This is a genomic window from Salmonella sp. SAL04213 (genome assembly GCF_046550535.1).
GTDB lineage: Bacteria > Pseudomonadota > Gammaproteobacteria > Enterobacterales > Enterobacteriaceae > Salmonella > Salmonella enterica.
The window spans coordinates 685244-742914 of the sequence record NZ_JBGDXS010000002.1 but is presented as its reverse complement, the minus strand read 5'-3'; the positions used below and the strand labels follow the sequence as shown (position 1 = coordinate 742914).

Annotated in this window: 50 protein-coding genes and 1 pseudogene (2 of these 51 running past the window's edge); 28 read left to right on the top strand and 23 right to left on the bottom strand. The window is 51.9% G+C overall.

Annotation, left to right across the window (positions count from 1 at the left end):
* The 3 genes from sra to adhP all read left to right on the top strand — a co-directional run.
* On the top strand, positions 1-34 hold the 3' end of the coding sequence (gene sra / locus ACLJPQ_RS08455) for a stationary-phase-induced ribosome-associated protein (protein WP_000841559.1). The gene continues 110 nt to the left of window position 1, outside the view; only the last 34 of its 144 coding nucleotides appear in the window; its start codon lies beyond the left edge, outside the window; its stop codon occupies positions 32-34.
* Positions 35-210: 176 nt separating this feature from the next.
* The gene (locus ACLJPQ_RS08450) at positions 211-1908 is read left to right on the top strand and encodes an NAD-dependent malic enzyme (protein WP_000450511.1); all 1698 of its coding nucleotides are present in this window, start codon (positions 211-213) and stop codon (positions 1906-1908) included.
* A gap of 285 nt (positions 1909-2193) precedes the next feature.
* On the top strand, positions 2194-3204 hold the full coding sequence (gene adhP / locus ACLJPQ_RS08445; RefSeq protein WP_000642447.1) for an alcohol dehydrogenase AdhP: 1011 nt from the start codon (positions 2194-2196) through the stop codon (positions 3202-3204).
* An 85-nt stretch (positions 3205-3289) separates the two neighbouring features.
* On the opposite strand, the gene fdnI is transcribed toward adhP, so the two are convergent.
* Genes fdnI through fdnG form a run of 3 tightly spaced genes read right to left on the bottom strand, consistent with a single transcriptional unit; the run spans position 3290 to position 7884 of the window.
* Positions 3290-3946 carry a formate dehydrogenase-N subunit gamma gene (fdnI, locus tag ACLJPQ_RS08440; protein WP_080184707.1) on the bottom strand — a complete coding sequence of 219 codons (657 nt, stop codon included), beginning with the start codon at positions 3944-3946 and terminating at the stop codon, positions 3290-3292.
* Positions 3939-4823, bottom strand: a complete 885-nt coding sequence (gene fdxH / locus ACLJPQ_RS08435; RefSeq protein ID WP_000061599.1) for a formate dehydrogenase subunit beta — start codon at positions 4821-4823, stop codon at positions 3939-3941. The genes fdnI and fdxH overlap by 8 nt, the downstream gene beginning before the upstream one ends.
* Before the next feature lie 13 nt (positions 4824-4836).
* Positions 4837-7884 carry a formate dehydrogenase-N subunit alpha gene (fdnG, locus tag ACLJPQ_RS08430; protein ID WP_077684034.1) on the bottom strand — a complete coding sequence of 1016 codons (3048 nt, stop codon included), beginning with the start codon at positions 7882-7884 and terminating at the stop codon, positions 4837-4839.
* Between the two features lie 277 nt (positions 7885-8161).
* On the opposite strand from fdnG, the gene yddG reads away from it, so the two are divergent.
* The 3 genes from yddG (at position 8162) to ACLJPQ_RS08415 (ending at position 11174) form a co-directional block, all read left to right on the top strand.
* Positions 8162-9043, top strand: a complete 882-nt coding sequence (gene yddG / locus ACLJPQ_RS08425) for an aromatic amino acid efflux DMT transporter YddG (RefSeq protein WP_001527674.1) — start codon at positions 8162-8164, stop codon at positions 9041-9043.
* A gap of 524 nt (positions 9044-9567) precedes the next feature.
* The gene (gene ompD, locus ACLJPQ_RS08420) at positions 9568-10650 is read left to right on the top strand and encodes a porin OmpD (RefSeq protein WP_000769043.1); all 1083 of its coding nucleotides are present in this window, start codon (positions 9568-9570) and stop codon (positions 10648-10650) included.
* 143 nt (positions 10651-10793) lie between these two features.
* Entirely contained in the window at positions 10794-11174 is a 381-nt protein-coding gene (locus ACLJPQ_RS08415) for a GFA family protein (protein WP_014343841.1), read from the top strand.
* 24 nt (positions 11175-11198) lie between these two features.
* Here the strand turns inward: ACLJPQ_RS08415 and smvA are convergent, their stop codons facing one another.
* A complete protein-coding gene (gene smvA, locus ACLJPQ_RS08410) occupies positions 11199-12686 on the bottom strand; it encodes a methyl viologen efflux MFS transporter SmvA (RefSeq protein WP_000489736.1) in 1488 nt (495 codons plus the stop codon).
* A 117-nt stretch (positions 12687-12803) separates the two neighbouring features.
* On the opposite strand from smvA, the gene ACLJPQ_RS08405 reads away from it, so the two are divergent.
* From ACLJPQ_RS08405 to ACLJPQ_RS08375, 7 genes are all read left to right on the top strand, one after another.
* On the top strand, positions 12804-13382 hold the full coding sequence (locus tag ACLJPQ_RS08405) for a TetR family transcriptional regulator (RefSeq protein ID WP_000121044.1): 579 nt from the start codon (positions 12804-12806) through the stop codon (positions 13380-13382).
* A gap of 214 nt (positions 13383-13596) precedes the next feature.
* The gene (locus tag ACLJPQ_RS08400) at positions 13597-14985 is read left to right on the top strand and encodes a NarK family nitrate/nitrite MFS transporter (protein WP_024154598.1); all 1389 of its coding nucleotides are present in this window, start codon (positions 13597-13599) and stop codon (positions 14983-14985) included.
* A 91-nt stretch (positions 14986-15076) separates the two neighbouring features.
* On the top strand, positions 15077-18817 hold the full coding sequence (locus ACLJPQ_RS08395; protein ID WP_080184708.1) for a nitrate reductase subunit alpha: 3741 nt from the start codon (positions 15077-15079) through the stop codon (positions 18815-18817).
* Positions 18814-20358: a nitrate reductase subunit beta gene (gene narH / locus ACLJPQ_RS08390; protein ID WP_001522787.1), complete on the top strand. Its 1545-nt coding sequence runs from the start codon at positions 18814-18816 to the stop codon at positions 20356-20358. The genes ACLJPQ_RS08395 and narH overlap by 4 nt, the downstream gene beginning before the upstream one ends.
* Complete coding sequence (narW, locus tag ACLJPQ_RS08385; protein WP_080184709.1) at positions 20358-21053, top strand: nitrate reductase molybdenum cofactor assembly chaperone; 696 nt, start codon at positions 20358-20360, stop codon at positions 21051-21053. Before narH ends, narW begins: the two co-directional genes overlap by 1 nt.
* The gene (narI, locus tag ACLJPQ_RS08380) at positions 21050-21730 is read left to right on the top strand and encodes a respiratory nitrate reductase subunit gamma (protein ID WP_000617103.1); all 681 of its coding nucleotides are present in this window, start codon (positions 21050-21052) and stop codon (positions 21728-21730) included. The genes narW and narI overlap by 4 nt, the downstream gene beginning before the upstream one ends.
* Positions 21731-21835: 105 nt before the next feature.
* Positions 21836-22729, top strand: a complete 894-nt coding sequence (locus ACLJPQ_RS08375) for a PhzF family isomerase (RefSeq protein ID WP_080184710.1) — start codon at positions 21836-21838, stop codon at positions 22727-22729.
* Between the two features lie 35 nt (positions 22730-22764).
* Here the strand turns inward: ACLJPQ_RS08375 and nhoA are convergent, their stop codons facing one another.
* Both nhoA and steA read right to left on the bottom strand, forming a co-directional pair.
* Positions 22765-23610 carry an N-hydroxyarylamine O-acetyltransferase gene (gene nhoA / locus ACLJPQ_RS08370; RefSeq protein ID WP_080184711.1) on the bottom strand — a complete coding sequence of 282 codons (846 nt, stop codon included), beginning with the start codon at positions 23608-23610 and terminating at the stop codon, positions 22765-22767.
* Between the two features lie 284 nt (positions 23611-23894).
* Complete coding sequence (gene steA, locus ACLJPQ_RS08365) at positions 23895-24527, bottom strand: type III secretion system effector SteA (RefSeq protein ID WP_080184712.1); 633 nt, start codon at positions 24525-24527, stop codon at positions 23895-23897.
* A gap of 512 nt (positions 24528-25039) precedes the next feature.
* On the opposite strand from steA, the gene ansP reads away from it, so the two are divergent.
* Entirely contained in the window at positions 25040-26533 is a 1494-nt protein-coding gene (ansP, locus tag ACLJPQ_RS08360; RefSeq protein ID WP_080090973.1) for an L-asparagine permease, read from the top strand.
* Positions 26534-26609: 76 nt separating this feature from the next.
* Here the strand turns inward: ansP and ACLJPQ_RS08355 are convergent, their stop codons facing one another.
* The gene (locus tag ACLJPQ_RS08355; protein WP_000732362.1) at positions 26610-26831 is read right to left on the bottom strand and encodes a YgdI/YgdR family lipoprotein; all 222 of its coding nucleotides are present in this window, start codon (positions 26829-26831) and stop codon (positions 26610-26612) included.
* A gap of 144 nt (positions 26832-26975) precedes the next feature.
* Positions 26976-28037 (bottom strand): YncE family protein, encoded by a 1062-nt coding sequence (locus tag ACLJPQ_RS08350; protein WP_000550638.1) that lies wholly within the window; start codon positions 28035-28037, stop codon positions 26976-26978.
* A gap of 263 nt (positions 28038-28300) precedes the next feature.
* On the opposite strand from ACLJPQ_RS08350, the gene pqqU reads away from it, so the two are divergent.
* Positions 28301-30421: a TonB-dependent receptor PqqU gene (gene pqqU / locus ACLJPQ_RS08345; RefSeq protein WP_080184713.1), complete on the top strand. Its 2121-nt coding sequence runs from the start codon at positions 28301-28303 to the stop codon at positions 30419-30421.
* Between the two features lie 66 nt (positions 30422-30487).
* On the opposite strand, the gene mcbR is transcribed toward pqqU, so the two are convergent.
* Both mcbR and ACLJPQ_RS08335 read right to left on the bottom strand, forming a co-directional pair.
* The gene (gene mcbR, locus ACLJPQ_RS08340; RefSeq protein WP_001119592.1) at positions 30488-31153 is read right to left on the bottom strand and encodes a colanic acid/biofilm transcriptional regulator McbR; all 666 of its coding nucleotides are present in this window, start codon (positions 31151-31153) and stop codon (positions 30488-30490) included.
* 333 nt (positions 31154-31486) lie between these two features.
* On the bottom strand, positions 31487-32524 hold the full coding sequence (locus tag ACLJPQ_RS08335) for an NADP-dependent oxidoreductase (protein ID WP_080184714.1): 1038 nt from the start codon (positions 32522-32524) through the stop codon (positions 31487-31489).
* 211 nt (positions 32525-32735) lie between these two features.
* On the opposite strand from ACLJPQ_RS08335, the gene mddA reads away from it, so the two are divergent.
* On the top strand, positions 32736-33251 hold the full coding sequence (gene mddA, locus ACLJPQ_RS08330) for an L-methionine sulfoximine/L-methionine sulfone acetyltransferase (protein ID WP_000155373.1): 516 nt from the start codon (positions 32736-32738) through the stop codon (positions 33249-33251).
* Positions 33251-33700, top strand: coding sequence for a DMT family transporter (locus tag ACLJPQ_RS08325; RefSeq protein WP_001076571.1), 450 nt, complete (start codon positions 33251-33253; stop codon positions 33698-33700). Before mddA ends, ACLJPQ_RS08325 begins: the two co-directional genes overlap by 1 nt.
* A gap of 4 nt (positions 33701-33704) precedes the next feature.
* On the opposite strand, the gene ACLJPQ_RS08320 is transcribed toward ACLJPQ_RS08325, so the two are convergent.
* Positions 33705-33938, bottom strand: coding sequence for a YdcY family protein (locus ACLJPQ_RS08320; RefSeq protein WP_000018720.1), 234 nt, complete (start codon positions 33936-33938; stop codon positions 33705-33707).
* 223 nt (positions 33939-34161) lie between these two features.
* On the opposite strand from ACLJPQ_RS08320, the gene srfA reads away from it, so the two are divergent.
* From srfA to srfC, 3 genes are read left to right on the top strand one after another with little or no spacing between them, the layout of a single operon-like run.
* Positions 34162-35481 (top strand): virulence-associated effector SrfA, encoded by a 1320-nt coding sequence (gene srfA / locus ACLJPQ_RS08315; protein WP_001129953.1) that lies wholly within the window; start codon positions 34162-34164, stop codon positions 35479-35481.
* A gap of 4 nt (positions 35482-35485) precedes the next feature.
* Positions 35486-38467: a virulence factor SrfB gene (locus tag ACLJPQ_RS08310; protein ID WP_000960825.1), complete on the top strand. Its 2982-nt coding sequence runs from the start codon at positions 35486-35488 to the stop codon at positions 38465-38467.
* Entirely contained in the window at positions 38464-40608 is a 2145-nt protein-coding gene (srfC, locus tag ACLJPQ_RS08305; RefSeq protein ID WP_042947234.1) for a virulence-associated effector SrfC, read from the top strand. Before ACLJPQ_RS08310 ends, srfC begins: the two co-directional genes overlap by 4 nt.
* A gap of 44 nt (positions 40609-40652) precedes the next feature.
* Here the strand turns inward: srfC and ACLJPQ_RS08300 are convergent, their stop codons facing one another.
* Complete coding sequence (locus ACLJPQ_RS08300) at positions 40653-40826, bottom strand: GhoT/OrtT family toxin (protein WP_000171943.1); 174 nt, start codon at positions 40824-40826, stop codon at positions 40653-40655.
* A 198-nt stretch (positions 40827-41024) separates the two neighbouring features.
* Between ACLJPQ_RS08300 and yncL the strand changes: the two genes are divergently transcribed.
* Positions 41025-41120: a stress response membrane protein YncL gene (gene yncL, locus ACLJPQ_RS08295; RefSeq protein WP_001103198.1), complete on the top strand. Its 96-nt coding sequence runs from the start codon at positions 41025-41027 to the stop codon at positions 41118-41120.
* Between the two features lie 104 nt (positions 41121-41224).
* Here yncL and patD read toward each other — a convergent pair whose 3' ends face one another.
* From patD to ACLJPQ_RS08270, 5 genes and pseudogenes are all read right to left on the bottom strand, one after another.
* Positions 41225-42670 (bottom strand): aminobutyraldehyde dehydrogenase, encoded by a 1446-nt coding sequence (patD, locus tag ACLJPQ_RS08290; protein WP_080184715.1) that lies wholly within the window; start codon positions 42668-42670, stop codon positions 41225-41227.
* Positions 42671-42784: 114 nt separating this feature from the next.
* A complete protein-coding gene (gene ycdR, locus ACLJPQ_RS08285; protein ID WP_000760692.1) occupies positions 42785-44209 on the bottom strand; it encodes a GntR family transcriptional regulator YdcR in 1425 nt (474 codons plus the stop codon).
* A gap of 135 nt (positions 44210-44344) precedes the next feature.
* On the bottom strand, positions 44345-45115 hold the full coding sequence (locus ACLJPQ_RS08280; RefSeq protein ID WP_080184716.1) for a M15 family metallopeptidase: 771 nt from the start codon (positions 45113-45115) through the stop codon (positions 44345-44347).
* 259 nt (positions 45116-45374) lie between these two features.
* Positions 45375-45605, bottom strand: a pseudogene (locus ACLJPQ_RS08275) (hypothetical protein).
* A 32-nt stretch (positions 45606-45637) separates the two neighbouring features.
* On the bottom strand, positions 45638-46036 hold the full coding sequence (locus tag ACLJPQ_RS08270; protein ID WP_076937240.1) for a D-alanyl-D-alanine dipeptidase: 399 nt from the start codon (positions 46034-46036) through the stop codon (positions 45638-45640).
* Positions 46037-46564: 528 nt separating this feature from the next.
* Between ACLJPQ_RS08270 and sifB the strand changes: the two genes are divergently transcribed.
* Positions 46565-47515 carry an SPI-2 type III secretion system effector SifB gene (gene sifB / locus ACLJPQ_RS08265; protein WP_080184717.1) on the top strand — a complete coding sequence of 317 codons (951 nt, stop codon included), beginning with the start codon at positions 46565-46567 and terminating at the stop codon, positions 47513-47515.
* Between the two features lie 271 nt (positions 47516-47786).
* Positions 47787-48017: a DUF2554 family protein gene (locus ACLJPQ_RS08260; RefSeq protein WP_000956438.1), complete on the top strand. Its 231-nt coding sequence runs from the start codon at positions 47787-47789 to the stop codon at positions 48015-48017.
* On the opposite strand, the gene ACLJPQ_RS08255 is transcribed toward ACLJPQ_RS08260, so the two are convergent.
* Together ACLJPQ_RS08255 and ACLJPQ_RS08250 are read right to left on the bottom strand one after the other, a co-directional pair.
* A complete protein-coding gene (locus ACLJPQ_RS08255) occupies positions 48018-49982 on the bottom strand; it encodes a peptidase U32 family protein (RefSeq protein WP_001249753.1) in 1965 nt (654 codons plus the stop codon).
* A gap of 78 nt (positions 49983-50060) precedes the next feature.
* Positions 50061-50597 (bottom strand): helix-turn-helix domain-containing protein, encoded by a 537-nt coding sequence (locus tag ACLJPQ_RS08250; protein WP_000369543.1) that lies wholly within the window; start codon positions 50595-50597, stop codon positions 50061-50063.
* A gap of 91 nt (positions 50598-50688) precedes the next feature.
* Here ACLJPQ_RS08250 and ACLJPQ_RS08245 point away from each other — a divergent pair, with 91 nt between their 5' ends.
* Positions 50689-51867, top strand: a complete 1179-nt coding sequence (locus tag ACLJPQ_RS08245) for a benzoate/H(+) symporter BenE family transporter (protein WP_064000598.1) — start codon at positions 50689-50691, stop codon at positions 51865-51867.
* A gap of 53 nt (positions 51868-51920) precedes the next feature.
* Here the strand turns inward: ACLJPQ_RS08245 and ACLJPQ_RS08240 are convergent, their stop codons facing one another.
* The 3 genes from ACLJPQ_RS08240 to tehA form a co-directional block, all read right to left on the bottom strand.
* Positions 51921-52589 carry a DUF3313 domain-containing protein gene (locus ACLJPQ_RS08240; RefSeq protein ID WP_001259023.1) on the bottom strand — a complete coding sequence of 223 codons (669 nt, stop codon included), beginning with the start codon at positions 52587-52589 and terminating at the stop codon, positions 51921-51923.
* A gap of 155 nt (positions 52590-52744) precedes the next feature.
* Positions 52745-53341 carry a tellurite resistance methyltransferase TehB gene (gene tehB, locus ACLJPQ_RS08235; protein ID WP_000218277.1) on the bottom strand — a complete coding sequence of 199 codons (597 nt, stop codon included), beginning with the start codon at positions 53339-53341 and terminating at the stop codon, positions 52745-52747.
* Positions 53328-54341, bottom strand: a complete 1014-nt coding sequence (tehA, locus tag ACLJPQ_RS08230) for a dicarboxylate transporter/tellurite-resistance protein TehA (RefSeq protein ID WP_001243996.1) — start codon at positions 54339-54341, stop codon at positions 53328-53330. Before tehA ends, tehB begins: the two co-directional genes overlap by 14 nt.
* Positions 54342-54447: 106 nt before the next feature.
* Here tehA and ydcK point away from each other — a divergent pair, with 106 nt between their 5' ends.
* The gene (ydcK, locus tag ACLJPQ_RS08225; RefSeq protein ID WP_080184718.1) at positions 54448-55428 is read left to right on the top strand and encodes a YdcK family protein; all 981 of its coding nucleotides are present in this window, start codon (positions 54448-54450) and stop codon (positions 55426-55428) included.
* Here ydcK and rimL read toward each other — a convergent pair.
* Positions 55425-55964 (bottom strand): 50S ribosomal protein L7/L12-serine acetyltransferase, encoded by a 540-nt coding sequence (rimL, locus tag ACLJPQ_RS08220; RefSeq protein WP_000229311.1) that lies wholly within the window; start codon positions 55962-55964, stop codon positions 55425-55427. The genes ydcK and rimL overlap by 4 nt on opposite strands.
* 216 nt (positions 55965-56180) lie before the next feature.
* Here rimL and ACLJPQ_RS08215 point away from each other — a divergent pair, with 216 nt between their 5' ends.
* The 3 genes in view from ACLJPQ_RS08215 to sgcC are tightly spaced (at most 10 nt apart) and all read left to right on the top strand, a layout consistent with a single transcriptional unit that may run on beyond the window.
* Positions 56181-57299: a M42 family metallopeptidase gene (locus ACLJPQ_RS08215; protein ID WP_080184719.1), complete on the top strand. Its 1119-nt coding sequence runs from the start codon at positions 56181-56183 to the stop codon at positions 57297-57299.
* Positions 57296-57577, top strand: a complete 282-nt coding sequence (gene sgcB / locus ACLJPQ_RS08210; RefSeq protein WP_000976132.1) for a PTS sugar transporter subunit IIB SgcB — start codon at positions 57296-57298, stop codon at positions 57575-57577. Before ACLJPQ_RS08215 ends, sgcB begins: the two co-directional genes overlap by 4 nt.
* Positions 57578-57587: 10 nt before the next feature.
* Positions 57588-57671, top strand: partial view of a PTS sugar transporter subunit IIC SgcC gene (gene sgcC / locus ACLJPQ_RS08205; RefSeq protein WP_000460835.1) — the beginning only. The gene runs 1230 nt beyond the window's last position; only the first 84 of its 1314 coding nucleotides appear in the window; its start codon is at positions 57588-57590; the stop codon falls past the right edge of the window.

Sequence of the window (57671 nt, the reverse complement as noted above, 5' to 3'; positions counted from 1 at the left end):
CGGCAGAAAGCGCCGCGCCGATAGCCAAAAGTAATCGTACAGTCCTGAAATGACGTTAAACACCATTGCATCTGCAATGGTGTTTTTGTTTATAGGAATGACCTTAACGTCTCACAATGCTTTATACTCAGGGTCGGTTCCCTGGTGGAAGGCAATATATGATGATAAACGACGGTGCCAGGGACAGTTATTCGAAAAAGAGTGAGTAACATGGAAACTACAACCAAGAAAGCACGTTCCCTTTATATCCCTTACGCTGGCCCTGTATTGCTGGAATTCCCCCTGTTAAACAAAGGCAGCGCTTTTAGCGTAGAAGAGCGCCGCAACTTCAATTTGTCAGGGCTGCTGCCAGAGGTCGTCGAGTCGATTGAAGAACAGGCCGAACGCGCCTGGCTCCAGTATCAGGGGTTTAAAACAGAAATCGATAAGCATATTTACCTGCGTAACATCCAGGATACCAACGAAACGCTCTTTTATCGACTGGTGCAAAACCATCTTGAAGAGATGATGCCGGTTATCTATACCCCGACCGTGGGCGCTGCCTGTGAGCGCTTCTCTGAGATTTATCGCCGGGCACGCGGCGTGTTTATCTCTTATCCGAATCGTCACAACATGGACGACATTTTGCAGAATGTGCCTAACCACAACATTAAAGTTATTGTGGTGACGGATGGCGAGCGAATTCTGGGGCTTGGCGATCAGGGCATCGGCGGGATGGGGATCCCTATCGGTAAGCTGTCATTATACACCGCCTGCGGCGGCATTAGTCCGGCCTATACCCTTCCCGTTGTGCTGGATGTCGGCACCAACAATCAACAGTTACTCAACGATCCGCTTTACATGGGCTGGCGTCATCCGCGCATTACCGACGATGAGTATTATGCGTTTGTCGATGAGTTTATTCAGGCCGTTAAGCAGCGCTGGCCAGATATCCTGCTACAGTTTGAAGATTTCGCGCAGAAAAACGCAATGCCGCTGCTGACGCGCTATCGTGATGAGATTTGCTCCTTTAACGATGATATTCAGGGCACCGCAGCCGTGACCGTCGGTACGTTGATCGCCGCCAGCCGCGCTGCCGGCAGTCAGCTTAGCGAGCAGAAAATCGTTTTCCTCGGCGCGGGTTCCGCCGGATGTGGGATTGCTGAACAGATCATCGCACAGACTCAGCGTGAAGGTTTAAGCGAAGATGCCGCCCGACAGAACGTTTTTATGGTCGATCGCTTCGGCCTGCTGACGGACCGGATGCCAAATTTATTGCCGTTCCAGGCAAAACTGGTGCAGAAATGCGACAATCTCCAGCACTGGGATACCGAAAATGACGTGCTGTCGCTGCTGGATGTGGTGCGTAACGTGAAGCCGGATATTCTGATCGGGGTTTCCGGCCAGACCGGGCTCTTTACTGAAGAGATCATCCGCGAGATGCATAAGCATTGCCCTCGCCCGATCGTCATGCCGCTCTCTAATCCCACCTCTCGCGTGGAGGCCACGCCACAGGACATTATCGCCTGGACGGAAGGCAACGCGCTGGTGGCAACCGGCAGTCCATTCTCGCCGGTCATCTGGAAAGATAAGGTTTATCCGATCGCACAATGTAATAACGCCTATATTTTCCCCGGCATCGGTCTGGGGGTTATCGCTTCCGGTGCATCGCGCATTACTGATGAAATGCTGATGTCAGCCAGTGAGACGCTGGCGAAACATTCTCCGCTGGTGAATAACGGCGAAGGGTTAGTGTTACCAGCGCTTAAAGACATCCAGGTCGTGTCGCGCGCTATCGCTTTTGCCGTAGGTAAAATGGCGCAGCAACAAGGCGTAGCGGTGAAAACCTCAGCGGAAGCGCTGCAACAGGCGATTGACGATAACTTCTGGAAACCGGAATACCGCGACTACCGTCGGACTTCCATTTAATACGTACCCGGCGGTGAATGCCGCCGGATATCACTTTCTTCTTTAGTTTTGGCGAGTCTGTCGACACACCTGAATTCCTTTTCCTGCTTATTTGTCAAGCTACTAATATTAGCCACCTTTATGTATTGAACGGGGATTTATCAGGATAATCCTGGCTAAACTATTACATTGTATTTCTGCCGCCTTGCATAACTCATCAGAAATATTAATCCTAAAGAGGTAATAGCGCCTTACCTGCTATTACTTACCTGCTATGCAGTTCACTATTAATAAAAGGAGAAGGTTATGAAAGCTGCTGTTGTCACACAAGATCATCAGGTTGATGTTACTGAGAAAACGCTGCGTCCCCTTCGCCACGGTGAAGCTTTGCTAAAAATGGAGTGCTGCGGCGTATGCCATACCGATCTACACGTGAAAAACGGCGATTTCGGTGACAAAACCGGCGTCATTCTGGGACACGAAGGCATTGGCGTCGTGGCGGAAGTCGGTCCCGGTGTCACCTCGCTGAAACCCGGCGATCGCGCGAGTGTCGCGTGGTTTTATGAAGGATGCGGACACTGTGAGTATTGCAATACGGGCAATGAAACCTTATGCCGCAACGTGAAAAATGCCGGTTACACGGTAGATGGCGGCATGGCCGAAGAGTGTATTGTCGTCGCGGATTATGCGGTGAAAGTACCGGAAGGTCTGGACTCTGCGGCGGCAAGTAGTATTACCTGCGCGGGCGTTACCACCTATAAAGCGGTGAAGATTTCTCATATTAAACCTGGCCAGTGGATTGCCATCTACGGTCTGGGCGGTCTGGGTAATCTGGCCTTGCAGTACGCGAAAAACGTTTTCAATGCGAAAGTGATCGCCATTGATGTCAATGATGGACAACTGAAACTGGCCGAGGAAATGGGCGCAGATCTGACCATTAATTCACGTACGGAAGATGCGGCTAAAATTGTGCAGGAAAAAACCGGTGGCGCGCACGCAGCGGTGGTTACCGCGGTCGCTAAGGCGGCGTTTAATTCCGCAGTAGATGCCGTTCGCGCCGGAGGCCGCGTGGTGGCAGTCGGGCTGCCGCCAGAAGCCATGAACCTTGATATCCCTCGCCTGGTGCTGGATGGCATTCAGGTTGTCGGTTCGTTGGTGGGGACACGCCAGGATCTGACCGAAGCCTTCCAGTTCGCGGCGGAAGGAAAAGTCGTGCCAAAAGTCGCTTTACGTCCGCTTGAAGATATCAACGTTATTTTTAAAGAGATGGAACAAGGGCAAATTCGTGGCCGTATGGTCATCGATTTCCGTCGTTAAACGATTTGCTGCGGTTTGATAACAGGCCGCAGATGAAAACAAGGCGCTACGAGGATAGCGCCTTGTTTATCAGATCGCGAAAGAATTACTGCATACCTTTTTCGCTCTCTTTTTTTGCTTCCGCCTTCTCGATTTCACGATACCAGCGTGGATGATGTTTCTTCGCCCAGCGACGGCTGACCTTCCCTTCGATCATGCCTTTAATCGAGCCTTTCACCCAAAACGCCATATACATATGGATGAGGATCGCGTGCATTAAAATAATGCCCGCCGCCGCATGAATTAACAGGCTATAACGCACCACCTGCATGGGGAAATACTGCGCGAAATACGGACGCCAGATAATCACGCCAGTCACCAGCAGCACAAAAATCATGCTCATAATGGACCAGAACATCATCTTCTGTCCGGCATTGTATTTGCCGACATCCGCCACCTTATGCTCATTGCCTTTCAATACTTCGACAATATTTTTCAGCCACGGAATATCTTTTTTATCCGGGATGTTGTGGTGGACGAAACGCACGAACATAAACATCAGCGCGATAAAGATGGCAATACCGAAGAACGGGTGCAAAATACGTCCCATCTGCGGCGTGCCGAAAGTTTGCGTCAGCCATTGTAGCGTCGGGAAGAAAAACGAAATCCCCGACAGCGCTACCAGGAAGAAGCAGATCACCACCGTCCAGTGACAGGCGCGGTCGACAAATTTCGTGCGCACAATCATTTTCGACTTACTCATGATGATCCTCCTCATCGTCGTCCGTTTCTTTATTCGGGCCAATACCGATGTAGTGGTAAATCAGACCGGCGAAAGTGGCGATAAAGCCCGCTGCGGCCAGCGGTTTTAGCGCCCCTTTCCACAGATTGATTGAGGTATCGATCTGCGGATCTTTCGGCAAGCCGTGGTACAACTCCGGCTGATTGGCATGGTGCAGCACATACATGACGTGCGTGCCGCCAACGCCCTGCGGGTTGTAGATACCGGCATGTTCAAAGCCGCGCGCTTTTAACTTCTCCACGCGTTGCTCGCCCAGTTCCAGCATCTCTTTTTTGGTGCCGAAATGAATAGCCCCGGTCGGACAAGTTTTGACGCAGGCCGGTTCCTGGCCCACGCTGACGCGATCGACGCAGAGCGTACATTTATAAACGCGGTTGTCCTCTTTGTTGAGGCGCGGAATATTAAACGGACACCCGGCGATACAGTAACCACAGCCGATACAGTGTTCAGATTGAAAATCAACAATCCCGTTCGCGTACTGGATGATAGCCCCGGCAGATGGACAGGCTTTAAGACAGCCTGGATCTTCACAGTGCATACAACCATCTTTACGAATCAGCCACTCCAGCTTGCCGTTCTGCTCGGTTTCGGTAAAGCGCATCACCGTCCAGGACTTGGCGCTGAGATCTGCAGGGTTATCGTACACCCCGACACAATGACCAACGTTATCGCGAATATCGTTCCATTCAGAACAGGCTACCTGGCAGGCTTTACAGCCGACACAGGAGGAGACGTCGATCAGTTTCGCGACTTCGGCTTTGTAATCACGCGCCTGCGGAGGCGGCGTGATGGCGTTTGTTGCGGACCGTTTAATAATGTCCTGCGTTTCCATAGACATATGTTCGCCTCCCTTACGCCTTCTCGATGTTAACTAAAAACGCTTTGTATTCCGGCGTTTGCGAGTTGGCATCACCGACATTTGGCGTCAGAGTATTGGCGATATAGCCTTTGCGCGCGACACCCTCAAAGCCCCAGTGAATCGGGATCCCCACCGTTTCAACCTGCTGACCGTTGACATGCAGGGTGCGAAGACGACGAGTTACCACCGCGACCGCGCGAATAAACCCGCGTTTACTGCTCACCTTCACATAGTCGCCGTTAGCGATACCTTTCGCTGCCGCCAGCGTCTCACTGATCTCCACAAACTGTTCCGGCTGAGCGATAGCGTTAAGTAGCGCATGTTTGGTCCAGGTATGGAAATGCTCTGTGAGACGGTAAGTCGTGCCCACGTACGGAAACTGCTCCTTCTTACCCATGCGCAGCGCATCTTCTTCATACAGACGCGCCGCCGGATTCGAGACCACATTCGGGTGCAGCGGGTTAGTGCCCAGCGGCGTTTCCATCGGCTCGTAGTGCTCAGGGAACGGTCCTTCCGCCATCTTATCAATAGCAAACAGACGTCCCAGCCCTTCCGGCTGCATGATAAACGGATTGGTCCCGCTCCCCGGCGCCGCGTTGTTAAAGTCCGGAATATCGTTCCCTGTCCACTTCGCGCCGTTCCACTGGATCAGCATCCGTTTTGGATCCCACGGTTTACCCTGCGGGTCCGCCGAAGCGCGGTTATACAATACGCGACGGTTTAGCGGCCACGCCCACGCCCAACCCAGTGTATTGCCAAGCCCTGACGGGTCGGCGTTATCACGTCTGGACATCTGGTTGCCCTGCTCCGTCCAGCTACCGGTATAAATCCAGCAGGAGGAGGATGTCGTACCGTCATCGCGCAGTAATGCAAAACTGCTCAACAACTGGCCTTTCCTGGCAAGCAGTGTCCCGTTGGCGTCATAGAGATCTTCCAGCGCATAGCCGTTGTTCTCTTTCGCCACTTCTTCCGAATGCGGTTCATCCGGCTGCTTGTAGTTCCAGCTCATCTTCAATAGTGGTTCGGCGCCTTTACCGCCTTCTGCGCGATACATTTCACGCAGACGATGGTAAATACCGGCCAGAATCTCGCCGTCGTTACGCGCTTCGCCCGGCGCGTCCTGACCTTTCCAGTGCCACTGTAACCAGCGACCGGAGTTAGCGATAGAGCCATCCTCTTCCGCAAAACAGGTAGACGGCAGACGGAAGACTTCGGTCTGAATCGTTGTCGGATCAACATCATTAGATTCGCCGTGGTTCTGCCAGAACGTTGACGTTTCAGTCACCAGCGGATCGATAACGACCAGATACTTCAGTTTGCTTAAGCTTTGCACCACTTTGTTTTTGTCCGGGAAGGACGCCACCGGGTTAAAGCCCTGACAGAAATAGCCGGTGACTTTCCCGCTATCCATCATGTTGAAATATTTGATCACGTCATAGGACTGATCCCACTTAGGCAGCCAGGCAAAGCCCCAGTCATTCTCTTTCTGCGCCGCATCGCCATAGAAAGATTTCATCAGGCTGACGAAGAACTTAGGATAATTACCCCAGTAGTTGACCTGATCGGCCAGCGTCGCTTTGGGGGTATTCGCGGCCAGATAAGTTTGCAGATCGGCCTGTTTTTCTGACGGTAGCGTCAGGTAGCCCGGCAGGCTGGTGGAGAGCAGTCCTAAATCCGTTAAGCCCTGAATATTAGAGTGGCCGCGCAAGGCGTTCACACCGCCGCCAGCCATCCCCATATTGCCGAGCAGCAACTGGATCATCGCCATAGTACGGATGTTCTGCGCCCCGACAGTATGTTGCGTCCAGCCCAGCGCATACAGGAAGGTGGTAGTGCGATCCGGAACGCTGGTAGAGGCCAACACCTCACACACCTTCAGGAAGTCTGCTTTCGGCGTACCGCAGATGTTTTCCACGACGTCCGGCGTATAGCGCGAAACGTGCTGCTTCAGCAGATTCCACACACAGCGTGGGTGCGTCAACGTTTCATCACGTTTGGCATAGCCGTTTTCATCGAACTGGTAGTTCCAGGAGGATTTATCGTACTGACGCTTTTGGGCGTCATAGCCGCTGAAAAGACCGTCATCAAAGGCAAAATCATCCCGCACCAGCAGGCTGGCGTTGGTGTAATGCTTAACGTATTCAGCGTTGATTTTGTTATTTTCGATCAGGTACAGCAAAACGCCGGACAGAAAGGTAATGTCTGTACCGGAACGTATTGGCGCATAGATATCCGCCACCGACGCCGTACGCGTAAAGCGTGGATCAACGACAATCAGCGTCGCATCGTTATTGTTTTTCGCTTCCATCGCCCAGCGGAAACCCACCGGATGCGCTTCTGCGGCATTGCCGCCCATCACCATCACGACGTTGGCGTTTTTAATATCCACCCAGTGGTTGGTCATCGCACCGCGACCAAATGTTGGAGCAAGACTTGCTACCGTTGGTCCGTGTCAGACGCGCGCCTGGTTATCTACCGCCAGCATACCGAGAGAACGCGCAAACTTCTGCGTCAGCATCCCCGTTTCATTGCTGGCCGCCGAGGCGCACAGCATTCCGGTAGAGAGCCAGCGGTTAACCGTGACGCCCTGCTCGTTCTTTTCAATAAAGTTGGCGTCGCGGTCGGCTTTCATTAATTTAGCAATACGAGTGAAAGCGTCATCCCAGCTAATGCGCTGCCACTTGTCGGAACCCGGCGCGCGGTATTCCGGATAGCGTAGGCGATCTTCACTGTGAACATAGTCCAGCAAACCGGCCCCTTTCGGGCACAGCGCGCCACGGCTTACCGGATGATCCGGGTCGCCTTCAATATGGTAAATCGCTTCTTTCGCGTTTTTTGCCCCATCTCCCAGGCTATACATTAATAGCCCGCAACCTACGGAACAGTATGTGCAGGAGTTACGGATCTCTTTTGCGCGCAACAGCTTATAGTTTCGCGCCTGAGCCAGGGCCATTTTAGGGGTAAAACCCAGTGCGGCCACCGTTGTTCCCGCCATACCGCCCGCGCAGATTTTAAAAAATTGTCTGCGGCTGACGTCCATTGCTTTCCTCTTTTTTCCACGGATGCACGCCTCCTTCGAACTGCAGCAAAACCTCAGCCCAGGATGCGTGTATAACTTCGCGAGGAAACTAACAGCAAAATCGATAACTTTTTTGCGTCAAATCAATATTGAAACGGTTCCGCTACTAAATAGCCCTATTTTTAAACTGCAATAACTCCAGGGAGGTACTTAAAAATGACACTGCATGGCATCGCCCCCGGAAAAAGTGCTATAAGTGGCAGTTTATTTTGCGCGGTATTCAGGACAGTCACAAAGCATGACATCACAAAAAGCAACGCTAATAGGGCTTGTTGCCATCGTTCTGTGGAGCACGATGGTTGGGTTAATTCGCGGCGTCAGCGAAGGTCTCGGACCGGTAGGCGGCGCAGCCATGATCTATTCATTAAGCGGCCTGCTGCTGATTTTTACCGTCGGATTACCTGATATCCGTCGTTTCCCGGGGCGATACCTCATCGCAGGCAGTGTACTGTTTGTCAGTTATGAAATATGCCTGGCGCTTTCTCTCGGTTATGCCGCCACTCGCCATCAGGCTATCGAAGTCGGCATGGTTAACTATTTATGGCCCAGCCTGACCATTCTGTTTGCCATTCTTTTTAACGGGCAAAAAACTAACTGGCTTATTGTTCCTGGATTGCTTATTGCACTTACTGGCGTTTGCTGGGTTCTGGGGGGCGAGAATGGTCTTAATGCCGGAGAAATTATCAACAATGTCGCCACCAGTCCGCTAAGTTATTTCTTGGCATTTCTTGGGGCGTTTATATGGGCGACGTACTGCACTGTCACAAATAAATATGCGCGTGGTTTTAACGGTATCACCGTCTTTGTGTTACTCACCGCCGTGGCGCTGTGGTTCCACTATTTTCTTACACCGCAACCTGCCATGATATTTAGCCTACCGGTGATTGCTAAACTTTTTACCGCGGCATTAACGTTGGGGTTTGCCTACGCCGCATGGAATGTGGGCATACTTCATGGCAATGTGACTATCATGGCCGTAGGGTCTTATTTTACACCCGTCATGTCCTCTGCTCTGGCAGCGCTGTTACTCAGCTCGCCACTGTCATTCTCCTTCTGGCAAGGCGCAGTCATGGTTTGCGTAGGCTCGCTACTTTGTTGGCTGGCAACGCGGCGGCGCTAATAGCGACGGGCGGGCCGATATTGATATTAAATCGACCCGCTGTACCTTGACACTCTTCATAACACAACTACGCTTTTATCTATTGCCTGTGCGTATTTGACGATTTTCCATTTTCACGTGCTCCTCCTGCGCCATACCAGGATTGCGCTGGTAAAAATGAATTTTATAAAATCGTTAAATATGTTAATGTAATGATATAATTATATTAACAAATATATAATTAACGTTAGCTCGCAACTGTTATTAGTGCATATAATAATCAGTAGTTACTACCAAAAATAAAACCATAAACAGCCCAATAGTCCCCTCCGAAAATATATCTTATTAGACAGTCCCTATTTGAATTAATACTCTCAAATGTATTAAGGAGATCTCGATCACACAAATTAAAATAATTTGTAATCTTATGAAACTTATTATTGAACTTATGCCACTCCGTCATTTAAAAATAGTCTGCCATTGACAAACGCCTCGTTTAACAATGGTTGAGGAAACACGCTAAGAAAATTATAAGGATTATTAAAATGAAACTTAAGTTAGTGGCAGTGGCAGTGACTTCCCTGTTGGCAGCAGGCGTTGTAAATGCAGCCGAGGTATATAACAAAGACGGCAATAAACTGGATCTGTACGGTAAAGTTCACGCTCAGCATTATTTCTCTGATGATAACGGAAGTGATGGTGACAAAACTTACGCGCGTCTGGGCTTTAAAGGCGAAACGCAGATCAATGACCAACTGGTTGGTTTTGGCCAGTGGGAATATGAATTCAAAGGCAACCGTACTGAATCTGAAGGTTCCGACAAAGACAAAACCCGTCTGGCATTCGCTGGTCTGAAATTCGCTGAATACGGTTCTTTCGACTACGGTCGTAACTACGGCGTTGCTTACGACATCGGCGCATGGACCGACGTTCTGCCAGAGTTCGGTGGCGATACCTGGACCCAGACTGACGTATTCATGACCCAGCGTGCTACCGGCGTTGCCACCTACCGTAACACCGATTTCTTCGGTCTGGTTGAAGGTCTGAACTTTGCCGCGCAGTATCAGGGCAAAAACGATCGTGACAATGAAGTAGAAGCAAACGGCGACGGTTTCGGTCTGTCCGCAACGTATGAGTACGAAGGTTTTGGCGTGGGTGCGGCCTATGCGAAGTCTGACCGTACTGACCGTCAGGTGCGCAACGGCACCAATGGCCTGTATGCTTCTGGCCAGAATGCGGAAGTGTGGGCTGCTGGTCTGAAATATGATGCGAACAATATCTATCTGGCGACCACCTACTCCGAAACGCTGAATATGACCACATTCGGTAAAATCGACGGTATTGCTAACAAAACTCAGAACTTTGAAGCTGTTGCTCAGTACCAGTTCGACTTCGGTCTGCGTCCGTCCATTGCTTACCTGAAATCCAAAGGTAAAGATCTGGGTGCTTACGGCGACCAGGATCTGGTTGAGTACATCGATGTCGGTGCTACCTACTACTTCAACAAAAACATGTCCACCTTCGTTGATTACAAAATCAACCTGCTGGATGACACCAACTTCACTAAAAATGTTGCGCAGATCAGCACTGACAACATCGTTGCTGTTGGTCTGAACTACCAGTTCTAATTTTGTTGTAGTCTGAATACAAAGCCAGTCCTTTCAGGGCTGGCTTTTTCTCTTGATGTAGACTCGGTCATAAGGAGTATGCCGTGCAGACGTTCACTGGTCGTTGTCTTTGCGGACAGAGCCATTTTACCGTTGACGTCGAAATGCTGGATGTCTATGCCTGCCATTGTACGCTGTGTCAAAAATGGTCGGGTGGAATAGCCATGTATCTGGAAGCCTGCGGGCAACCACAGCTAGCCCCCCTTTCCCCGGAACCGCCATACTTTTCATCCTCTTCGCGCGGCGAACGCTACTTCTGTTCCGGCTGCGGGTGTCCGCTGTGGTTTCGGCTTACCGATACCGATCGCTATTTTATTCCCTGGACCTTACTGGAACTGAACGAAGTTGATCGCCGTCGGCTGATTCTGGCTGCGGAAATTTATACCGAAACCCAGCCTGCCTTCTGGCGACTGACGGGGCAATACGCACGCCTCAGCGGTAAAGAGGTTGAGGAAATGGACTCCCCCTGCCAGCTAGCGCATTAAGCGCTTATCTCATCAGGCGTTATGTTATCGGCGTTGGGCTTTTGCCAGGCTGAACCACATCCCTACCGCCAGCAAAAGAAGCATACTCCCGGCGCTGCTTAACGCCACGCTATGCGACCAGATAAAGGCATGTCTGGCGGCGTCCAGTATTGCCTGCCCCTGCGTGGGCGGTAGGCTATTCGCCAACTGCACGGCTTCTCCCATTGAAGATGACGCTCTGGCAATCTCTTGCGCCTCAAGCCCGGCAGGCAGACGGATAGACGCGGAGAAGCTACGGCTTAACAACAGACCGAAAATGGCAATGCCCAGTCCCGCGCCCAGTTCATAAGCCATCGTTTCTATCGCGCCGGCCGCCGCCGCTTTTTCTGCCGGCGCAGCGGCCATAATTGCCGACGTGGAAGCCAGCAATGCGCTGGCGGCGCTAAATCCCAGCAGCGCCATCAGCCCCCAGGCCTGCCATTGCTGGGTGCTGAAATCCGTCATCGCCAGGCCATAAAAACTCAGCGCGCTTAACGCCATGCCGCCCGTCGCGACCAGCCGTAGTCCCAGACGCGAGACCAGCACGCCCGCAATCGGCCCGCTGAATCCACTGGCGACCATCACCGGCAGCATAAATACCCCGGCCTCATAAGGCGATAGCCCGTGAACAAACTGTAGCTCTTGCGCCATCAGCAGCTCAAAGCCCACCAGAGTGATCATCGCGGTCATCGCCATCACGACGCCGCTCAGGATAATGCGATGGGTAAATAGTCGCATATCAATCATCGGACGCGATGTCGCAAGCTGTGTGCGGATAAAGAGTCCCAGGAGCAGCGCGCCGGTAAGCAGGGTAAGCGAGATGACCCACAGCGACAGATGTCCTTTCAGCGCGGTTTTAGCGCTATAGACCAACAGCAAAATGGCAATAATCAGCATCACCGCATGGCCAAGATTGAGCGGTTGATCGCGACGGCCCGCCTGGCGAGGAACATAGCGGGCGGTTAAGCCCATGACGACCAGCACAATCGGCACGTTGATCAGGAAAACCGATCCCCAGTAAAAATGCTCTAATAATATGCCGCCGATGAGCGGCCCAAACGCCGCTCCGCCCGAACCTACCGCTGCCCAGACGCCCAGCGCCATGTTGCGATGCTTCTCTTCACAAAAGGTGGCGCGTATCCCGGCCAGCGTCGCCGGTACAATCATCGCCGCGCCAATAGCCAGTAATACCCTGGTGGCGATAAGCCAACTGGCGGTATGCGAAAACGCCGCCGCCAGTGACGCCAGGCCAAAGAGCGTCCCGCCCAGCATCAGCAGGCGTTTAAAACCGATACGATCGCCAAGCGCGCCCATCGGCAACACCATGCCAGCCATGACCAAAGAATAAATATCAATGATCCACAGCAGCTCGTTGCCGCTGGCCCCCAGTGTCATACTCAGTGTCGGGGCGGCGACATGCAAGACCGTGGCATCAATGGCGACAGGAATATAGACCAGCACAATAATGACTAACGTTAACCACTGACGAAACATAACTCTCCCTTCAAAAACTCAAATTTGGACACCTGTCCAGTTTCAGGATCCTACGGTAAGTTGAACGAATGTCCAGCTTTTTGTTACACTGCGCGTATTGGCTAATGTGGGGAAAATATGAGTTACCTTAACCGGGATGAACGCCGCGAAGTGATCCTGCAAGCGGCGATGCGCGTGGCGCTGGCAGAGGGGTTTGCCGCCATGACGGTGCGACGAATCGCATCAGAAGCCGATGTCGCCGCCGGCCAGGTGCATCACCACTTCAGCTCGGCGGGCGAGCTCAAAGCGCTGGCCTTTGTCCATTTGATCCGCACCCTGCTTGATGCCGGGCAAGTTCCGCCGCCCGCCACCTGGCGTGCACGGCTTCACGCTATGTTGGGTAGCGAAGACGGCGGCTTTGAGCCTTACATAAAATTGTGGCGAGAGGCGCAAATTCTGGCCGATCGGGATCCGCACATCAGAGATGCTTATCTCCTCACGATGCAGATGTGGCATGAGGAAACGGTCACAATTATCGAGCAGGGCAAACAGGCAGGAGAATTTACGTTTACTGCTAACGCCACGGATATCGCCTGGCGGCTTATCGCACTGGTGTGCGGGCTGGACGGTATGTATGTGCTGGGTATTCCGGAAATGGCCGATCCCGCGTTTAAATACCATCTGGATCGTATGATTACGCTTGAACTCTTTGCGTAAAGTTACAAATAATTTAATAAAAATCACTTTTAGTTTACAAATAGTAACAATTAAGAAACATCATATCTCCTCTTCGCGCCGCGCTGGCCTGGTTTTTTATCTATTCTTTCACTCAATATTCTAAAAAAACTTCAATAAGTTCTCAAAAGAGCGCGTGACGCTCTGTCTCTTTTTTGTGTTTTTTCTCAAATGATATGCGCATGTGAGGGGTAAAATGACACGACAAAACGAGAATTATAACCGTTATCTCTTGAGTGACTGGCGACCCGAAAATCCAGCCTTCTGGGAGAATAAAGGGAAAGGCATCGCCAGAAGAAACTTATGGATTTCAGTAAGTTGTTTGCTCCTGGCATTTTGCGTCTGGATGTTGTTTAGCGCTGTTGCCGTCAACCTCAATAAAATTGGATTTAATTTTACCACCGACCAACTCTTTTTATTAACCGCATTACCTTCTCTTTCCGGCGCAATATTACGCGTTCCCTACTCCTTTATGGTGCCACTGTTTGGTGGCCGTAAATGGACCGTATTAAGTACCGTAATATTGATTATTCCCTGCGCCTGGCTGGGATTCGCCGTGCAAAATCCCGCCACCCCTTTCGGGGTATTTATGCTCATCGCTCTGTTGTGCGGTTTTGCGGGGGCAAACTTCGCGTCCAGTATGGGCAACATCAGTTTTTTCTTTCCAAAAGCCAGACAAGGTAGCGCGTTGGGTATTAACGGCGGACTGGGAAATCTTGGCGTCAGTGTGATGCAGTTGCTTGCGCCGCTGGTTATTTTTCTGCCGATATTTACTTTTTTAGGCGTCCAGGGCGTGCCGCAACCTGATGGCTCCCTGCTCGCCCTCACTAACGCCGCCTGGATCTGGGTGCCGTTACTGGCTGTCGCGACGCTTGCCGCCTGGTTTGGTATGAACGATATCGGCAGTTCAAAAGCGTCTGTCGCCTCGCAATTGCCGGTGCTAAAACGTCTGCACCTGTGGCTGCTTAGCCTGCTGTACCTGGCGACATTCGGGTCATTCATCGGCTTTTCCGCAGGTTTCGCCATGCTCGCCAAAACGCAATTTCCCGACGTAAACATTCTGCAACTGGCGTTCTTTGGCCCCTTTATCGGCGCGCTGGCGCGATCGGCAGGCGGCGTGATCTCCGATAAATTCGGCGGCGTTCGCGTCACGCTCATTAATTTTATCTTTATGGCGCTGTTTACCGCCTTGCTATTCCTCACGCTGCCAGGCTCCGGCGCAGGCAGCTTTAGCGCGTTCTATCTTGTTTTTATGGGCCTGTTTTTGACAGCGGGTCTCGGCAGCGGTTCTACCTTCCAGATGATTGCGGTGATCTTCCGTCAGATCACGCTCTACAACGTCAAACTGCGCGGCGGGAGCGATGAGCAGGCGCAGCGCGAAGCGGTGACGGATACCGCCGCCGCGCTCGGTTTTATCTCCGCTATTGGCGCTGTGGGCGGCTTCTTTATTCCAAAAGCGTTTGGCACCTCTTTGGCCTTGACCGGCTCGCCGGTGGGCGCCATGAAAATCTTTTTGCTGTTTTACATCGCTTGCGTCCTGCTGACCTGGCTGGTCTACGGGCGTCGTAAGCCTAAACAACAATAACAACATACGCACCTGTAGGACGGCCATCCGGTAATGGTTTAACGCCAAATCGACAGGATGGCGGAAAATTTATCGAAGCAGGAGAAATGTCATGAGTAAACTGTTGGATCGCTTTCGTTACTTTAAACAAAAAGGCGATACCTTTGCCGACGGCCATGGTCAGGTGATGCATACCAACCGCGACTGGGAAGACAGTTATCGCCAGCGCTGGCAGTTTGATAAGATCGTGCGCTCAACCCACGGCGTCAACTGCACGGGCTCCTGTAGCTGGAAAATTTATGTCAAAAACGGTCTGGTGACGTGGGAAACCCAGCAAACCGACTACCCGCGCACGCGTCCCGATTTACCGAACCATGAACCGCGCGGCTGCCCGCGCGGCGCCAGCTACTCCTGGTATCTCTATAGCGCCAATCGTCTGAAATACCCTCTGGTGCGTAAGCGGCTGATAGAACTGTGGCGCGAGGCCCTTTCCCGGCACAGCGATCCGGTACTGGCATGGGAATCTATAATGAACGACCCGCAAAAATGCCAAAGTTACAAACAGGTGCGCGGACATGGCGGCTTTATTCGTTCGAACTGGAAAGAGCTGAATCAGCTCATTGCCGCCGCTAACGTCTGGACAATCAAAACCTATGGTCCGGATCGTGTGGCGGGGTTTTCACCTATTCCGGCGATGTCGATGGTTTCTTACGCCGCCGGAACACGTTATCTGTCATTGCTTGGCGGTACTTGTCTGAGCTTCTATGACTGGTATTGCGATCTTCCACCCGCGTCGCCAATGACCTGGGGCGAGCAGACTGATGTGCCGGAGTCCGCCGACTGGTATAACTCAGCCTACATTATTGCCTGGGGCTCTAACGTGCCGCAGACGCGTACCCCGGACGCCCACTTCTTTACTGAAGTGCGCTACAAAGGCACTAAGACGATCGCCATCACCCCGGACTATTCCGAAGTCGCTAAACTGTGCGATCAGTGGCTGGCGCCAAAGCAAGGTACCGACAGCGCGCTGGCGATGGCCATGGGTCACGTTATTTTAAAAGAGTTTCATCTCGATAATCCCAGCGACTATTTTCTTAACTATTGCCGCCGTTATACCGACATGCCAATGCTGGTCCTGTTGGATGAGCGCGCAGACGGCAGTTATGTGCCGGGGCGTATGATGCGCGCATCGGATCTGGTGGATGGACTGGGAGAAGCCAATAATCCGGAATGGAAAACCGTCGCGCTCAACAGTACGGGCGAACTGGTCGCGCCCAACGGTTCTATCGGTTTTCGCTGGGGCGAAAAGGGAAAATGGAACCTGGAACCGGTGGCGGCGGGCGTCGAAACTGAACTGTCGCTCTCTTTACTCGGTCAGCATGATGACGTGGCGGGTGTCGCTTTCCCCTATTTTGGCGGCAACGAAAACCCACATTTTCGCAGCGTGCGGCAGGAACCGGTACTGGTACGTCAGTTACCGGTGAAACGCCTGGATCTGGCGGACGGTAGCGAGCGGATGGTCGTCAGCGTTTACGATCTGGTGCTGGCTAATTATGGGCTGGATCGTGGTCTGGATGACTGCCATAGCGCCAATAATTATAACGACGTAAAAGCCTACACGCCGGCCTGGGGCGAACAGATTACCGGCGTGCCGCGTCGACATATCGAAACTATTGCGCGTGAATTTGCCGAGACCGCCCATAAAACTCATGGTCGTTCGATGATCATCCTCGGCGCGGGAGTGAATCACTGGTATCACATGGATATGAATTACCGTGGGATGATTAACATGCTGGTGTTCTGCGGCTGTGTTGGACAAACCGGCGGCGGCTGGGCGCACTATGTCGGCCAGGAGAAGCTGCGGCCGCAAACCGGCTGGCTGCCGCTGGCCTTCGCGCTGGACTGGAATCGCCCACCGCGTCAGATGAACAGTACCTCGTTTTTCTACAACCATGCCAGCCAGTGGCGCTATGAAAAACTGACTGCGCAAGAGTTGCTGTCGCCGTTGGCCGATCCGGCTAAATTTTCCGGACACCTGATCGATTTCAACGTGCGCGCGGAACGTATGGGCTGGCTACCCTCGGCGCCGCAGCTTAATCTTAACCCGCTCAGCGTGAAAGCGAGCGCCGCTAAAGCCGGGCTGTCTGCGGCGGATTATACCGTGCAGGCGTTGAAATCAGGCGCTATCCGTTTTGCCTGCGAACAGCCCGACAGTGGTCATAATCACCCGCGAAATTTATTTGTCTGGCGCTCTAACCTGCTCGGCTCCTCCGGGAAAGGTCATGAGTATATGCTCAAATATCTGCTGGGCACCGACAGCGGTATCCAGGGCGAAGCGCTGGGTTCCAGCGAAGGAATTAAGCCTGAAGAGGTGGAATGGCAGTCTGCCGCGATTGAGGGCAAGCTCGATCTGTTGGTCACGCTTGATTTCCGTATGTCCAGTACCTGTCTGTTTTCCGATATCGTTTTGCCGACCGCCACCTGGTATGAAAAAGACGATATGAATACCTCGGATATGCATCCGTTTATCCACCCCCTTTCCGCCGCGGTCGATCCTGCCTGGGAATCCAAAAGCGACTGGGAGATCTACAAAGGTATCGCCAGCGTCTTTTCTGAGGTGTGTGTCGGACATCTCGGACAGGAAACCGATGTGGTGTTACACCCGCTCCAGCATGATTCCCCGGCGGAACTGGCGCAGCCATTTGATATTCTCGACTGGCGTAAAGGCGAGTGCGAACTTATTCCGGGCAAAACCGCCCCCAATATCGTCGTGGTTGAACGCGATTATCCGGCCACCTATGAACGTTTTACCTCGCTGGGTCCCCTGCTGGATAAATTAGGCAACGGCGGTAAGGGTATTGCCTGGAATACGCAAGATGAAGTCGATTTCCTCGGTAAGCTCAATTACACCAAACACGATGGCCCGGCGAAAGGACGTCCGCGCATCGACACTGCGCTGGATGCCTCGGAAGTGATTCTTGCCTTAGCGCCGGAAACTAACGGCCAGGTGGCGGTGAAAGCCTGGCAGGCGTTGGGCGAGATGACCGGGCGCGAGCACACCCATCTGGCCATCAATAAAGAAGATGAGAAAATTCGCTTTCGTGATATCCAGGCGCAACCGCGCAAAATTATCTCCAGCCCGACCTGGTCAGGGCTGGAAAGCGAGCATGTCTCTTATAACGCTGGCTATACCAACGTACATGAACTGATCCCGTGGCGCACGTTGTCGGGGCGGCAACAACTCTATCAGGATCATGCGTGGATGCGCGCTTTTGGCGAAAGCCTGGTGGCATATCGCCCGCCGATTGATACCCGCAGCGTCAGCGAAATGCGAGAAATTCCGCCCAACGGTTTCCCGGAAAAAGCGCTTAACTTCCTGACGCCGCACCAGAAATGGGGAATTCACTCCACCTACAGCGAAAACCTGCTGATGCTGACCTTGTCGCGCGGCGGGCCGATTGTCTGGATCAGCGAAGCCGATGCCCGTGAACTGGGTATTGAAGATAACGACTGGATTGAAGCCTTCAACGCTAATGGCGCCCTTACCGCTCGTGCGGTGGTCAGCCAGCGCGTCCCGCCGGGTATGACCATGATGTACCACGCCCAGGAGCGGATTATGAACATTCCAGGTTCGGAAGTCACCGGGATGCGCGGCGGGATCCATAACTCCGTGACCCGGGTCTGTCCAAAACCGACGCATATGATCGGCGGCTATGCGCAACTGGCTTACGGCTTCAACTATTACGGAACCGTGGGTTCGAATCGCGATGAATTCATCATGATCAGGAAGATGAAAAACATTAACTGGCTGGATGATGAGGGCCGGGATCAGGTACAGGAGGCGAAAAAATGAAAATACGCTCACAGGTTGGGATGGTACTGAATCTCGATAAATGTATTGGCTGTCACACCTGCTCCGTCACCTGTAAAAACGTCTGGACCGGACGTGAAGGGATGGAATACGCATGGTTCAATAACGTCGAAACTAAACCGGGTATCGGCTATCCCAAAAACTGGGAAGACCAGCAGGAGTGGCAAGGCGGTTGGGTTCGTGATGTTAATGGCAAGATAAGGCCCCGTCTGGGCGGCAAAATGGGGGTAATTAGCAAAATTTTCGCCAACCCGGTGATTCCGCAAATCGATGATTACTATGAACCCTTTACCTTCGATTATCAGCATTTACATACAGCGCCGGAGAGTAAGCATCAGCCCACTGCCCGTCCGCGTTCACTGATCGACGGAAAACGGATGGACAAGGTGATCTGGGGGCCAAACTGGGAAGAGCTGCTCGGCGGCGAATTTGAAAAACGCGCCCGCGACCGCAACTTCGACAACATACAAAAGGAGATGTACGGTCAGTTCGAAAACACCTTCATGATGTACCTGCCGCGCCTGTGCGAACACTGCCTGAACCCCAGTTGTGTCGCCACCTGCCCAAGTGGCGCTATTTATAAGCGTGAAGAAGACGGCATCGTGCTAATCGACCAGGATAAATGCCGGGGCTGGCGTTTGTGTATCAGCGGCTGCCCGTACAAAAAAATCTACTTTAACTGGAAGAGCGGCAAGTCTGAGAAGTGCATATTTTGCTATCCGCGTATTGAATCCGGCCAGCCGACCGTTTGCTCGGAAACCTGCGTCGGGCGCATCCGTTATCTTGGCGTTCTGCTCTACGACGCCGACAGGATTGAAGACGCGGCCAGTACCGAACACGAGACGGATTTGTATGAACGTCAGTGTGATGTGTTTCTCGATCCGCACGATCCGGCGGTCATCGAAGAGGCGCTTAAACAAGGCATCCCGCAAAACGTCATCGACGCCGCCCAACGGTCGCCGGTGTACAAAATGGCGATGGACTGGAAGCTGGCGCTTCCGCTGCACCCGGAATACCGTACCCTGCCGATGGTCTGGTACGTACCGCCGCTGTCGCCCATCCAGTCATACGCCGACGCGGGCGGGTTGCCGCACAATGGCAATATTCTGCCGGCGGTGGAGACGCTGCGTATTCCGGTCCAGTACCTGGCCAATATGCTCAGCGCGGGCGATACCGGTCCGGTCATTCGGGCGCTAAAGCGGATGATGGCGATGCGCCACTACATGCGCTCGCAGACGGTTGAAGGCGTGACGGATACCCGCGCGATTGACGAAGTGGGTCTGAGCGTACAACAGGTTGAAGAGATGTATCGCTACCTGGCGATTGCCAATTATGAAGATCGTTTTGTCATTCCCACCAGCCACCGGGAAATGGCGCGCGACGCCTTTCCGGAGCGCAACGGCTGCGGCTTTACTTTTGGCGACGGTTGTCACGGCTCGGATACTAAATTCAACCTGTTCAACAGTAGTCGTATTGATGCCATCAATATCACCGAAGTGCGTGATAAAGCGGAGGGGGAATAATGCAAATCCTCAAAGCGATTGGCCTGTTGATGGAGTATCCGGACGACGAGTTGTGGGAATGTCGGGATGAAGCGCTTGCCCTTATCCAGCACGATGCGCCAATGCTGGCCGACTTCACTCGCGAGCTGCTTTATGCGCCGTTACTGGATAAACAAGCAGAATGGTGTGAAGTGTTTGACCGCGGGCGCGCCACTTCATTGCTGTTATTCGAGCATGTTCATGCGGAGTCCCGCGATCGCGGCCAGGCGATGGTCGGTTTGTTAAGCCAGTATGAAACCGTGGGCCTGCAGCTCAACTGCTGCGAACTGCCGGATCACCTGCCGCTCTATCTGGAGTACTTAAGCGTGTTGCCGGAAGCGGAAGCGCGCGAGGGATTACAGAATATTGCCCCTATTCTGGCGCTGCTGGGCGGTCGTCTGAAACAGCGAGGAGCGCCGTGGTATCAACTGTTTGACGCCCTGCTGACGCTGGCGGGCAGTACGCTTACAAGTGACAGTGTCACCAAACAGATTGTTCAGGAATCGCGGGATGATACCCGTCAGGCACTGGATGCCGTCTGGGAAGAAGAACAGGTGAAGTTTATCGAAGATAACGCCACGACCTGTGACAGTTCACCGTTACACCATTATCAACGACGCTTTAGCCAGGACGCGGCGCCGCAGTACGTCGACGTCAGCGCGGGAGGCCCGAAATGATACAGTACCTGAACGTCTTTTTTTACGACATCTACCCCTATATTTGCGCCACGGTATTCTTCCTCGGCAGTTGGCTGCGCTATGACTACGGACAATATACCTGGCGCGCGTCGTCCAGCCAGATGCTGGATAAGCGTGGGATGGTGATATGGTCGAATCTGTTCCATATTGGCATTCTGGGGATCTTTTTTGGCCATCTGTTCGGGATGCTGACGCCACACTGGATGTATGCCTGGTTCCTGCCGATTGCGGTAAAACAGCAGATGGCGATGATCCTCGGCGGCGTGTGCGGCGTATTAACGTTGATCGGCGGCGCGGGATTACTGTGGCGTCGTCTGACCAATCAGCGTGTTCGGGCGACATCCACTACACCAGATATTATCATCATGAGCATTTTGCTGATTCAGTGCCTGCTTGGCCTGAGCACCATTCCGTTTTCGGCGCAATATCCGGATGGCAGCGAAATGATGAAGTTGGTGGGCTGGGCGCAAAGTATTGTCACCTTCCGCGGCGGGTCTTCGGAAATGCTGAACGGTGTGGCGTTTGTTTTCCGCGTTCATCTGGTGCTGGGAATGACTATTTTCCTGCTCTTCCCGTTCACCCGTCTGGTTCATGTCTGGAGCGCGCCGTTTGAGTATTTCACCCGTCGCTACCAGATTGTTCGTACCCGCCGCTAATTCTCTTTGCCCGGAGCGTACGCTTACCGGGCAAAGAAAACACATGGGCGTCGTCATTCGGCAACGCACAGGCTATGATGATTCTTCAGCCAAAGGAGAACATCAATGAAACCGCAGATTTACCATGTTGACGCCTTCACCAGCGAACCCTTTCGCGGCAACTCTGCTGGCGTTGTCTTACATGCGGATACGCTAAGCGACGCGCAGATGCAGCTGATTGCCCGTGAACTTCGTCACTCGGAAACCGCCTTTTTGCTAAAAAGCGAAGAAAGTGATGTGCGCATACGCTATTTTACACCGACAGTAGAAGTCCCCATCTGTGGTCATGCCACCGTGGCCGCGCATTATGTTCGGGCAACGGTACTGGGGTTGGGAAACACCACCGTCTGGCAAACCTCGTTAGCGGGCCGTCATCGCGTTGAAATTCATGCCGAACACAACGACTATCGCATCATGCTGGAACAAGGTCAGCCCTCTTTTGAACCACCGCTAGTCGGAGAGATTCGGGCTGCCATCATCACCGCACTAAACCTGACTGAAGATGATATCGTGCCGGGAGCGCCTATTCAGGTGGCTTCAACAGGACATGCAAAAGTGATGATCCTGCTCAAACCAGACGTTGATATTGATGCCCTTTCTCCGAATCTGGCAGCCCTGACGGCAATCAGCCAGCAAATTGGCTGTAACGGCTTTTTTCCTTTCCAGATTCGTCCGGGAGAAAACGAAACCGATGGGCGAATGTTTTCCCCGGCGATAGGGATTGTGGAAGATCCGGTAACGGGAAACGCCAATGGCCCGATGGGGGCATGGCTCGTCCATCATGGCCTGATGGCGCATGACGGTAAAACGCTGCAGATTCAAGGCCATCAGGGGCGCGCTTTAGGCAAAGAGGGTACTGTTGATGTTACCGTCACCATTCGCGATAACCAGCCGGACAACGTCACCATCTCCGGCCAGGCGGTCATTCTGTTTCATGCCGAATGGGCCATTACTTTTTAATCTTTGTCAGGCCCGCAAATCCTCGCGGCAAAAAACTATTTTCCCGCCTCCGGATGGGTATCAAATGCAGCCATTACCGCGGCCAGCTCCGCCTCGGTAAAACCGTGCTTTACATCATTTACGCCGAGACCAAACTGCTGCTGAAGTAACTGATACAACGACGGTACATCCGGTACATTGACCTGGTCAACGGCATGTCCCTGGTGGTAACGTGTGAAGTGGAAATTCGTTAATGTCAGCTTGCCGCCATCAGGCAAATGGCGGCACATCAACAAATGATGACGAAAATGGGATTGCGGCCAGTGAGCCGACCAGAAATTGCCCATCACATGATCGCTCTGCTGCTGCACCCCCAGATCAAAACAATACATCGACTGCCAGTGCTCATGGTGGCGGAATTGTAAAATCCATGTGCTCCCCTCCTGCATCAGGCGGTATTCGCCATGCGGCGTTTGCTGAGCAATTTCAGCCTGCAGACGAAGCGGCGCGGTTAGCGTTTGGCCGCCAAACCCCACGTCCGCGATCCACTGCTCATTCTCAACATCAACCAGCAGCAAACGGTGCGTGCGTGGCGGTAAACTGGCGGGATGAGACAGAATGACCCGCCCCAATAAGCTTCGGACGTTAAAACCGATGTCGCGTAACGCGCGTTCAAACAGGCCATTCAGTTCAAAACAGTATCCACCGCGTCGGGCATAAAGCAGTTTCTCCTCTAATGCCGTCTCATCGAGCTGTATTTCACGAGGCAGTAGCACATCCAGATTTTCAAAAGGAATCGCGCAGTTGTGCGCTAAGTGAAGCGTTCTGAGCGCTTCAACCGTAGGAACCCCCAACGGCTGACAATGTAATCGCGTAAAATAAGCATGTAAAAAAGAGGTCATCTGAGGCTTCCATTAACATTAATGCTTGCGTTCGGCACACAGGCTGAGGCGGATATCGCTGCGCAACAGGATACCCTATCCGTGGAATAGCGTTGGATACTTTTGAAAAAAATAAGACAGGCCGGCTACAGCCGCCGGAGGTACGTGGGATTTTGGCGTACAAACGGAAATCGGGTTCTGAGAATCTCTTTGCGACACGCCGCCAAAATAGCGGCGTGTTAAAATTTTTAACGCCAGCTCAGCGAGTCTGATTTCTAACAAAACTGGCTAAACATAAGCGCTTTTTAATACTTGTCTAAATAGTTATGGTAACGATCTTTTATGTCGGCCGCCCATTGCACTTTCGCCTCGCCCATGCTGTTGGCCCGAGCGATATAATGTTCTAAACTCGGAATGGCGCCTAATGCCTGAGGTAAGGCATTATATTCTGCTATTCGCTCTCTGACGGTTTTATATTTTTCATCAATATCATAATTATAGTACGCTGGCGCCTCAAAAAAGCCCTCTTCCAGTCTCATACAGATATCTTCAAAGGACCCCTTAACCTCAACGGTATGTTCGCCATCCGATATCCTGACGATTGGCTCACGTCCAGCCATCAGCGAGAGTTGTTCGAATGTTAACATCCGACCATCAGAAAGCTCGACATCTATAATAAATTGTTCATCACGTACAGCATCTGCAAGGTGATTATGGATATTCCCTGCATTGGCACAGAACTCCTCAACTTTAGGCGTAACATTGCAATAATGTTCAATTACTCGCGTAAATCCGTAGGCCAGTCCTGCGGTAAGCACATACAAGATGCCTTTCATGATTTTTGTTGATAATTTATTTTCATAATCTCCTGCAGCAACATGAGGTAGCTTATTTCCTGATAAAGCTCTGGCATAGGTAGAAACTGATGTATGTGGCATATCCTGCTCCTTCAAATTTTGCTCAATAGCTTTATATGTCCTACTCCTCTCTCATTATGACGAGATGTCAATCAACAAAATTGCTCAAAGGCATACATTTTCAGGAGAAAATGAGAATAACAGGCGCAACGGCCTTATCTTATGCTGCTTCAATATCGTCAGGTGGTTTATCGTTCGAGGTCATATCTATGACCATAAATCCCACCAGGGATTAACGCTGGTTAATTATTGCGCAACGCAATCACTGCCGATTTGTGCTGGCGTCTTATCTGGCTGAATCGTGACCACACCGCACCACATCTGACCACACAAATAAACTCGACATTCTCATTTTGTCCTTTCCGTATGTTTTGCGTCATTTAACAATTGCAGGTAGGATGCTCCGCCGGCGGTTTTATCCCTGTCACAGAATCAGGGAAAAGCGGCATTCGCCATTGCAGGCAATCGATTGGTGAGCGCCCGTCGCGGCATAAGGAATTTTTCTGTCAGGACAGGCTATAACAGGTAACGTAATGAAAACACAGACTACGCACGCCGCAGAACAACATGCGGCGAAACGACGCTGGCTGAACGCCCATGAAGAGGGGTATCACAAAGCGATGGGGAATCGTCAGGTTCAGATGATTGCTATCGGCGGCGCGATTGGCACCGGTTTATTTTTAGGTGCAGGCGCCCGATTGCAAATGGCCGGACCGGCACTGGCGCTGGTCTATCTGATATGTGGCATTTTTTCTTTTTTCATTTTACGCGCGCTGGGCGAACTGGTATTGCATCGCCCTTCCAGCGGGAGTTTCGTCTCCTACGCCCGTGAATTTTTGGGTGAAAAAGCGGCCTACGTCGCAGGCTGGATGTACTTTATTAACTGGGCGATGACCGGGATCGTCGATATCACCGCAGTGGCGTTATACATGCACTACTGGGGCGCATTTGGCGACGTTCCGCAATGGGTGTTCGCGCTCGGCGCGTTAACCATTGTCGGTACCATGAACATGATCGGCGTAAAATGGTTTGCCGAAATGGAGTTCTGGTTCGCGCTGATAAAAGTACTCGCCATTGTTATCTTCCTGGTGGTAGGCACGATTTTTCTCGGTACCGGTCAACCGCTTGAGGGTAATGCCACCGGTTTTCACCTGATTACAGATAATGGCGGCTTTTTCCCGCACGGCCTGTTGCCCGCGCTGGTACTGATTCAGGGCGTAGTGTTCGCTTTTGCGTCGATTGAACTGGTCGGTACCGCCGCTGGGGAGTGCAAAGATCCACAGACGATGGTGCCAAAAGCCATCAATAGCGTGATCTGGCGTATTGGTCTTTTCTATGTAGGATCGGTCGTATTGCTGGTTTTGCTGCTGCCGTGGAACGCCTACCAGGCGGGGCAAAGTCCGTTTGTCACCTTCTTTTCTAAACTTGGCGTGCCTTATATCGGCAGTATTATGAATATCGTGGTGTTAACCGCCGCGCTTTCCAGCCTGAACTCCGGGCTTTACTGTACGGGGAGAATTTTACGTTCAATGTCGATGGGGGGGTCCGCGCCGAAATTCATGGCGAAAATGAGCCGTCAGCATGTGCCCTATGCGGGTATTCTGGCGACTCTGGTGGTTTACGTGGTCGGCGTGTTCCTGAATTACCTGGTCCCCTCCCGCGTGTTTGAGATCGTTCTTAATTTTGCCTCGCTCGGCATTATCGCGTCGTGGGCGTTTATCATGGTGTGCCAGATGCGTTTACGCCAGGCGATAAAAGAAGGCAAAGCTGCAGACGTCAGTTTTAAACTGCCCGGCGCGCCTTTTACCTCCTGGCTAACGCTGCTGTTTTTACTAAGCGTGCTGGTACTTATGGCGTTTGACTACCCGAATGGAACTTACACTATCGCCTCGTTGCCGCTGATCGCCATTCTGCTGATCGCCGGCTGGTTTGGCGTGCGACGTCGCGTGGCGGAGATCCATCGAACTGCGCCAGTGACGGCGGATTCGACAGAGAGTGTCGTATTGAAAGAAGAAGCAGCGACATAACATTACCCTTCCCCGGCAGCCCCAGGCCTGCCGGGTTTAATGCGCGTTGCCGCCAACACCGCATCGCGCCCAATGCTTAGTCAGCCTTAATCAACTGCGCCACATCATTGCTGTTAATTTCCCGCTGGTTGCCTTCCTGATCGGTATAACTGGTCATCCCCGTCTCTTTATCTAACTGTGGCTTACCCTGAGTTACGATCGTTTGCCCATTCTTCGTCGTCATCACATAGTTGGTTGTACAACCCGCAAGCATAAAAAACATCATGCCCAAACCTGAGCATATAAATAACTTTTTCATATTTTCCTCGTGAATATAATGAGTTAACTACAGCAAAAAGGCAGTGTAATTCTCACAGAATCATCAGGCTATCGGCGGGGTGTAACGAGGCGTATCGGTGCGTTTAAAGAGATGACTGGAGGGGTTTCCCCCTCCATACCCTATTTACAGAGCAATGCGAATAACATCATCCGGCTGCGTCGCTTCCTGTTCACGTGTCGATTTCTGCTTCACGCTGACGTAGAGCGTTTTACCGTCTGCCGATAGCGCCAGACTATTCGGGTACGTCGGCGTATCGAACGTTTTAACAACGTTATAGGTCTTCGCATCGATCACGCTGACCTGCCCTGCCTGACGGTGCGTCACATACGCCTCGTTACGTGTCGGGTTATACAGGACGGCCAAAGAGGCAGGCGCCGCGATTTTGGCAAGAATATTGCCATTACGGGTATCGACAACCAGGACTTCAGTCGCCTTCGAGTCGGTGATAAACGCGCGATGACCTGCGGTATCGAGACTCAGGTTAATAAAGAAGTGTTCTTTACCGTCATCCAGCAACTTCTTACGACTGAGAATTTTATTGCTGGCGGTATCGATGGTGATAAATTCGCCATCCGCATTGGTGGTGTACAGGCGTTGCGCTTTACTGTCGAGCGCCAGACCCGTACTCATTTTGCCGGTATTTTCGATCGTCGTTTTCAGTTTGATGGTTTCGCCATCCACTACCCAAATAGCACTCTCTTTACCAACACCGCTAATGTAGATCGTGTTGGTCGCCGCATCGGCAACCAGCTCACGGGGCTGTAACGGACGAACCTCTTCAGTACGTTTGCGCGCATCAAGTACCAGACGACCTTTTACATCACCCGTTTTGGCATCAATCGCGGTAACAGCGCTGTTAATGGTATTGCCAAACCACAGCGTTTGGGTCGCGGCATTGATGGTGGCGCCGAACGGCTTGAGATCGTTATGAATCGCTTGCGTGATTTCCAGCGTCACCGGGTCGAGACGATAAACTACGCCGCCTTTATCCAGTTTACGGCTTTGCGATGTAGCCAGCCAGAGCGCGTTTTCTTGCTGACTCCAGGCCATCTCATAAGCGCCTTTGCCTACCGCTTTACGCAGCATGTCTTCCGCCGCCAGCGTGCTAAATGAGGATGCGACGAGGAGCGAACCTAACAATAAAGAACCACGCAGGCGCGGCGAAAAAAGATGACGTAAGTGCATGACGACTCCCTTTGATAAAAACGTGTATAGCTGCTTCACACTACTTCACTGCGCGGGATCTTCGTTCCGCACTTATTATAAGTTGAGAATAATAATCATTATTTATCAGAAAGTGGAGCTTTTCCTCGCCTGCGAATGTCATGGCTCTTAAATAACGCACATTTTCTTAACTTAATGTGCGATTAAAATTTCAAAACTTTACATATTGACTACCCTTAATGTCACGTTTTCCGTTGATACGCTTACAATTATCCGGCATTTTCATGAAAATTATTTCCGTTAGACAGCGACTTTATCCCGCCCTCTTATTGCCTCTGACCTTCTCCCCGGTCCTTCAGGCCGCCAGCGCGCCCAATGAACAAACCATGATAGTCACCGCAACGCCGCAAACCGTATCCGAACTGGATACACCTGCCGCCGTTAGCGTCATTGAGGGAGAAGACATGCGTCTGGCGACGCCACGCGTCAATTTATCTGAGTCTTTAACCAGCGTCCCGGGATTGCAGGTGCAGAACCGGCAGAACTACGCGCAGGATCTGCAAATCTCTATCCGTGGATTTGGCTCGCGTTCCGCCTTTGGCGTGCGCGGCATTCGTCTGTATGTTGATGGCATTCCCGCCACCATGCCGGATGGGCAAGGCCAGATTTCGAATATTGATATTAACAGCATACAAGACGTTGAAGTGTTACGCGGCCCCTTCTCAGCGCTATACGGCAATGCTTCCGGCGGCGTAATAAATGTCACCACCGAAACCGGGAGACAGCCGCCCACCCTTGAGGCCAGCAGCTACTACGGCAGTTATGGAAGCTGGCGCTATGGGCTAAAAGCCACGGGCGCGATGGGTGACGGCACACAGCCAGGCGACGTGGATTACACGGTATCGACTACCCGTTTCACCACCCACGGCTACCGCGATCACAGCGGCGCGCGAAAAAATCTGGCTAATGCCAAACTGGGCGTGCGCCTTGACGATGTCAGTAAACTCTCGCTGATTTTTAATAGTGTGGACATTAAGGCGGACGATCCCGGCGGACTTACCGAATCTGAATGGAAAGCCGATCCGCAACAGGCGCCGCGCGCTGAACAGTACAATACGCGTAAAACCATCAAACAAACTCAGGCAGGATTGCGTTATGAACGTCAGCTCAGCGCGCAGGATGATATCAGCGTGATGGCCTACGCCGGAGAGCGGGAAACCACGCAATACCAGTCTATTCCCCTGGTAGCACAGCTAAAACCGGCTCAGGCTGGCGGCGTAATTACACTGCAACGCCACTATCAGGGCATTGATTCCCGCTGGACTCACCGGGGAGAATTAGGTGTGCCGGTCACCTTCACTGGCGGATTAAATTATGAAAACATGAGCGAAAACCGCAAGGGCTACAATAACTTCCGCCTCAACAACGGCACCCCTGAGTTTGGGCATAAAGGCGATTTACGCCGGGATGAGCGTAACCTGATGTGGAATGTCGATCCTTATCTGCAAACCCAGTGGCAGCTTACGCAAAAACTCTCGCTGGATGCTGGCATGCGCTACAGTTCCGTGTGGTTCGATTCTAACGATCACTATATCGCGCCCGGCAATGGCGATGACAGCGGCGACGCCAGCTATCACCACTGGCTACCCGCCGGATCGCTAAAATATGCGTTAACTGACGCCTGGAATCTCTATCTTGCTGCCGGTCGCGGATTTGAAACTCCCACAATCAATGAGCTTTCTTATCGCGCTGACGGCCAAAGCGGGTTCAACTTTGACCTCAAACCGTCGACCAATGATACGGTGGAAGTCGGCAGTAAAACGCGGATTGGCAATGGCTTGTTGACCGCCGCGTTATTTCAAACCGATACCGATGATGAAATTGTCGTCGCCAGCAGTATGGGAGGACGCACTACCTACAAAAACGCGGGCAAAACACGCCGCCAGGGCGCAGAGCTCGCGTTGGACCAGCGCTTCGCCGGCGACTGGCGGGTGAAAGCATCATGGACCTGGCTGGATGCGACCTATCGCAGTAACGTTTGTCAGGGGCAAAACTGTGATGGAAACCGGATGCCCGGCATCGCCCGTAATATGGGATTCGCCTCATTAGGTTTTATCCCGGATGAGGGGTGGTACGCCGGAACAGACGTTAGGTATATGGGCGATATCATGGCCAATGATGAAAATACCGCCAAAGCGCCTTCGTATACCGTTGTTGGACTAAATACAGGGTATAAATTTAATTACAGTCAGCTTACCGTCGATATTTTTGGGCGGGTAGATAATCTATTTGATAAAGAATATATCGGTTCGGTGATCGTTAATGAATCTAATGGCCGATATTATGAGCCAGCGCCAGGGCGTAACTATGGCGTGGGGATTAATCTGGCATGGCAATTTGAATAAATATCCGGCAAATATCCGGCAATAGCGGGAAATCCCCGCTATTGATAAGTCATAGTTTCATAAAGGTTACATGAAGTACTGATTTTTAATCGTCGCTACGTTTTGTTGCAAAACGTTCTGTAGGCAGTGGCGACTGGCTTCTTTATCACCTGTCACTAACGCATTAAGCAATTTCCTGTACAGATTAACGCCGTTTTGATAATCATCAAGTTTAAAATTATCATATAAAAAATGCAGGCTTGGCCCCAGGCGTACCCATAATTGCTCGATCATGGCATACAGCGTTGGCATATCCGCGTAGTGGTAGATCTCAAAGCGGAATGCGCGGTTGGCCAAAAGAATTTTCTCCATAACGCCACTTTCCAGCGCCTGTTGAAATTCATCTAATAGTGCATTCAGCGTCTGCTCGCGATCCGGGGTAATCTTACCCGCAGCGGCGACCACCGCCATCTCCTCCAGGGCAGTACGAATCGTATTAATTTCCAGCAAACTTTCCAGCGAGATCTCCGGCACCATAAACGCCTGTGCTGGCGCCACCGCCAAAGCACTGGAAGAGACCAGCCTTAACAGGGCCTCACGCACCGGCGTAATACTGACGCCTAACTCTTGAGCGATATTTTTAGTGATAAGCCTTGCGCCTGGTTTTAATGCGCCAATAGACAATTGATGCTTTAACCGATTTTCAACCTGTGTGGTCAGGCTTATATGTTGTGTTTTTTCCGTACCCGGCATTTTCCTTCCTTCACCTCTTGGCAGAACAACATCGCAATCGAGTCCCGAAGAAGTTTCGGAACTTAATTGTAAAAAAGATAATCCAGGCCTGAACGGCCAAATAAATAAAAGTGATAATTTACTTGCGTGATATTCTCATCTTTTACAACAATACAGGTTTCTTTATGGCAACCGTTTTATCTCCGTCATTCCTTCATGTATCGAGATTCTTGACCGGTTCAGGTCGCTGAGGGAGATAAGCTGCCCCACCGCGATCTGAATGATGAATATAAGTAAAGCCGCAATTTTAAAATTTGCACATTTTTATGGCGACATAATGCCGCCATTTTTTCTTTACGCATCGTCCGCTAAACGTATCACGACTTTGCCAAAGTTCTTCCCCGCCAGCAGCCCCATAAACGCTTCTGGCGCATTTTCCAGCCCATCAGTAATCTGCTCCCGGTAATGTATTTTCCCTTCTTTGATCCAACGCCCCATTTCTTGCTGAAACTCATGTATCCGGTGACCATAGTCCTGGTTGATGATAAAACCTTGCAGACGAATACGCTTTTTAAGTAATGTCGCCATCAGCAGAGGCAGTCTGTCTGGACCGTCCGGCAACGCTGTCGCATTGTAGCCGCTGACCAGACCGCAGAGCGGAATCCGCGCCGACGTATTCAGTAGCGGTAAGACGGCGTCAAAGACTTTACCACCGACATTCTCATAATAGATATCGATACCCTGCGGGCAGGCCTGCGCAAGCTGTTGTGGGAAATTATCAGTGTGATGATCAAGGCACAGATCAAATCCCAAAACGTCTGTCGCATGACGGCATTTTTCCGCGCCGCCAGCAATACCCACGACCCGGCAGCCCTTCAGCTTACCAATTTGCCCAACCGTTGCGCCTACGGGGCCGGTGGCGGCGGCGACAACCAGCGTTTCGCCCTCTTTCGGCTGGCCGATATCCAGTAACCCCATATAGGCGGTAAACCCCGGCATTCCTAAAATACCCAGCGACCAGGAAGGATGTTGCGGATTATCACCCAGCTTTACCAACCCTTCGCCATCTGAAATGTCATAATCCTGCCAACCATTGTAACTCAACACCCATTCGTCTGGTCGGTAATCAGGATGGTTTGACGCGACAACGCGACTGACCGTACCGCCAACCATAACGCAGCCAGGTTCAACTGGCGGCGCATAAGAGGGTTCATCGCTCATGCGGCCACGCATATAAGGGTCGAGTGATAAAAAAACGGTACGCAATAGCACCTGCCCTTCACCGGGCGTCGCGACGTCATCTTCTTCGAGGCGGAAGTTATCCATCTGCGGCGCGCCGTGGGGACGCGAGGCCAAAACCCAACGACGATTTCGGTTGGTCTGTTGCTTCATTCTATTCTCCTCATGCCTGGCATAATCCATCAATAATAGTCGAACATTAGCTTTCTGAGGGAGTTAAACACTCTCAGATATCAGGCTGTGCGCTTTTATGAACGACTTTCTTTCCCCTCTCGCTAAATATGAATTCTTGCGCTAATTCGTTGATTTATGCCGCCTTCAATAGTATTTCTAACACTATCGTAAACATTCCCTGGGGTTCCCTATGACGATTCGCTTTGCCGATAAAGCAGACTGCGCCGCGATTACCGAAATCTATAACCATGCGGTATTACATACTGCGGCCATCTGGAACGATCGGACGGTCGATACGGATAATCGCCTTGCCTGGTATGAGGCCCGTCAATTACTGGGCTATCCGGTGCTGGTAAGCGAAGAAAATGGCGTGGTGACTGGCTATGCATCATTTGGCGACTGGCGCAGTTTCGACGGTTTTCGCTATACCGTCGAGCACTCGGTTTATGTTCATCCGGCGCACCAGGGGAAAGGACTGGGGCGAAAACTGCTCAGCAGACTGATCGATGAAGCCCGACGCTGCGGCAAGCATGTGATGGTAGCCGGCATTGAGTCACAGAATGCCGCCTCGATACGCCTGCATCATTCGCTGGGATTTACCGTCACCGCGCAAATGCCGCAGGTCGGCGTAAAATTTGGCCGTTGGTTAGATCTTACGTTTATGCAGCTCCAGCTTGATGAACACGCCGCGCCGGACGCCTGCTGATGAACCAGTCGCTGACGCTTATCTTTTTGATCGCCGCCGGCGTCGGGCTGGTGGTACAAAACAGTATTATGGTGCGTATTACGCAGACATCATCGACGATTCTGATCGCTATGCTGTTGAACTCGCTGGTAGGGATCGTTTTATTTGTGACGATATTGTGGTTTAAGCAAGGCGCTACGGGCTTCGGCGAGCTGGTCGCCAGCGTGCGCTGGTGGACATTGATCCCCGGTCTGCTGGGGTCATTTTTTGTATTTGCCAGCATTAGCGGGTATCAGAACGTTGGCGCCGCGACGACTATCGCGGTACTGGTCGCCAGCCAGTTAATCGGCGGACTGGCGCTGGATATCGCGCGTAGCCACGGCGTCACGTTACGCGCAATGGTCGGGCCGGCGTTTGGCGCGCTGTTGCTGGTCATTGGCGCATGGCTGATTGCGAAGCGCCAGTTTTAATGGGTTACAGGATCGTGCCGCCTTTGGTGAGCTGCTCGCGGCGCGCGTCCCGATCTTCTTGATATTGCCTGCCGTGATGCGCGATAGCCGTGCGTAAGCGCTGCTGCTGCACATAACGATCTTCGCGACGTAATTCAGCGTCATCGCTCAAGGCAATCAGCAATTCATTCATATGGGCAATTACGCTCTCCGCGATGGCGGCATCCACGCGGGCGCTCACTTCCTCCAGGTGCGACATAAGCTCTCCTACTCTTTATTCTGTAACAGCATGATTCGCCTATTATACGCGTTATTGTCGCCCGATGCGGTAATTCGCCGCCGCCACCCTGATTTAACTTACGTCAAGTGGAAACACGGGGCTTAATAGACCGAGAATTCGCGCCTTTTTGCCTTTCTTCCGCCGTTTGCTTGCGTATAGACCCCGTAAAGTAGACGCGTGAAGAAGTCTAAGGGATAACAACGTGGCAAAATCTCTCTTGCGCAGCGGCAATCTGGATGATTATCAGGCCGTGGGCGGCGGCGGTCAGGCCGTATTTGAATCAGCATTGCAAATTCGCGAAACGCTTCGTCTGCGTAAACAGCAGGCGATGGTTGACTGTCTGGCGATTCCGCAACTTAACGATAATGGCGATCGGGTTGACTGGTATTCGCCGATTGAAGGTCAGGCGATAGCGTGGAAAGCGGCTGACGAAGAGACACGTTCTCGGGCTTTACGTTATTTAGCCAGCACTTTTGAAAGCGCGGCTGCACTCAGTCGCAAAAGTCTGCAATCCGGTAAAACAGCGCTCCAGCTATTTGGGTCGCTACTTGAGAAAGCGACGCAATTTCCCGGCGAAAATCATGTTTTCCTGGTTAACGGCAAACCGGTTATCACCTTCTGGGGATTCGTTAATCTCAACGAAAATACACGCGATGATGTGCTGGACTGCCTGCGGGTAACCGAGGCAATCCCCGACATCCCTCTGGTCGAGCCGGAGCCCGAAGAAAAGCCGCTGGTAGAGGCGGCGTTTAGTCAGGCGGATGAACCTTTGTTAACGTCTGTCATTGAGCCGCCGAAAATGCCGGAGGAACCTGTTGCGCCGCCCGTTATCGTTAGCGAGCCGAAGTCGGCCACTCCCATCCCGGTCGCTGAGGCGAAAAGAGCTCGCCGTCTACCGCTGTGGAGCTTACCTGTCGCTGCCGTGGTTATCGCCGCCGTCGCCACGCCTTTTTTCTGGCCATCTTCATCCGTTGACGGGGCCTCTCCTGTTCGCGCCGCGCCTGTCGCTACCGCGAAAACTGACGTTACCCCCTTGCCTGAACTCACCGCGCATTTGCCGCTGCATCGCGCTGAGGTGACGCCCGCCCCCAAAGCGGCGCCGTTGCCGGAAGCGCCTGTTATCATTGCCGCTATCCCCAAAGACGCGCTGGTGATGGACAATACGCAGATGAAGCTTGGAACCACGCGCTTTTTAAACGGTAGCTGGCGGGTCAGCGTGGATGTCAAAGATCCGATTACCGGCAAGCCGCCCTCTCTGCGTTATCAGATCCAAAATAACAAAGGTATCGCGCGCGTAGTACATGGCGATAACGTGGTTTGTCGGGCGGAAATTTTCTCTGGTCTGCATCAAACGGGCGAGCTGATGATTAAAAGTCGCGGCAATGCGCGCTGCACCGACGGCTCACGTTATCCGATGCCGGAAATTACCTGTAAAGCAGGCGTCAATGACGTCGCAACCTGTACCGCCCGTTATGGCGACCACGCGGCAATTCCGTTGACGTTTAAAAAGATAGGTGCCTGATTTTATGTTGGTCAATCTGTGTGATTACAAACAGAGCGTCACGCTCATTGCAAACAGCGGCGTCCAGTTTCTTGATTTTGGCTTAACGCCGCAAGAGTCGGCCCACTACGGACGCTTTGTGCGCAAAACGGCAAACGGCCCGCTACTGCGCCTCGATTTTGATCTGACCAGCGGGCGCTACACGTTGCCTGGGCGTGCAGGCGGCCAACCCGAAGTCGTGAAACCGGAAAGCACTCAGACGCTGCACTATTCTCTGGATGTACTCGACGGAATATGGCTCCCCCTGCCGTTCCTGCGTTTTAATCCGCCGCGTACCTTTATTGACGGGCCGGATAACTGGGCGCGCATTCAGGTACGTAAACTCAGCGAGCCAGATAGCGCCGGAAACACACACCGCATCACCCTCGCCTTCGACAGTCAACTGGCAAAAAATATGCCAGCGGCGTTGGCGCCTTGCGAAAACGATCTGCTCAATGGCACACGTTTTGCGCTCGCCTGGCGCGATGAAGAAGTTGCCGATTTTCTTGACCAGACATGGATTGACGGCTGGCTGCGCGAGTCGTTTCTTCAGTATGCCTCACAGGTGGAAAACCGTCCGGAACAGGCCATACAACAAGCGCTGCGTAGCTTTGAGTATCAGGCGCACTGGTTGAATTTACTGACGCTGTTAGGCGAACAACTTACGGTGCCGGAAGTGAAGTTTGTGACACATACGTTAAGCACGCCCGCAATCCCGGTCGATCTGATTCTGGATGTCGGCAATACGCATACCTGCGGCGTCTTGATCGAGGATCATGGCGACGCGAATGACGGCTTACGCCAGACGGCAGAGCTTCAGGTGCGTTCTTTAAGCGAGCCGCAGTATCTGAACGATCCTTTATTTACCAGCCGGGTAGAATTCTCGGAAGCACGCTTTGGCAAGCAACACTTTTCTGTCGAAAGCGGACGAGACGACGCCTTTGTCTGGCCTTCCATTGTGCGTGTGGGCGACGAGGCTCGCGCCCTTGCTATGCAGCGTGTGGGCACCGAAGGCAGCAGCGGCATCTCCAGCCCGCGCCGCTACCTGTGGGATGAAACCCCCGCCTTGCAGGACTGGCGTTTTAGCCAGATCCACGGTAAAACGCAGCGCGAACCGCTTGCCACCGCGTTTCCGCTGATGAATCTGATGAACGACGACGGACAGCCGTTATTCCGCCTGCCGCATGAAGAAAGGCTACCGGTTTTTTCGCCGCAATACAGCCGTAGCACCTTGATGACGCATATGTTGTGCGAAATTCTGGCTCAGGCGCTGGGACAAATTAACAGCGTCGCCACCCGGCTGCGGCTCGGCTTTCCCGCCTCGCCGCGCCAGCTACGCACCCTGATTTTAACGCTGCCTTCCGCCATGCCGAAACAGGAGCGAGAAATTTTCCGCCAGCGAATGTTTGAAGCGCTGGCGCTGGTCTGGAAAGCCATGGGCTGGCATCCGCAGGATGAGGATTTCACCACGCCTAAGCAGCGTGAAAAAAGCGTGGTGCCGGTACCAGAAATACAGATGGAATGGGACGAAGCAAGTTGCGGCCAACTGGTATGGCTTTATAACGAAGCCATTTCGCATTACGCCGGGCGTACCGAATCCTTTTTTAATGCGCTGGCCAGACCGGATCGCCAGCCTGAACCCGGCGTCGTCCCCGGACGCGCGTTGCGCGTGGCATCGATTGATATCGGCGGCGGCACGACGGATATGGCGATCGTTCACTATCAGTTAGATGACGGCGTGGGGGCCAATGTAAAAATTACGCCTCACCTCCTGTTTCGCGAAGGTTTTAAAGTCGCCGGGGACGATCTGCTATTGGATATCATTCAGCGTTGCGTACTCCCTTCCCTGCAAACGGCGTTGCAACGGGCAGGCGTTACGGATGCCGCCGCCCTGCTGGCGACCTTATTTGGCGATTCGGGACGAATTGATACTCAGGCCATTTTGCGCCAGCAAACGGCGCTGCAATTATTTATGCCGCTGGGCCACGCGGTACTTTCCGCCTGGGAGCAAAGCGACATTAACGATCCGTTTGCCGGTTTACACGCGACATTTGGCGATCTGCTGATCCGCCGCCCAACGAGCAACGTGATGAACTATATCCAGCAGGCGATCGATCATGCCTTACCGTCTGGTTCGCCGACATTTGATATATTCAATGTGCCGTTGCAAATCCAGTTTAGCCAGCTTCAGGAGGCTCTGCTGGCCGGCCAGTTTACGCTGACAACGCCGCTTCATGCGGTCTGCGAAGCGATATCCCACTATCACTGCGATATCTTGCTGGTGACGGGGAGACCGACCTGTTTACCCGGCGTACAGGCGCTCATCCGGCACTTACAACCGGTGCCGGTTAATCGCATTGTGTGGATGGATAAGTATCAGGTACATGAATGGTATCCCTTCAGTCAACAAGGGCGTATCGGTAATCCAAAATCCACTGCTGCGGTGGGCGCGATGTTATGCAGCCTGGCGCTGGACTTACGTCTGCCGCGTTTCAATTTTAAAGCGGCTGATATCGGCGCGTATTCGACTGTGCGTTATCTCGGCGTACTGGATAATACCGTTAATACGCTTCGCGATGAAAACATCTGGTATCACGAGATCGATTTGGATAAACCCGGCGCAACGCTGGACGCACGCCTGCATTTTCCGCTACGCGGCAACGTGACGTTGGGCTTTCGTCAACTGGCGAATAGTCGCTGGCCGGCAACCCCACTCTATTGCCTGAGCATTAATTCCGCCGAACTGGCGAAAACCATCGCTGGCGACGGCGTACTGAATGTGCGACTGAAATTACGCGGCAGTAGCAAAGATAGCGCCCCGGAATCGTTCATATTAAGTGATGCCTGGCTCCAGGACGGGACGCCGGTCGCCGCCGATGCGCTGACATTAAAATTGAATACGCTGGCTGACCGTCGCCACAGCGGCAGCCACTACTGGATAGATAGCGGGAGTGTATACCTGAAATGACAAAACCGTTAAACGCCACCCAGGCTGTTATCGAGTGGGTTAACAACACGCGCCGTTACGCAACGCGGCTGGATGATGAAGCCGATGCTCTGCTGGCGCAACTTACGCTTGCCGCGGCGGATGAGTCAGCGCTCAACGCCGCCTGCGCATCACATGGCTGCGTCGGTCTGTACGGGTATGCGCAATCCGCAAAAGCGCATCTGTTAACGACGCTATGCGGTAACGAGAATGGCAAGCTGGAAATTATCACGCCGGACCGTGACTATGATTATTTCAGCCACATCAATCCGGGTCATGCGCCAGCGAATATGGCTATTCGCTTTACGCGCGACATTTTTTCAAACGAGAGCGGCTGGCCGTTGCGCCTGCGCTTGATCAGTGAAGCTGAACTGGTGCAGATCTTTATTGCCTGGACCAGCTCGTCCCCCGTTTGTCGCCAGGTCGAAAAATCCATTATCACATCACGCCTGGAGAAATGGCAATCGCTTCGCCAACCGCAGCCCGTCCCCGGCGTTACCGCTGAAGAGGTAGCGACCATCGCGAGTTTCTGGCGCTCTTGTCTTCCGTCCGCCAGACAACATATTGATGATGCGACATGGCAACACTTTGCCTCGCTCTTGCCTGCGCTGGATCTCACGACACGGGCGCACGCCTGGGCATTACTGTGGGGAGAGCAGCCGGAGATCACCCAGCAATGGCTGGCGCTGGCGCATATGTTGCAACAAACCAGCCATGCCGGGGAACTGGCGGCGCCGCTCAGCCTGCTGGTCGATCATTTTGGCTTACCGGCGGAAAACTTCCTGACGCAAATGGCGCTAACCGCCAGCGATACGCAAAGCGATGTGGTGGTGCATCCGGTTAAGGAAGGCCGACTGCTCAATGCGGTCAGCCTTTCGCTTGATTCTCTGGCGCTGCTTACCCGCGAACTGGTGCTAACCGTTGAAAACAGCGTACTGGATAACGTTGATTTACTGGATATTCCGGTCGCGCCAGACAGTCATCCTCATCCGTTATGGCGGGCGAAATTAGGCTGGATGCTGGCCCATTACCGTCAGCAGGTACAGCCCGATGTTCTGGTGATTTGCAATGCTCTGGCATCTCGCTCGCAAACATCCGCCGCCGCCCGTCACTTACTGGAGTGGGTTAACGCCACGCAGCCGCAGCATGAATCAGCGTTACCCGGCGTCGTCTGGGCTATTACTCCACAGGATGCCCGTTTTGCCACCCAGCAAAATCTGGATGAAGCCGTCCAGCAGTTGATGGGTAAACCTGGCGTGCACTGGGGAACGTTGCAGGCGCTGGATAAACACAGTATGCAGCGTTTGGTGGAGTGGTTATCGCAGGCGACATCGGCACCACAGCGACAGGCACGCTTACAGGCGTTACGCGAACAACTGCGAGGCCGCGTGCGCGATCTGTTACCGATGTTTGATGACGCGCGGCTACCGGTTGAAACCGTGATCCGGCGTCTTCAGGCCCAGGCCGCCAGACATGGCGACCTGCTGGCCGGGCTGTTACCGCCGGTACAGAACTTCGAAGCGTTGCTGCGCACCCGACAGTCGCGAGAAGAACAGGTCAGCGGTTTATTTAATGACGCGATCGATCTCTTTGCCGACGAACCAACGCGCGCTTCAGCGTCAGAAGGTCACGAAACAGGCTATCAGGCGCACAAAATGTGGATCAATCATCTGCGCCAGTGGGCCCACTGCCGGGATAATGCGCAGCGTCTGGGACTGGAACCGCAGATGCTCAACGCCGTGGCGGAGATTTTAATTACCGCCAGCTATCGCCTCGGTTTACCTCAGCAGTTACAGAAAACCATGCAGCGCGAGGAGGTTAGCGGCGCGCAGCTCCATGCCATCATTGGTAACTTCATCGCCTGGCTCGGCTACGCAAATATCGAGGAGGCCCAACGCCCGGCCAGCCGCGTTCAGAAAGGCGCAGCCATTTTCGCCGCAACGCCGCGTTCGACAATGTTGCGTCTAACAAAGCTTGACGAACAGCCCGTTCACGCCGCCAGCCGCTATGTCTATGACTGGCTTGTTGCGCTGTATACCCTGGCCAATGAGAACGCAGGATATCGGCATCCGCAGGACGTTACCGACGTAGACAGAGCGCAATTAATTGCCCTGATAGCCTGACCTGGCGGAAAAACCATGCCCGGTAACCTGTATCGGGCTTGAGGTCAGAAAAGCGAAAACAGCAATGCGACGGGGAAACTTATCGGCCATGTCGCGCCAACCAAAAAGGCGCTCAGGAAACGAATTCGTTTTTTGTCATGAGTCAAAAACCAGGTGATCAGGGATGATATCACCGCCATGACGGCGTAAAAAATTAATATCTTTTGAAAGAGGGTCATATCAGGCATCCGCGCCAACCAGAGGAAAAAACGCGCGCAATATGCTCTTTTTATTTGACACACATCAAGGTTTATCAGCCTTAACAGCAAAACGTTCTCAATGCACGGCTCCGCTTACAGAATATCCTGTTTACGTATTATTGCGGATCTCGCCAACCCGTACTATACCCATAGGGGTTATGATGAAAGGTGGCGAAAATGAATGTTTCCAGTAAAACCGTCGTGCTGATTAATGTCTTTGCTGCTGCAGGACTTTTGGGTCTGATCTCGTTGAGATTCGGCTGGTTTGCTTGAGGTGTTCAACCTTTGAGTACTTGCTGCGCATGTTGGCGGGGAGGTCCCCCTCTCCGCCGACACCCGCCTATTTTTTCACGATTTTTCTGAACAGTAAATGATCCTTAATGCTTAACCATGATGTGGCGGACAAGGGTGTAGTCTTCCAGACCATACAATGACATATCTTTGCCGTATCCCGACTGTTTTTGCCCTCCATGCGGCATTTCGCTAACCAACATGAAATGGGTATTAATCCAGGTACAGCCATACTGCAATCTGGCGCTAAGCCGGTGCGCCCGCCCGACGTCCTGAGTCCAGACGGAGGATGCCAGACCATAGCGAGAATCGTTGGCCCACCTCAGAACCTGATCTTCATCATCAAAGACGGTTATACTGACCACCGGGCCGAAGACCTCGCGTTGCACGATGGCATCTTCCTGTTTTGCGTCTGCCAGCAACGTCGGAGCGAAATAGTAACCTTTACCTTCCGTTTGACTTCCACCAGTAATCACACGGATATGGCTGAGGGCCTTCGCCTCCTCTACAGCCGCTGTGACGCGCTTCAGGTGCGCCAGCGAACTTAACGGCCCCAGCTCTGTCGACTCATCCTCCGGCGCGCCCATTTTCAGACTGCTCACCGCGTTCCCCAGCTTTTCGACCAGCGCATCATAGATACCGCGCTGCGCGTATATACGGCACGCCGCAGTACAATCCTGTCCGGCATTATAGAAACCAAAAGTCCGGACGCCCTGCGCCACCGCATCCAGATCGGCGTCATCAAAAACAATCACCGGGGCTTTACCACCGAGTTCCATATGCGTACGTTTTATCGCTGGCGCAGTATGGCGCAGAATATGCTCCCCGGTCGCGATAGAACCGGTTAAAGAGACCATGCGTACTTTTTCATGGCCGGTCAATACATCACCAACAGTTTGCCCTCGTCCGAACAGGACATTGAGCACCCCCGGCGGAAAGATATCCTTCGCCAGCGCGGCAAGTTTAAGCGCCGTCAGCGGCGTGATTTCAGAAGGCTTAATCACCACGCAGTTACCTGCCGCCAGCGCTGGCGCCAGCTTCCAGGCCGCCATCATGAGCGGATAATTCCACGGCGCGATAGAGGCAACCACGCCAATTGGATCCCGGCGGATCATCGACGTATGTCCTTCCAGATATTCGCCCGCCGCCAGCCCACTCAAACAACGGGCCGCGCCGGCAAAAAAGCGAAAGACATCCACGATTGCCGGAATTTCATCATTAATTACGCAGTACAAAGGCTTACCGCAGTTTTGCGATTCAAGCCGGGCGAACTCAAGGGCGTTTTGCTCGATGCTGTCCGCCAGTTTTAACAGACATTCCGCCCGTGCTTTGGGTGTGGTCTGCCCCCATTCGGCAAACGCGCTATCGGCGGCCAGCACTGCGGCGTCAACCTGCGCGGGCGACGCTTCCGCAATCTCAAGTATGACCTCGCCTGTCGCCGGGTTATAAACAGACTGCCTTTCTCCCTCGCCGTCCACCAGCACGCCATTAATCAGTAATTGATATTGCATAGCATTTTCCCATATCGTCATTAATCGATTTCCGGCGAACGGGCCGCCGCTTTCCTAAAAATAGACGGCGCGCCAGATGCTCACCCGGCACACTCGGGAAATTTAGTCAGGTTGTGAGCTGACACGCATTCCACCTCACACAAGGCTTTTAGCGCTCAGCATCTCGCGAATCAGGCTTCCAAGCTGTTTTACGGCCTGTTCTTCCCGTTCTCCCCAATGCCATGCGGTGTTAAAACGAAAGAAACGCGTCCAGGCGCCGGACGTTGAAAACATTTTCCCCGGCGCGATACTGATAAGGTGTTCAAGCGCTTTGGCGCTAAGTTCACCGGCATCAAGCTGCTCAGGTAGCTCCAGCCAAAGAAAATAACCGCTATCGTTATGGTGAATTTTTACTTCCGCCGGGAGATGGCGCAAAAGGGTTTGCCAGGCTTGCTGTTTACGTTCGGCAAGCTGCCTTCGCAATCGGCGCAGATGCGCGTCATATCGACGTGTCGAGAGATAATCCACTAACGCCAATTGCATGGGGGAACTGGTGGATAATGTGCTCATTAACTGCAAACGCTGAATTTGTCTGGCATGGCTTCCTCCCGCAACCCAGCCAATGCGAAAACCGGGAACCAGACATTTGGAAAAAGACGAACAATGCAACACGGTATCGTCGCGATCCCATGCTTTGGCAGGCAGAGGTTTCTCGCGGCCAAAGTAGAGTTCGCTATAAACATCGTCTTCAATTAGCGTCACGTTATGGTGCGTGAGTAACGCGACCAGCCGCGCTTTTTTCTCAGCACTCAGCGTGAACCCTAATGGATTCTGACTGTTGGTCATTAACCAGCACGCTTTCACCGGATATTCCTGTAACGCCTGTTCCAGCGCCATAAGATCGATACCTTCTTTAACATCGGTAGGTATCGACAACGCTTTCAGGCGCAATCGCTCCAGGGCCTGTAGCGCACCGTAGAAACAGGGGTTCTCCACCACCACCCAGTCTCCCGGCGCCGTCACCGCCTGTAAACTAAGATTCAACGCTTCCAGCGCGCCGGCGGTAATGACAATCTCGTCAGGAGAAACGGTAATCCCCTGCTGCGCGTAACGGCGTGCTATCGCATAGCGCAATTCTGCATTACCTGGCGGCAAGTTTTCGATGACGCTCATTGCCGTCGCGGTTTTACTGACCTGCGCCAGAGAGCGGTTCAATTGCGGCAAGGGAAACAGGCGCGGATCGGGAAACGCTGAAGCAAAGGGCACCACTGAGGTATCACGACTGGCCTGCAGCATCTCAAAAATATAGGTATTGATATCTACGGCTTCATCCCGAATAACGTGCGCTGCCGTCGCGACTGACCGACAAACCGGATGCGGCGCGACATAATAACCGGATTGCGGACGGGCGATAATCCGTCCCTGACTTTCCAGCAACTGGTACGCATGACCGACAGTCATAAAACTCATGCCGCTACTGGCGACCTGCTCCCTCAGCGAGGGTAATCGATCGCCGGGCTGCCAAACGCCAGAGGCGATTTGTTCTCTAATTTGCTCCGCCAGACGTTGATATTTTTTCATTATTCGTTCTCATTGAGCGCTGCTTGCAGGTGGCAACCGCAGTGTATATCAGTTGTTAAAATTAACAATGATTTGCTAACTGTTATGGTGCTTTCCAACAGGCGTAATGATTAGATTTCGCAACAAAACGCCGTTTCAGGGTCTCTGCTTAACGGGAAAGTCAAACCAGGTGTTCGGGTATGGTTCATGAGTAAGGGAGAAGTGCCACCATTCGGTATCCAGTGGCGTAAAGCCAGCATCACGCATCAACGTTTGTAATAACAACCTATTTGCGCGTTGCTGAGCGGTAAGCATGACATTATCGGGATGGGATAACGGACTAAAACAGTCAAAGCCGGTACCAAAATCCAGACTATTATCTGGCGAGCGTTGCGCCGCGGACGCAGTACAATTCACCAGTGGTCGTCCGGGATGGTATATCGGTATTTTACTGTCGAGTGGAACAATCGTTAGATCAAGCGTACTTCCCCGACTGTGGCCGGATCTGGCGGCAAGATAACCTTCATCAAACAGACGCTTTTTCTCTACCAGCGGATAAAATTCGTTTTTCATTTGGTTTTGAGAAGGATCTTTGGCCCACGCGATAAAGTCGTTCACTGCGCTTTGCGGACGGTAGCAATCATATATTTTTAAGGTAAGTCCAAAGGGGCGTAAACGATCGGCGACCTGCTTCACTGCGTTTGCGGCTGGTCGTGTTAACAGGCAAACAGGCGCGTTATAGCCTTTAATGGGGCGACCAATAAAGTTATGGGAAGTGAAGTATCGCATGTCTACCTGTACGTCGGGGGCGACCGTAGTAATATCGACAAAGTCTTTTGGCTGGTGGAGATCAATATGGTTTTCAGCTGACATTGCCTGAACGGACAACAGGCTGAACAGGAGGAAAGAAGATACGCATTTTACCATATGTTACACCTCGCGAGAGTCACAGGGGTGATTATGTATTTGAGCAGGTAAAGATTAGCGGACAGCGCTTAAACAGATGGTTAAAATAAACATCATTCCCCCCTGTAATCTGTGCCTTATCACAAACGGAGAGGTTATATTTTGCTTATATGACCATTACGCCGCCTGTTCTATACCCAAAATAATTCGAGTTGCTTAAAGGCGGCAAGGGAGTGAGTCCCAGGAACACAGATAACGATGTGTTTTCACAAAGGCGAGTCTACCTGACCAGAAAGGTTATTTGATAATCAGTAGTACAGTTGTTGTCGCCTTCCATAACTAAATAACATTGTTTTGTCAAAGATAAGACCACTATATAGTCAGGAAGGCAATTAGTGAGGAACGCGTCAATTGTCGGCGATAATGCATCTGAAATTACGATTCACCGCAGTTGTTCAAACATATAGTCCTCCTTCGAACCGAGATAATTCGGTCTGCTGGCCATAGTCATTATTCAGTAAGAACGCAGGTTGCAGCGGCGGATCACGGGCGTGAAGAAAAATCCTGTGCCCCAAACTTTTTGGACAAGCGCTGAACCTGCCGTATACTTTTACTTAACGTACACTCCGCCATAAAAATAAACCCTGCGATGATACCGTAATGCCACAGGCATAACTTAAGGATATGCCATAAATCAAGCGAAGCATGATTTAATTTCTCAGTGATTACGATAGTCTGTACAAATATTATGGGATGAAATAATAAGACACCTAACAAAAATATCCCTGCCACAATCATGGCGAGTAACTGAAAAAAAGCCCATCCGATAACGAAGCGGTAAAGTAAAAGCAATAATAGCCGTCCACATTTTTTTAGCCATTCTGACTGCAAAATGCCCCAGGATGCTGTCTTTTCGTGAATTTCACTATCTGATTTCTTCATTTTGAGCCTCCTCGCAGGTTTTTATAGTCTTATCACCCAACTGGAAATAAACCCGTCAGCTAATCGTTACAACAAATATAATTAAGACAAAAACTAAAGAGTAAGGTATTTATATCATAAGTGCTATCAGTATTGGCCTTCTGCCCTGCCGCTAAATATCTCATTGTTGTTAGCCTAATAATACTTTTAGTTTAACTTCTTATAAGACAATTTCTACACGGTTGAGCAACTATTTACTTTCTCTAAAAATAATATAGCGCGTAATTAATCATTACTCATGGTACACGATGATGTGAGAATTAAGAAAACCATTTTACTTTCATTCGTTTTACCTGACATACTTCATGGCCAGGAGACGTGGGCATGACTAAAGCTACGGGTCGATATTAACAATAATGTTGACGGTTCAGGACAAAGCAAAAATCAGGTATTTCACTGATAAGCAAATCGATGGGCAACATGGTATAATATTTCGAATACCACCTATTCCAGTAATGAAGTATTATATAATCACTTGTGGTCTACATTATGCCAATTACTATCGGGAGAGGGTTTCTAAAAAGTGAGATGTTTTTCCAAAGTGCCATCTCTCAACGCTCCTTCTTTACGTTACTATGGGAAAAGATTAAAGATTTTTTTTGTGACACGCAAAGATCCGCTGCCGATCAATATATAAATGAATTATGTGATGTTGCCTCTCCGCCTGATGCGCAACGTTTATTTGATTTATTTTGCAAGTTATATGAATTATCATCACCGTCATGCAGAGGAAATTTCCATTTTCAGCACTATAAAGATGCTGAGTATCAATATACAAATCTCTGCATTAAAGATGGCGAAGATATTCCGTTATGCATTGTGATACGCCAGGATCACTACTATTATGAGATAATGAATAGAACAGTACTCTGTGTTGATACTCAGTCTGCCCACCTGAAAAGATATTCTGATATTAATATAAAAGCTAGCACTTATGTTTGTGAAGAGCTATGTTGCTTGTTCCCTGAGCGGTTACTACTCTCGCTATCCGGCGGTATAACATTTCCCGTCGACCTAAAAAATATAAAAGAGACGCTTATCGACATGGCAGAAAAGGGTAATTTATGTGACTGGAAGGAACAGGAAAGAAAAGCCGCCATCTCCTCCAGGATTAATCTGGGCATCGCCCAGGCAGGTGTACCACCTATTGACGACGCTATTAAAAACAAAATAGCCGCAAAGGTTATTGAGAATACTAACTTAAAGAATGCAACATTTCATGCAAATCATACACAAAGCTCAGTTACTCAACTAGTTTATTCATGTTTGTTTAAGAATGAGATATTAATGAATATGCTTGAGGAAAGTTCCTCTCATGGCCTGCTATGTTTAAACGACCTTGCTGAATATGTAGCGTTACAAGTTCATAACAGCCTTTTTTCTGAAGATTTATCTTCACTCGTTGAAACAACAAAAAATGAGGCTCATCACCAGAGTTGACCACACCATAAATAGTATGGTTTACAATCCCCTGGCAATACCAAAACCATCTAATACAATACCTTTAAAATATACTTCCAGGAAATAATGAATTTCGCATGGAACGAATTGGCTCGTTATTTTTATAATTGAGATACTGAGTATAAGTATATTTTCTCATACAACTTATCGCACTTATTGACAAACCGTTTTCGCTAATTTGAAGTGTTGAATAATAACTCAAAGAAATTATTGGCATCATAGCCTCACGACGTAACTGGAAGGTGGCATGATGCTTACAAAAACGTTATCAGTAGTTTTACTGACCTGTGCGCTGTTTTCAGGCCAGTTACTGGCGAAACAGCAAGACCACGCATTCGTATGGTTTGCGACGGGAGGGCACCAGCTTAGACACGAAGCCGACAGTGATGAATTACGGGCGGCAGCGGAAGAATCCGCGGAAGGCTTGCGCGAGCACCACAACTGGCAGAAATCGCGCAAACCAGAGAGCTATTTTCGTTAATTAAACGCCCCTACGCTTCGGCAGCGTTTTCATCAGCGCTTCAGGGCTCACTGAAGCGACAACGCTGCCGGGCTGGGGCATTTTTAAGATGTGGTTTTTAATTTTGCCAATGACATGCATTTCGCAAGGGCGGCAGTCGAATTTTAGCGTCAGTACTTCATCGCCATGCACCAACTGCATCGGCGTGGCTTTCCAGCTCTTAATATTTCCTTTCGCCTGCTTAGGACAAAGGTTGAACGCAAAACGCAGGCAGTGTTTGGTGATCATGACCGGTACCTCGCCCTTCTCCTGATGCGCCTCATAGGCCGCATCAATCAATTGTACGCCGTAACGGTGATAAAATTCCCGCGCTTTGTGGTTGTAGACATTAGCGAGAAAGCTGAGATGCGTTTGCGGATAGACCGGCGCAGGCTGCGCCACGGGTTTCCGACGACCTCGTTGATAATGGGCCAGCCGCGCCGCGTCAAGCATATCAATCGCCTCCCGACGGAACTGATTGAGCAGGCTATTTGGCACGAACAACGCCGCCGGTAATGTCACCTGCATATCACGCGCGTAGTAAGGCGTCTGTCCCAGCTTCGCCAGTCCGGCTTTTAGGTTATTCAACGCTTTTTCAGAGTTATTGGCTTCCTCAAATACCCCGTCAAGCGTATGCGTGATGCAGACACCGTCTTCACTGGTCAGCGTCAGAATAAGCTGTTCCTGCCAGCCGCCCAGCATGATATCAACCGCCACACGGCGCTCACTGGAGGTTTTTGTCAGCGCTTGCTGCCAGTTATGATCCAGATTACGATTCAACGGATGATGCGGACGGACTTTATGCAGGTCGGCAGGCATATCATTTGGCCAAACGCGGTAGCGGTTATGACCGGTTTTCTCCACCGTATTGGCGCGAAAACCCACCACTTCACGCTTAATCAACACGTTCAGACCATCGCCATTCGCCAACGGCTCCGTCGCTTCTACGTCGAGATAATCCTTCGCCACATTCAGCACCTCGCCTACCGGCAAGCCAATAAATTTTGGTGAATCAAATGCGCCAATATCACCTTTACGCGCGTTAACAAAATAGTCGGTGCTGCCGCGATGGAAGGTTTTCTCCGTGGAGGGAACAAAAAAATGCTCGGTCCGACCAACCGATGCACGCGCCAGATCGCCACGTTGCTCGATAATCGCGTCCAGCATCTGACGATAATGCGCGGTGATGTTTTTGACATAGCTCATGTCTTTGTAGCGCCCTTCAATCTTGAAGGAACGTACGCCTGCATCGATCAACGCGCCGAGGTTAGCCGTTTGGTCGTTATCTTTCATCGATAGCAAATGTTTTTCGTAAGAGACCACCCGCCCCTGATCGTCTTTTAACGTATACGGTAAACGACAGGCTTGCGAACAGTCGCCCCGATTGGCGCTGCGCCCGGTTTGCGCATGAGAGATATAACACTGCCCAGAATAAGCGACACACAGCGCGCCATGAATGAAGAACTCAATCGTGGCGTCAGTAGCCTGATGAATAGCCGCTATCTGACTCAAATTAAGCTCGCGCGCCAGTACAATCTGTGAAAAACCGACATCGGCAAGAAACTTCGCTTTTTCCACGCTGCGAATATCACACTGTGTACTGGCGTGAAGCTCAATCGGCGGGATATCCAGTTCCAGAATGCCCATATCCTGCACAATCAGCGCATCCACCCCGGTGTTGTACAAATCGGTGATTAACCGCTGCGCGGGCTCCAGCTCATCATCATGCAGGATAGTATTCAGCGTGACAAAAATCCTGGCGCCGTAACGGTGAGCAAACGGGACCAGATCGGCGATATCGCGCAGACTGTTACTGGCGTTATGACGTGCGCCAAAACCGGGTCCGCCGATGTAGACGGCATCTGCGCCATGCAAAATCGCTTCGCGAGCAATTGCGGCGTCACGGGCCGGACTTAACAATTCGAGATAGTGAGGTTGCTGGCGCATACAGTCTTTCTTATCCAATAGCAGCGAAATGGCGGCTATTGTAGTCAGAAGCGCAAACTAACGAAATAGTTTTCCCGCTTAATCACGCGGGTAATGGATCAGCGAGTGAAAATGAACCGTCTGGTCACTGCTGTTGCGATAGGTATGCGCCGTATCGCCGGCAAAACGCAAACCTTTACCGGCGTCTATGGTTTGCCATACCCCACCAGTACACATGTCCAGCCGACCCTGAATCACCACCACATGTTCGATAACGCCGGCTTTATGCGGCGCTGATTCGCTGCACGCGCCAGGCGCCAGCAATAGGGAAAAATAGTCAAAACAGAGTTCAGGGTCCCACGGAAACAGCGGTGTAATTACCATCGCTTGCTGCTGGGGATCGAAGGTTGGCGGAAATTCGGCCTGCGGAGGCGAAATAAACATTGAGAATGGAACGTTCAGGCCCGTCGCAATTTTCCACAGCGTTGCGACTGTCGGACTGGATTCATTACGCTCTATCTGCCCCAACATGGCTTTTGAGACGCCGGAGATCTCCGCCAGACGCGATAAACTCCAGCCTCGCTGATGGCGTAACGTTCTTAACGTGGTCGCCAGATAGTGTGTCAGGTTATCCATTTTCCCCCCCTGTAAGACCATAGCGTATCACTTGTACGCTATAACGCACAATGCTACATTGACTGACCGTTATAACGCACAAGAGGCGATCATGCGTCTGTTATCACTGCCGTTACCTACTGTATTATCTGGTCTGGTCGCCGTTCTGGTCGGCTATGCGAGTTCCGCCGCCATTATCTGGCAGGCGGCGCTTGCCGCTGGCGCAACACCCACAGAGATCGCCGGCTGGATGACCGCCCTCGGTATAGCCATGGGCATAAGCACACTAACGTTAACCTTGTGGTATCGTGCGCCGGTTTTAACCGCCTGGTCAACGCCTGGCGCCGCCCTGTTGGTGACAGGGCTTCAGGGATTATCGTTGCCAGATGCCGTGGGCATATTCATTGTCGCCAATGCCCTGATTGTGCTGTGCGGCGTCACGGGATTGTTTGCGCGTTTGATGCGAATAATCCCCCATTCTCTTGCCGCTGCAATGCTGGCGGGAATACTGCTACGCTTCGGCCTGCAGGCGTTCGGGACGCTCAATGGAGAATTTGTCATGTGCGGCGGTATGCTATTGGCGTGGCTACTCTTTAAAGTATTCGCGCCCCGCTATGCCGTTATTGCTGCCATGGTGATGGGAATAACGGTGGCGCTCATCCAGGGTAAGGTGGCGATGAGCGGTATTCATTTCGCGCCGGTGTGGCCCACCTTCGTTCCCCCCCACTTTTCATTCGCTCAAAGCCTGAGCGTCGCGGTACCGCTCTTCCTGGTGACGATGGCATCGCAAAACGCCCCCGGCGTCGCCACAATGAAGGCGTCTGGCTATCAGCTTCCTGTCTCTCCGTTAATGATTTTTACCGGGTTGCTGGCGCTGCTGCTTTCGCCATTTGGCGTTTATTCTATCTGCATTGCCGCCATTACAGCCGCCATTTGTCAAAGCCCGGACGCGCACCCCGATCCAACGCGTCGCTGGTTAGCGGCCGCCGCCGCAGGCGTTTTTTATTTACTTGCCGGGTGGTTTGGCGGTTCGATAACCGAGCTGATGGTCGCCCTGCCGGTTAGCTGGGTGCAAATGCTGGCTGGTCTGGCACTGTTAAGTACGATTAGCGGTAGTCTGTATCAGGCGCTTACTCACGAAAGTGAGCGTGACGCGGCAGTTATCGCATTTCTCGTCACCGCCAGCGGGCTAACGCTGATGGGCATCGGATCGGCATTCTGGGGGTTGATCGCTGGCGGAATAGGCTACGCAGTATTAACGAGAACGCGCCGCCCATCGTTGTCTGGCTGATGGTGGCCGCTAATCTGCCGGGGTTTGCGCCATCTTGCGATGGCGCCGCAGAATTATTTTTTATTAACGTCAAACATAGAGGTATCCGTCGCCATATCATCCACGACCTGTTTCAACGTCTCAAACGCCATTGGCGTACTGGAATTGCTCAGGTCTTTACCTTCACCCTGGCGTACTACCTTGACGACCGGCTTGTTGGTCGCGGCATCTATCAGCTCACCCTCAAAATAGAGGTGGGTATCCATGGTCCGGTGGCCTGTCGCCATTTGCGTGCCCGCCACAATCAGCGCTACAGGGATTACCTCATAGAATTGCAGCCCTTCTTTGCTGGTATCCACGCCCGTAATCGCCCCGCGGAAAATCAAACTGCGCGGCCCTGGCGTCGAGACCAGCGGTTTGCGCTGTTCAATTGCTGATTTTACTTTAGTGTTCGTATAAGCCAGCAGTTTATCAAGAACTTGCTGCCCGACCTGGGTCGTTGGTTTGGGGACGGGATAATATGTTATCGGATTGTAAACAATACTATCATAGTTAGAGTCATTGAAATGTGGATCTACCCAGCGCAACACCGGTTTTCCCGTGGCGGAGGTAGTTTCCTGCAGGTCCGAATAATTTTTTAAGAATCCAGAATACTTATCCGGCTGTGTGACTTTAGACGCACAGCCGGATAACGCCAGCAAGCCAGTAAGCACTGCAACTTTAAATAAAGTATGAGTACGCATGAAACGATCCCTTTAGTCTTCGCAATGATGCAAAGGAAATAATAGCAAAACGAAATCATTCTGGATGCACTAAAAATGGTAACGACAGCACAATTTGAACGCGGCGCCCGACAAAAAAATGCCGAACGCTGCGAGACTTACAGAACTTGCATCGCTCAGGCCGTTTTTCTCGCCAGCATCGTAGCAAAACGCAGTTTGATACGGTTGCCGTTTTCGTCCGTGCGGTGAAGCTCGCCGACATCTTCGTTGTATTTCAGCATGTCCCATCCTTCGTAATAGCGGCGTAATTCGCCTTCTTTAAAAGCGAACGGGAATCCCACCGTACAGGGAAAGTCCGGAGTATCCATTGCCGCAACAATCAAATTATACCCGCCGGTTTTTGTGCAGCGTTGCATATTGGCAATTAAACCGGGAATGGTTTGCGCCTCAAGAAACATCATAACCACCGTCGAGAGAATAAAGTCGTACTCACCGTCAAAGGTCAGTGTATTCAGATCGACAATGTCGGTTTGCAGATTATCCAGCCCCTCTGCCGCTTTAATACGCTCAAGGTTAGCCATACTGGCCGGATTTTTATCCCACGCGGTAACGTCATAACCGTTCGCGGCCAGATACAGACTATTGCGGCCATTGCCACATCCCAAATCCAGCGTTCGGCCCGGCGCGACAACCTTTGCCGCCGCCAGCACATCCGAATGCGTGCGGGTTAATCCGTATTTCTCAGTAAAATAATTTTCGTCACGAACGGTCATTTTTTTCCTCCGTTTTCAACAGTGCAGCGCGCTCAGTGCGAATAAGCAACGTCCCCTGCACCAGCAATAGAAATGTACGAACCAGCAATAAGGCGATAATAGCGTTAGTGAAAATAAACAGCGGGACGGCCAGAATATGAAAAAGCCCTGATTCACTACCGTGACCAAGATGTAACCCCGTGGTCGCCAGCGCGGAAACGCCGAACGAAAAACTCCAGAAGGAAGCATTAAACGGTTGTGATAAATACCAGGGCATTAATCGCAGCATAAATAAAAGCTGTAACAGACCGTAGCCGAATAGCATTTTCGCCAGCGTGTCGCCCTCCCCGCCATTGACGCTCAGCCAGGCGCTACAGGCGACCAGAGCAGGCGCCAGTTGGATACCCAGCGACGTACGCAGCACCGCCGGTAATTCGCCGCAGCTACGCAGTCGCTGCAAAATAACCGGCTCCAGACTTAACCACGAAAAGACGCCTGCGCCTAAAAACACCAGTCCGGCATCATTGTAACCGAGCGCTCCACAGGCCATAGCGCTGATAAAATTATTCGCTACCGTGGGCAGATAAAGTCCTGGGGTTGTCGCTTCTTCCGGATGCGCTCCGCGCCAAAGTCCCGCCGTCTGCCAGGCGGCATACGCCAGTTGTATGACGACCCCCACGCTGAATAGCGCAACGGCCAACGGGCGATACCAGGGAACGAAACCGATCGCGACCAGCATCGTGGTGGCGGGAAACAGGCTGACAAAACTGCTCATTACCGGATGTCGCACTTCAGCCATCACGCTATGGGGAAAGCGCACCAGACGGCTAAGGAACGCCAGGGTCAAGAGTGCCCAAATAATCATCGCCAGGATCACCATGATGTCTCCGGGCCAGTGGCTTATTGCCCATATCTGGCTGGCATAACGCCAGGCGAATCCCATACCGATAGTGCCAAGGACGATGCCAAAATAGCCCGCAGGCAAATTGAGCACGCGATCGCTCTGCTTGTGATTACGCATTTTGTTTAATTTATAAAGTATATTTGAAATGCATTTTATGGAATTTCTGGTTGTTTCGCCAGTACCTTTGCTACGGTTATCTTAATCGTTCACACGGAATTTCCCTATGATCAAATATCGACTGAGTGAGGAACCTCGTGCTTTTACTTATCAGGTAGACGGTGAGAAGAAAAGCGTCTTATTACGACAAGTTATTGCCGTAACGGATTTTAACGATATTAAAGCCGGAACCTCCGGCGGCTGGGTTGATGCCGATAATGTGCTGTCACAACAGGGGGATTGCTGGATTTATGATGAAAACGCGATGGCCTTTGCGGGCACGGAAATTACGGGTAACGCGCGTATCACGCAGCCGTGTACGCTCTACAATAACGTGCGAATAGGCGATAACGTCTGGATTGATCGCGCTGATATCAGCGATGGCGCACGGATAAGTGACAACGTCACCATTCAGTCCTCTTCCGTGCGCGGAGAGTGTGCGATTTATGGCGATGCCCGCGTGTTAAACCAGTCAGAAATTCTCGCCGTTCAGGGACTAACGCATGGACATGCGCAGATTTTACAAATTTACGATCGCGCCACCGTGAACCATTCGCGGATTGTCCATCAGGTACAGCTTTATGGCGACGCCACTATCACACACGCTTTTATTGAGCACCGGGCGGAGGTCTTTGATTTCGCGCTCATCGAAGGCAACAAAGACAATAATGTCTGGATCTGTGACTGCGCCAAAGTCTATGGCCATGCGCGGGTTATCGCCGGCACAGAGGAAGATGCTATCCCTACCCTTCGCTACAGCTCACAGGTAGCGGAACATGCGTTAATCGAAGGCAACTGTGTGTTAAAACATCATGTGCTGATAGGCGGACATGCTGAGGTACGCGGAGGCCCGATTTTACTGGACGACCGCGTGCTGATTGAAGGCCATGCCTGTATACAGGGCGAAATTCTGATTGAGCACCAGGTCGAGATTAGCGGACGGGCGGCGGTGATAGCCTTTGACGGCAATACTATTCACCTGCGCGGCCCAAAAGTGATCAATGGCGAGGATCGTATTACGCGTACCCCCTTAGTCGGTTCCCTTTAATCCGCATCAATAATGCGGGCATACATATTAACGTCGTGATAGTCGCCGTTAAGATACTCCGCCTGTTTCATACAGCCTTCCAACGTAAAATGGTTGCGCCGTGCGACTGCGTTACTGGCCTGATTATCAACGCGGCATTTAATGACGAAGCGCCGAATATCGCCGCGCCGGGCATAATGTGTCATCAGCGCCTGTAATGATTGCGACATTATCCCTTGTCCCTGGAGGGACTCATCCAGCCAGTAACCGATATAGGCGGCTTTGTTTATCGGTTCGATGGCATTAAATGAGAGTACGCCCGCCATCTCATTCTGGCAGAAAATCAGGTACATTTTGGCGTAACCACGCTGGTGCAACAGCATATTACCCTGCACATGCTTACGCGTTTCCTCCTGCGACGTGACATATTGCGGCCAGTCGAGCGACTGTTGTAGCCACGCTTTGTTTTTGAGTACCAGTTGGTGCAGCGCCGGAACATGACTTTCATCTGCCGCTCGCAGTTCCAGCGTCGTGCTAACAGGAATAATTTCCACCATCGCGTTGCCCTTCTTCGTTGTTGGTCGTAATCACATAAATAGCCTGGTTTACCGATAACCCGCAGGTGATATGAGCGTTTTTATTGTATCGCCATCACATTATTTTTTATTGGCCATATTTAGCGTATTTCCGCGTGACACATTTCACACTTATCCAACCATTCTCCGCCTATAAAACGCTCAACGACTGATTGTTTTATCACCACGGAGACGCCAATGACCTTTTCTGTGCAGGAAACGCTTTTTTCTTTACTGCGGCTAAACGGGATTTCAGGACATGAAAGCAGTATTGCAAACGTTATGCAGTACGCGTTTGAACAGCAGGCCAAAGACGTCTGGCGGGATCGCTTAGGCAATGTCGTCGCCCGTTATGGCAGCGATAAATCTGACGCGCTTCGCCTGATGATTTTTGCGCATATGGATGAAGTGGGTTTTATGGTACGCAAGATCGAACCCTCCGGTTTTTTACGTTTTGAACGCGTGGGCGGCCCGGCGCAAATTACTATGCCCGGTTCGATTGTGACGCTTGCCGGGCGCTCAGGCGATATCATGGGCTGTATCGGTATTAAAGCATATCACTTCGCGAAGGGTGACGAGCGCACCCAGCCACCCGCTCTCGATAAACTCTGGATTGATATCGGCGCAAAAGATAAAGCGGATGCCGAACGAATGGGTATTCAGGTGGGAACGCCAGTAACCCTTTACAACCCGCCGCACTGTCTGGGCAACGACCTGGTATGCAGTAAGGCGCTGGATGACAGGCTGGGGTGTACGGCGCTACTGGGCGTCGCCGAGGCTCTCGCCTCCACACCGCTCGATATCGCGGTATTCCTGGTCGCGTCGGTGCAGGAAGAGTTCAATATTCGCGGCATTATTCCCGTTTTACGACGCGTGCGCCCCGACCTGGCGATTGGTATTGATATCACCCCATCCTGCGACACGCCTGACCTGCAGGATTACTCAGATGTGCGGGTCAACCACGGCGTCGGCATCACCTGTCTGAACTATCACGGACGCGGTACGTTGGCGGGACTGATTACGCCGCCGCGTTTGCTGCGGATGCTGGAGACCACCGCGCACGAAAATAATATTCCCGTACAGCGAGAAGTCGCGCCAGGCGTCATCACCGAAACCGGCTACATTCAGGTTGAACTGGACGGTATTCCCTGTGCCAGTCTTTCTATTCCCTGCCGCTATACCCACTCGCCAGCCGAAGTCGCCAGCCTGCGCGACCTGGCTGATTGTATCCGTTTACTGACTGCGCTGGCCAATATGTCGCCAGAACAGTTTCCCATTGAGCCTGAAACAGGCGCTACACAAGAGGCACGACCATGATGAAAAAGATCCTTGTGGCATGTGGTACCGGCATGTCGACATCAACCATGATTGCACAAAAACTGCAGGACTTTCTCGCGGAGCAAGGCATTGCGGCAACCACGGCGCAATGTTGTCTGAATGAGATCCCGTTGAACTGTAACGGTATGGATCTCATCGTAACGTCCATGCGTACGCACAGTGACTATGGCATCCCGACGCTCAACGGCGCCGCCCTGCTGACAGGCATCAACGACGACGCATTAAAACAAGAAATCAAGGCGCTGTTAACACAATAAAGGGGGCATTATGTTTGATTACATCCTGTCTCTCGGCGGCACCGTTTTTGTGCCCATCATTATGATTATCATCGGCTTAATCTTTCGTATTCCC

Bases quoted from the DNA above. Each gene is read 5' to 3' on its own strand.
- ACLJPQ_RS08450 (WP_000450511.1), top strand. From the start codon at position 211: ATGGAAACTACAACCAAGAAAGCACGTTCCCTTTATATCCCTTACGCT.
- adhP (WP_000642447.1), top strand. From the start codon at position 2,194: ATGAAAGCTGCTGTTGTCACACAAGATCATCAGGTTGATGTTACTGAG.
- fdnI (WP_080184707.1), bottom strand. From the start codon at position 3,946: ATGAGTAAGTCGAAAATGATTGTGCGCACGAAATTTGTCGACCGCGCC.
- fdxH (WP_000061599.1), bottom strand. From the start codon at position 4,823: ATGTCTATGGAAACGCAGGACATTATTAAACGGTCCGCAACAAACGCC.
- yddG (WP_001527674.1), top strand. From the start codon at position 8,162: ATGACATCACAAAAAGCAACGCTAATAGGGCTTGTTGCCATCGTTCTG.
- ompD (WP_000769043.1), top strand. From the start codon at position 9,568: ATGAAACTTAAGTTAGTGGCAGTGGCAGTGACTTCCCTGTTGGCAGCA.
- ACLJPQ_RS08415 (WP_014343841.1), top strand. From the start codon at position 10,794: ATGCTGGATGTCTATGCCTGCCATTGTACGCTGTGTCAAAAATGGTCG.
- smvA (WP_000489736.1), bottom strand. From the start codon at position 12,686: ATGTTTCGTCAGTGGTTAACGTTAGTCATTATTGTGCTGGTCTATATT.
- ACLJPQ_RS08405 (WP_000121044.1), top strand. From the start codon at position 12,804: ATGAGTTACCTTAACCGGGATGAACGCCGCGAAGTGATCCTGCAAGCG.
- ACLJPQ_RS08400 (WP_024154598.1), top strand. From the start codon at position 13,597: ATGACACGACAAAACGAGAATTATAACCGTTATCTCTTGAGTGACTGG.
- ACLJPQ_RS08395 (WP_080184708.1), top strand. From the start codon at position 15,077: ATGAGTAAACTGTTGGATCGCTTTCGTTACTTTAAACAAAAAGGCGAT.
- narH (WP_001522787.1), top strand. From the start codon at position 18,814: ATGAAAATACGCTCACAGGTTGGGATGGTACTGAATCTCGATAAATGT.
- narW (WP_080184709.1), top strand. From the start codon at position 20,358: ATGCAAATCCTCAAAGCGATTGGCCTGTTGATGGAGTATCCGGACGAC.
- narI (WP_000617103.1), top strand. From the start codon at position 21,050: ATGATACAGTACCTGAACGTCTTTTTTTACGACATCTACCCCTATATT.
- ACLJPQ_RS08375 (WP_080184710.1), top strand. From the start codon at position 21,836: ATGAAACCGCAGATTTACCATGTTGACGCCTTCACCAGCGAACCCTTT.
- nhoA (WP_080184711.1), bottom strand. From the start codon at position 23,610: ATGACCTCTTTTTTACATGCTTATTTTACGCGATTACATTGTCAGCCG.
- steA (WP_080184712.1), bottom strand. From the start codon at position 24,527: ATGCCACATACATCAGTTTCTACCTATGCCAGAGCTTTATCAGGAAAT.
- ansP (WP_080090973.1), top strand. From the start codon at position 25,040: ATGAAAACACAGACTACGCACGCCGCAGAACAACATGCGGCGAAACGA.
- ACLJPQ_RS08355 (WP_000732362.1), bottom strand. From the start codon at position 26,831: ATGAAAAAGTTATTTATATGCTCAGGTTTGGGCATGATGTTTTTTATG.
- ACLJPQ_RS08350 (WP_000550638.1), bottom strand. From the start codon at position 28,037: ATGCACTTACGTCATCTTTTTTCGCCGCGCCTGCGTGGTTCTTTATTG.
- pqqU (WP_080184713.1), top strand. From the start codon at position 28,301: ATGAAAATTATTTCCGTTAGACAGCGACTTTATCCCGCCCTCTTATTG.
- mcbR (WP_001119592.1), bottom strand. From the start codon at position 31,153: ATGCCGGGTACGGAAAAAACACAACATATAAGCCTGACCACACAGGTT.
- ACLJPQ_RS08335 (WP_080184714.1), bottom strand. From the start codon at position 32,524: ATGAAGCAACAGACCAACCGAAATCGTCGTTGGGTTTTGGCCTCGCGT.
- mddA (WP_000155373.1), top strand. From the start codon at position 32,736: ATGACGATTCGCTTTGCCGATAAAGCAGACTGCGCCGCGATTACCGAA.
- ACLJPQ_RS08325 (WP_001076571.1), top strand. From the start codon at position 33,251: ATGAACCAGTCGCTGACGCTTATCTTTTTGATCGCCGCCGGCGTCGGG.
- ACLJPQ_RS08320 (WP_000018720.1), bottom strand. From the start codon at position 33,938: ATGTCGCACCTGGAGGAAGTGAGCGCCCGCGTGGATGCCGCCATCGCG.
- ACLJPQ_RS08310 (WP_000960825.1), top strand. From the start codon at position 35,486: ATGTTGGTCAATCTGTGTGATTACAAACAGAGCGTCACGCTCATTGCA.
- srfC (WP_042947234.1), top strand. From the start codon at position 38,464: ATGACAAAACCGTTAAACGCCACCCAGGCTGTTATCGAGTGGGTTAAC.
- ACLJPQ_RS08300 (WP_000171943.1), bottom strand. From the start codon at position 40,826: ATGACCCTCTTTCAAAAGATATTAATTTTTTACGCCGTCATGGCGGTG.
- yncL (WP_001103198.1), top strand. From the start codon at position 41,025: ATGAATGTTTCCAGTAAAACCGTCGTGCTGATTAATGTCTTTGCTGCT.
- patD (WP_080184715.1), bottom strand. From the start codon at position 42,670: ATGACGATATGGGAAAATGCTATGCAATATCAATTACTGATTAATGGC.
- ycdR (WP_000760692.1), bottom strand. From the start codon at position 44,209: ATGAAAAAATATCAACGTCTGGCGGAGCAAATTAGAGAACAAATCGCC.
- ACLJPQ_RS08280 (WP_080184716.1), bottom strand. From the start codon at position 45,115: ATGGTAAAATGCGTATCTTCTTTCCTCCTGTTCAGCCTGTTGTCCGTT.
- ACLJPQ_RS08270 (WP_076937240.1), bottom strand. From the start codon at position 46,036: ATGAAGAAATCAGATAGTGAAATTCACGAAAAGACAGCATCCTGGGGC.
- sifB (WP_080184717.1), top strand. From the start codon at position 46,565: ATGCCAATTACTATCGGGAGAGGGTTTCTAAAAAGTGAGATGTTTTTC.
- ACLJPQ_RS08260 (WP_000956438.1), top strand. From the start codon at position 47,787: ATGCTTACAAAAACGTTATCAGTAGTTTTACTGACCTGTGCGCTGTTT.
- ACLJPQ_RS08255 (WP_001249753.1), bottom strand. From the start codon at position 49,982: ATGCGCCAGCAACCTCACTATCTCGAATTGTTAAGTCCGGCCCGTGAC.
- ACLJPQ_RS08250 (WP_000369543.1), bottom strand. From the start codon at position 50,597: ATGGATAACCTGACACACTATCTGGCGACCACGTTAAGAACGTTACGC.
- ACLJPQ_RS08245 (WP_064000598.1), top strand. From the start codon at position 50,689: ATGCGTCTGTTATCACTGCCGTTACCTACTGTATTATCTGGTCTGGTC.
- ACLJPQ_RS08240 (WP_001259023.1), bottom strand. From the start codon at position 52,589: ATGCGTACTCATACTTTATTTAAAGTTGCAGTGCTTACTGGCTTGCTG.
- tehB (WP_000218277.1), bottom strand. From the start codon at position 53,341: ATGACCGTTCGTGACGAAAATTATTTTACTGAGAAATACGGATTAACC.
- tehA (WP_001243996.1), bottom strand. From the start codon at position 54,341: ATGCGTAATCACAAGCAGAGCGATCGCGTGCTCAATTTGCCTGCGGGC.
- ydcK (WP_080184718.1), top strand. From the start codon at position 54,448: ATGATCAAATATCGACTGAGTGAGGAACCTCGTGCTTTTACTTATCAG.
- rimL (WP_000229311.1), bottom strand. From the start codon at position 55,964: ATGGTGGAAATTATTCCTGTTAGCACGACGCTGGAACTGCGAGCGGCA.
- ACLJPQ_RS08215 (WP_080184719.1), top strand. From the start codon at position 56,181: ATGACCTTTTCTGTGCAGGAAACGCTTTTTTCTTTACTGCGGCTAAAC.
- sgcB (WP_000976132.1), top strand. From the start codon at position 57,296: ATGATGAAAAAGATCCTTGTGGCATGTGGTACCGGCATGTCGACATCA.